The organism is Eubacterium sp. CAG:156 (assembly GCF_000434315.1).
In the GTDB taxonomy this organism is placed as follows: domain Bacteria; phylum Bacillota; class Clostridia; order Lachnospirales; family Lachnospiraceae; genus Eubacterium_U; species Eubacterium_U album.
On record NZ_FR878132.1, the window covers coordinates 1 to 41,167 of the forward strand.

Sequence of the window (41,167 nt, forward strand, 5' to 3'; positions counted from 1 at the left end):
CAATAAAAAATCACCTATTTTTTTCTCTTTTAGAATTTATTTTTATACATTTTCCACAATTTTTTAGTTGTTTATGGATTTTCTTAGTCGAGCGATACATATTTAATACTATAAACAGATCTGTTACTTCATAAAAAAAGATGCCATTCCGATAGTAAATTAAATTTGCTATCGAAACAGCATCTTATATTAAATATTATATATATTACTAAGGCCAAAAGGTATAAGCTCACATGAATTTACTCATAAGTGTGTGAAAGACCTTTGGCGTGCCCATTTATTCACCTGAAATTATCCATGGTGCAGGCTGTGCAACAAATACACTGTCCTTATCTGTCTTTGAAACAGATATCTGCATTACTTCAGACAAATTAACTCCATGTTTCTTGAATAAATATGGAATATCTGAAAGTATATCAAGCTCTAAAGTATATATTATAATTTTCATATCCGGATTTATCTTTTTAAGTGTTACAATATCCTGCTCAATTGTATCCTTTTGTGCAACTAGAAAAGCAAGTCTTGGAACCGGCTTATCCTTTAATGCTTCTTCTGTTAAATCCGATACTATTTCTACATTATGTACTCCAAATTTTGCTGCATTTTCTTCCATTGATGCAAGTGAACCTTTATCTCTTTCAACAGCAATTACCACACCTTCATATGCAACCATTGATGCTTCTATTACAATACTTTCACCACTGGCAATAAGCACTGTATCCCTTACATCCATTTCTAACTTATTCATAATTACGGAGCGGATTTCGTGTCCAACATATTTTACACTACCTGTTGAAAAGTTTTCATTTTTCATTCCAAATATCATAGACTCACGTGTATTTTCATTTACTACAAAAATAACTGTAGGTCCACTTATATTTACATCCATGAGTTCAAATACTTTACAGTGTTTCATTTCACCCGGCTCATATCCTTGTCCGTAATACATTTCATAATCGCCGTATCCTGCTTCCCATAATTTATAAAGCATATTTTCATTTGTTTCATCAGCAAAAATCAAAACTCTCTTATGAGTTGCTATTGTTGCCAATACATTTCTTCTTTTGCTGCATGTATTTAACAACTTAATTTTTTCCGGACTTATCTGCAACATATCTGCAATATATCCCATCCAATCCAACATCTGCTTGCTGGAAAATTCTACTTTTTCTGCCATTATTGTACCTCCATTAGTTGTTTTTTAATCTTATTTTTAGCAAATGAATATCTTACTGCATTTGCATAAATTTCACTTTCTTCATTATCCGTAATGTCAAATTTATTTCTTATTAAGTTCATCTCATGCCCCATGTCCGTTCCACATATTGCCATATCATCTGTATTAATTGTAACAGGAATTCCTAATTTCATAAACTCTCTTATCGGAAAATCTTCAATCTTTTCAATTGCTTTTGTCTGCAAATTACTTGTAGGACACATTTCCAAACATATTTTTTTCTCTGAAAGTGCTTTCATAAGTGCCAAATTCTCTACACTTCTTACTCCATGTCCTATTCTTTTTGCGCCAAATTCAACTGCTTTTTTTACACTTTCTGCGCCATCGGCCTCCCCTGCATGTATAGTAAATGGTACATTTAATTCGTTTGCAAGTTTAAAAACATCAATAAATTGTTCTGTTTTATATAATGCCTCAGCTCCTGCTAAATCCAGTGCAACTACTCCGTAATCTTCACTGCTTTCTTCATTTATCAAATATTCTTTTGCAAGTTTAACTGTTTCTAAATTCTGTTCTTTGTTATCAGCCATTCTCATACAACATAAAATAAGATTACATTTCAAATCAGACTTCTTTAATCCGTCCAAAGCACTTTCAATAACTTCTCTCATAGTCAAACCTTTATCCATATGAAGTTGTGGTGCAAATCTTATTTCCGCATATACTACACCTTGTCTTTTTATGTTTTCCTGAACCAAATAAACAGCTCTCGCTATTCCTTCTTTTGTCTGCAGTAAACTACAAGGTAATTTAAAGCATTCCAAAAACTCATTTAAACTTCTACAATCTTTAGAAACCATAAGAGCTTTTTCTAATTCACGTTCGTCTTTATATGGAAGTTTTATTTTCTGCAATGCTGCCAAATCTTTTGCTATATCAGGCGTAATTGCTCCATCTAAATGAAGATGCAACTCAATATATCTTTTTTTCATATCCGCACCTATCCTTTAATATATAATGCCCCTCCCTTTTGTCAGTGGCTGTTTAGCGTAAACACTTATTAAAATGAACTTCATTCATTTTGTTTCCTCTTTTCTTTAATTATACTCCTAAATAATTATTTGTTAACAAAAATTTGTTAACAAAATATTGTTATTTTATTTATAAACTATAGTTATGATATTATTGGGTTTTGTATAAGAAAATTTATTATTTTTTGGCGGGCATAAATTTTAAAGAATACTCTTATATAGACATAACATATTTATAGGATTTTAGCTTTGTCTTTTTTATAATTGATATATAAATTACCCATACATCTACTTAAAAATCTTAGGAGGATTTATGCTGCAAATTAAAAATATTTCAAAAAAATATACAACCGGTGATTTTGTGCAAACTGCCCTCAATAATGTGAGTTTGAATTTTCGTGACAATGAATTCGTTGCAATCTTAGGGCCTAGCGGTTCCGGTAAAACTACATTACTTAATATCGTTGGAGGTCTTGACCGATATGATACCGGAGATTTGATTATAAATGGAATTTCCACAAAAAAATACAAAGATAAAGACTGGGATTCTTACCGAAATCATACTATAGGATTTGTATTTCAAAGTTACAATCTTATACCTCATCAATCCATTTTATCAAATGTTGAATTGGCGCTTACAATTTCAGGAATTTCAAAAAAAGAACGCAAGGAAAGAGCTAAGCAGGCTCTTACGGATGTGGGGCTTGGTGAACAGATTCACAAACGTCCAAATCAGCTTTCAGGTGGTCAGATGCAACGTGTTGCAATCGCCAGAGCTTTAGTTAATAATCCTGATATTTTACTTGCTGATGAGCCTACGGGAGCATTAGACAGTGACACAAGTGTTCAGGTTATGGAACTTTTAAAGGAAGTTGCTAAAGACAAACTTGTCATTATGGTTACTCATAACCCTGAACTTGCAAATCTCTATGCAAACAGAATTGTCAGAGTAAAAGACGGTCATATATTAGATGATTCTAATCCATTTGAACTTAATGACAAAAAAATAGCTCCGCCCGAGCATAAAAATATGGGTAAATCGTCAATGTCGTTCTTGACTTCTCTTGCCCTTAGTTTTAATAATTTAAAAACCAAGAAAGGGAGAACATTTTTAACTGCATTTGCAGGCTCAATAGGAATTATTGGAATTGCATTAATATTATCGCTTTCAACAGGTGTCAATCAATACATCACTGATATTCAAAAGGATACCATGACTTCATATCCAATAACCATAGAGCAAAAAACCTTTGACCTTTCCAGCATGATGAATGCCGGCGAACAGGCTTCTAAAAAGAAAGTTAATCATAAATTAAATGCTGTTTTTTCAAATGGAACCGATATTATGATGACAAGTAAAATGGCAACAAGTATTAGCGAAAATAATTTGACTGAATTTAAAAAATATCTTGATAATAAGGACAGTGAAATCAACAATTATGTTGGTGAAAACGGAATTGTCTATTCTTATGATGTTCCATTTTCTGTATTTTCTTATGATTCAGACAATACTCTTGTAAATACTAATGGAAGCACATTTTCAAATTCTAATTCTAATACAAGTTCAATTGCCCAAATGAATGGCAGTATGTCAGTCTCAATGAATGCGGATATGAGTACTTCTATGAGCACCGATATGATGACAGGAAATATAAATAGCAGTCCATTTGCTGAAATGTTATCCGGCAAAAATGATGAACTCGTAAGTGATGTCATAAAAGATAATTATAAAGTTGTATATGGTGACTGGCCTAAAGTTTATGATGAAGTTGTTCTTGTTTTAGATAAAAATAATGAAGTATCACTTACTACTCTTTATTATCTTGGGCTTTTACCATCAAAAGATTATAAAGATATTTTAAAGCAAATTAATAAAGGGGAAGAAGTCAATCCTGAAACTTCCAAGATATCATATGAAGACATATGTAATCACAACTTTTATTTAATTGCGGATAGCGACCTTTATCAGAAAAATAAATCTGATTTATTTAAATATGTTGGCAATGACAATAATAAAGTTGAAGAATTACTAAAATCAGGTATTACTTTGAAAGTTTCAGGTATCATCCGACAGACTTCAGATGACTCATCTAATATTCAAATATCAGGAAGTGTTGGCTACACTAAGGCTCTTACTAATTATTTAATTAATTATGGAAATAAAAGTGATATTGTTAAAGCTCAAAAAAATAGTCCTGACGTAAATGTATTAAACGGTTTACATTTTAATCCGGACAATGACAGTATAAAAATTGATGATGCCAAAACTTATTTGTCAAACCTTTCTACATCAGACAAAGCAAATATGTGGAAATCCATGGCAATGACTGCATATGCTGGTTCTCCTGAGCAGATTCAAATGCTTGATTCAATGACTGAAACCCAGTTAGCTGCCATGCTTGATTCATATTTAGAGAATCCTAAAGATGAAGAAATGCTTTCTATATATGATAACTATATAGATGTTGGAAGCTATGATGATAATATGAAAAATTTTGGATACGTAAGCCTTGGCGCTCCTTCATCAATTAGCATTTATGCTGATACATTTGAAGATAAGGATTCAATATCTGATTGTATTGACAAGTATAATAAAGATGTAAAGGACGATAAGGATAAAATAACATATACTGATTACGTTGCTTTACTTATGTCAAGTATCACTACAATTATTAATGTAATAACTTATGTATTAATTGCTTTCGTTGCAGTTTCTCTTATAGTTTCATCTATTATGATTGGTATTATAACTTATATATCTGTACTTGAAAGAACAAAAGAGATTGGTATTCTTCGTGCAATTGGTGCATCAAAGAAAAATATTTCTCAGGTATTTAATGCTGAAACATTTATTATAGGACTATTCTCCGGAATGATAGGTATAGGAATAACCTGTCTTCTACTGCTTCCTATAAATGCAATTATTCATGCAGTTACAGACTCAACTAATGTAAATGCATTTTTACCTGTTCAAAGTGGAATTATATTAATTGTTTTAAGTGTTATTTTAACGTTGATTGGCGGATTTATTCCTGCTAAAAAGGCAGCAAAGAAAGACCCTGTTGCAGCGTTGAGAAGTGAATAAATTAATTCTTAAAATATCTGTGATTTATATATATGATAAACACTTTTATACTAAAGCCCGGGGCGTTGTCCACACTCCGGGCTTTAAGTATATTTCAGACTAAAACATCATCTTTACCAAATTCTTATCTTTCATAAAATTGCTCATTTCATATAAAACAAGCACATCTGTTATATTATTAGATTCTACAATACTTTGAAGATTTCCACTAAAATATCTGTAATCCACAATTGTAATTGTCTTATAATCTTTTAATAAAAATGGTGTAAAACTATTTGCATATGAATCTTTTATTATTAACAAATTTTTATCGTTATTTACCTCATTGTTTTCAATACTAACTACACCATAATTTCCACCAAAGAATACCTGGTATTTATCTTTTTCTTTTAATTTATCTATATGGTAAATTTCTGATTTTTTACCATTAATCATCACATTACATTGGGGAATATTTTCTGCTATTTCTATCGAATCGCCTTTTTTCTTTTTATCAAGAACCTTTGAATATAATGTTCCATAAAATTTATCTGTCACATTTTTCATTTCCAAATTTTCATAAGGTTCACTTTCAATTCCCTCCACTTTACAAAATTCATTATAAGCAATAAATGCACCTTTAGTTGTCCAATGGTGGTCTGTCTTATAATAAATATAATCTTTCGATAATTTCTTCAATGCATCATATGTATTTACGATTTGAGTATTATTGTCTGCATTGTTTGTAAATTCCTTTTCTACTATTTTTTCATAATAATTATAGTCGTAAACATCTGCATGTTTTGGTAATTTATCAGTTAATATATTTCCGGAACCAGGAATTAACATTACATAACTTTTAAGTTCTTTATTTTTATTAAAAAATGTATTTATGTATCTTATATTATTTTTCAGCTGTTCTTCACTCACATCTTCATTTGTTATTTTTTCAAGATAATAACCATCTTTTCCAATGTAAGCTCCTTCTATATCCTTAATTCCCGTTAACTCTTTAGCCACGCTCCTTAAAGTAATCAATTTTTCTCTTTCAGGAATCTGGTCACTAATAAAATTTTCTAATGACTTTTGAAAATCAGTATTTTCTATATTGCTTAAACTAATTTGGGGTCTTTCCTCTAAATATCTGTTTTCATTCTCCGAAAAGCTTCTATCCTTTGTGGCAAAAATCTCTATTCCCGTTCCGGCAAGAATAAGTACCATCACAATGACAAATATACAATTTATTTTTCTCATATTTTCACCTTTTAATGTTCTTCTAACAAGACTTACATATTAATACTAATTTTTTCTTATAGTATAAACACATATCTCTATTAAAAATATACTTACCCTTTCCTTTAAAATCTAAAATATAAAAACGGGTTATATGAATCTCCTACTAAAAATGCAACACATATAAAGAACAGAATTAAACATGCCACATTACTTACAATTAATTTAACATTATTTGAAACATTCATTTTAATTGCAACCTGACCTACAATATATTTTGGTAATTTTGTGCTTGCTATAGCTGCAATTATTAAAATAACTGCGTATGATCCTATATAATATAAAGACATTTCTCCAAGAAACGGAGTTTTAATTCCAAACATTGCCTTAAAGAATGTACCCATTTCTGACATGTCAGTACATGCAAATATAACCCAGCCACATACTATTAAAATCAATGAATAGATATGTTTTAAAATATTTGGGCATTTATTTAACACTTTTTTTAACACAAATTTTTCCAAAACTAAAATTATAAAGAAATATAATCCCCAACAGACAAAATTCCAACCTGCACCATGCCATAATCCTGTTAAGAACCAAACTATAAATAAGTTAAATATCTGTCTTGGAACTCCTTTTTTATTTCCACCAAGTGGTATGTACAAATATTCTCTAAACCATGTTCCAAGAGTCATATGCCACCTGCGCCAAAACTCAGTAATGCTTTTTGACTCATATGGATAGTTGAAATTTTCAGGAAATTTAAATCCAAACATTTGCCCTAAGCCAATTGCCATATCCGAATACCCTGAAAAATCAAAATAAATTTGAAAAGTATATGCGATAGCTCCTACCCATGCCATTGATGTAGTGATTGAAGACATTGCCGATATTTCGTCCCATAAATTTCCGACCTGATTTGCTACGAGTATTTTCTTAGAAAGTCCAACAATAAATCTTCTAAAACCATTTGCTATATCATCTATATTTTCATTTCGTCTGGCTATCTGATTTTCAACATCACTATATCTTACAATCGGTCCTGCTATCAATTGCGGGAACATGCTCACATACATTCCAAAATTTATTATATTGTGCTGAACTTTAACTTTTCCAAGATAAACATCTATTGTATAAGATAATGTTTGAAATGTATAAAATGATATACCTATCGGAAGGGCTATCTGCAATAATGATACAGATGCACCAAATAAATTATTTATATTTGTAATTACAAAATCCGTATATTTGAAAAATGCCAGTATTCCCAAATTTACAAATACCGACATTATCATTACGATTTTGCAGATTTTTTCATTATGTTTTTTTCTAAATGTTTCTATCAGCATTCCATTACAATAGTCAAATGCTGTTGAGAAAATCATTATTCCAACATATATTGGTTCACCCCATGCATAAAAAATAAGGCTGAATACAAATAGTACTGTATTTCTTAGCTTTCCAGGGCATATATAATATACTGCCAATACGATAGGCAAAAATAAAAACAAAAAAACTCCGCTGCTAAATACCATATATTTTTCCTTTTTTATTTAAAGCTATCTTCAAATGCTTTCTTTATTTCACTTGCATTATCACTTACAATTAAAACAGCATAATCATCTTTAACAAATATCTGTGCATCATTTGCTCTGTCTACCTGTGTTGGGTCATAACTTTTGTAAAATGCAATTCTGTCCTTAATATGTTTTTCAAGGCTCTTTTTTGCTTCATCTACGTCTTTGCTGTTTTTAACTCTGATAACAGCAACCTCTTCAGCCGTTCCTTCCTGTGCATAATCTAAAAAATATTTGTCAACCTTACTGTAATCCATATCCGAAAGATACGCAAATAAATCTTTTGTATTATCTGAATCAGAATTTACTGCTAACATTGTTGGCATATCTGTGTCTGCTGCCATCATTGTTTTTTCAAGTTTAGTCATATCTATTTTATTATTGTTATTTCCACATCCAACCAACTGAATTGCAAATACACACACTAATGCAATGTTAAATATTTTTTTAATAAACTTATTTTTCATATTAATATTTCCAAGGTGCCATTACAGCACCTTGGACTCCTCTCATTAAAATCTTTTATGTTACCAGAATCAAAAGACCTAAGTTCACATAAGTTTTCTTATTCAGCTGCTCCTGATTCGCTTTCATCAGCTGCTCCTTCATTTAAGCTTTCATTCTCTATTGCTTCATCTGATGAACCAATTGTTCTTGAATTACTTGTTATGTCTCCTAAATCTTCGTCTTCCATTCCTGACATTTCTGCAAAATCACTAAAAGCTTTATCTACAGCTTTGTTAATCTTCTCAGTAACCTTATCTGATAAATTATCCATAGCTGATGTATCGTTATAAGATGAGATATATACAGCCATTACTTTATCGCCATTGTCTGCATCAATCAAATTAGCTGATAAATTATAACTATCTGTAACATAATTTGAAATCGACTGTACAATTGCATTTATTATGCTGACTTTTTCATCATCTACATCCTGCCCTAAATTATAAGCGAGAAAATATTTCTTATCTTCGATTGCTTTTTTTATTTTCTTTGGAAGTTTATATACATCATCTAATTTTTCATTATTCACTACTGCGTAGTTATATTTTGTTCCTGTTGCTGCCGGGAAGAAATCTGTATTCCATTCATAATTGTCACTACATTCTTTATCATTCATATTAAAATGTGAATAATTTGGACTTCCTGCATCTGAATAAATATCTGTATGATACCATTCACCATCAAGTTTTACTTCATCCCATGAATGGATTCTGTCAGTTGTATGTACTACCTTACATTCAATATCCATCATCTGCATAAATAATCTGAAAGTTGTTGCATATCCTACACAAACCGCTGTTTTAGATTTTAAAACACCATTTGGAGTTGCTGCGTTCTGACCTGATGTTGGAATAACAGACATCATTCCTGAATCATTTTTTATATTTTTTACCATCCAATTGTACACAGCAAGTTCTTTTTCATAATCTGACATTCCATCTGTTATTATTTCATCAAGAACTTTCTTAGCCATATCAAGAGTATCTTTATCTTCCTTGCTTAAAGAATTTTCTCTTCCTTCTTTATATGCATCAGAAATATTTTTTGTTGATTTAATTGTGTATTCGTCAGCAATAACAACATCATCTTCCTGTGCCACATCCTCATCTTTTGCAAGGGTACTGTCAACACTTGTCTTTAATCCACTGACTTTATTAAACATTACAGCACTTAATGTAATACTTGCTCCCATTCCTACTACCAGTACAGCTAAAATACACCATACTGCAATCCATTTTTTCTTTTCCATGATTTACTCCTTTTTTGTAATCTGAATTTTAGATAACGCGGTAAAAACTCTAAAGTCTCAATGCTTCTTTTTATTTCTAATCACATTATATTATTGTAATGGTGCATATATTGTTATGAAATTTTTTAATTTTTTCTTAAGTACCTATAACAACGTTATTACTATTATTTCATAATTTTTATACAATCGTTACATAAACAGATATTTTTTTAATAAAAAAAAGCAATCTGATATGATTTCAAAATAAACGGCTCTAAACTTTATATTATGAAAAGTTTAGAGCTGTTTATTTTATCAATTACTTTTAATCATTACAAATTACTTATCTGTTTTATATTTTTGATTTGTTAAGTAGTTTCTCTGTGTATCTTTCATTTTTCTCCTAAAAGTAGAAATATCAATCTCACGTCTTAAACTAAAAAATAACTACTAAAAGCATTTTAAACTGTTCTTTACCATGAACTGCATGTGGATGTTTTGCTGGCATTACAATTGATTCTCCTTCATGAAGTTCATATTTTTTTCCATCAATTGTAATTTCCCCAACTCCGTCAAGACATGTTACAAATGCATCTCCGCCTGATTCATGAGTACTTATTTCTTCACCTTTATCAAATGAAAATAATGTAACACTTACAGCATCATTCTGTGCAAGAGTCTTACTGACTACCTGTCCTTCCTGATAAGATACCTGTTCTTTTAAAGTCAGAACTTCTGCTTTACTAATATTTTTAATTAACTGTTCCATTTAATTCACCTCTTATATTATGCTACTGCTTATTATTTGCATTTGCATAAAAAATATTAATATTATTCTTTTCCATCCCAGCAATATGTACATAATTTACATTTATCTATTCCTACTGAATCTAACATATCATCTAATCTGTTAAATTTTAATGATGTGAAGTTAAGTTCTTTTCTGATTTCTTCAACCATACATTCATATTTTTCAGAATCCGGATTAGCATATTCTTCTAAAACTTCATCTGTTACATTTCCATTTTCAAGTCTCTCTATAACTCTTCTTGTAATTAATTCCATTTCTGATGATGAACGTGAGAAATTCAAATATTTACAGCCATATAATAATGGTGGGCATGCAGGTCTTATATGTACTTCCTTAGCACCACTCTCATATAAAAATTCTGTTGTTTCTCTAAGCTGTGTTCCTCTTACAATTGAGTCATCAATTAATAAAAGGCTTTTATCTTTAATTAATTCTTCTACTGCTAACAATTTCATTTTTGCAATTAAATTTCTCTTACTCTGAATTGTTGGCATGAATGATCGAGGCCATGTTGGTGTGTATTTGATAAATGGTCTTGAAAATGGGATTCCTGATTCATTTGCATAACCAACAGCATGTGCAATACCTGAATCTGGTACACCTGCTACAATATCAGGCTTAACATTATCTCTCTGTGCCATCTTCATTCCACAGTTATATCTCATCTGTTCTACACTTACACCTTCATATGAACTTGCCGGATAACCATAGTATACCCATAAAAATGTACAGATTTTCATATCATCACCTGGTTTTTGAAGAGTTATGCAATTGTTTTCTGTCATAACTACAATTTCTCCAGGACCTAATTCTTTATAATCTGTATATCCTAAATTTTTATAAGCAAACTTTTCAAATGACGCACAAAATGCACCTTCTTTTCTTCCGATTACAATCGGTGTTCTTCCGTATTTATCTCTTGCAGCATAAATTCCTGCATGATTCATAAGTAAGATTGATAATGAACCGTCTATTTTTTCAAGTGCATAATTCATTCCTTCGATAAGGTTATCTTTTTGATTTATAAGTGCAGCAACAAGCTCTGTAGCATTAATTTCTCCACCACTCATCTCCTGAAAATGTGAATGACCTTTGTCAAATAACATCTTTGTAAGTTCATCCATATTGTTAATCTTACTAACTGTTGTAAGTGCATATGTACCATGATGTGAACGTACAATTAATGGCTGTGGTTCATAATCTGAAATACAACCAATTCCGTATTTTCCCTTCATCGTCTGTATGTCTTTATCAAATTTTGTACGGAAAGGAGAATTTTCAATATTATGAATTGAACGATTGAATCCGTCTTCTCCATAAACTGCCATTCCACCACGTCTTGTTCCTAAATGTGAATGATAATCAATTCCAAAAAACAAGTCAAAAACGCTATCTTCTTTAGATGCCACTCCAAAAAATCCACCCATTAGTTATTACCTCGTATTCTATAATATATTTTACTTTTGTTTATCACCGTCTGCATTTTTAGACGGGATTCTAATCTCAACCAATATATTTTAGCAGAAAAGTTTATAAGGTTCTACTGTTTTGTAGCATAAATAGCAATTTTAATAAACAGTTTTGAAATATTTCCAACCAAGCATTTTTACTATTTATGGTCTGAATGTTTTCATAGCTTCTATTGTCTGTGTTATTAAATCATCTAATGTCCATCCAAGCATATCTGCCCCACGCTCTCTCATTATCTCCTGTTCTTTTATGCAATGCTCCTCCGGGTACATTTCAAAATCAAGATCATGTAAAATGCCATTCCTACAAATAAATAACTGCACATTATTGGAATTGATTTTATAAAAGCTGTTTCTATTTCTTTTTTATTCATACTTATTTTCTCCGTTAGTCTTTGGAAGATCATAAGTATCTAAGAAATGATGTTTAACACCATCTTTTTTGTATGCAACAACAGTATCTAAGTTAACATTTTCTATGCTCTTAAAAATATTTCCTTCAACATAAGGGTTTGTCTGCTTTAATGTTTTTATAAGTTCCTTAATTTCAACTCTCTTAGATTTGTTTTCCTCATTATTACATGTAGTACATGTATCTGTAAATTTGCATGCGCACTGAATAAATCTTAAATTGTTATAATCTCTCCACGCCTTAATGTCATCTTCTCTTACAAGATACAATGGTCTGATTAATTCCATCCCTTCAAAATTTGTACTGTGAAGTTTTGGCATCATTGTCTGTATCTGAGAACCATAAAGCATTCCCATAAGTATTGTTTCTATAACATCGTCATAATGATGTCCTAATGCAATCTTATTGCATCCTAATTCCTGTGCAAAATGATACAAATGTCCTCTTCTCATTCTTGCACACAAATAACATGGAGATTTTTCAACATTGAACACCGACTCAAATATATCTGATTCAAATATATGAATTGGGATATTTAATTTTCTTGCGTTTTCCTCTATAACTTTTCTGTTAGCAGGGCTGTATCCCGGGTCCATAACTAAAAACTTAACATCAAATTCAAATTTATTATGAAGCTTTAATTCCTGAAAAAGCTTAGCCATAAGCATTGAATCTTTTCCACCTGAAATACATACGGCAATTCTGTCTCCCTCTTTTACAAGTTCATACTGATTAATTGCTTTTGTAAATTTGCACCAGATTTTTTTCTTAAATTTCTTACGAAGGCTTTGCTCAACATCTTTGCTTATATCTTCTGCTTCTTTTTCTTTCATCATATCTAAAAGCCATGCAATATATCCGCCTTCTAAACTTTCAGCATCATATCCTTTTTCCACAAGATTTTCTGCTACCTCTATACTATTTTGTCCTCTGCTGCAGCAAATAATTAATTTTTTTGATTTATCAACCAATTCACTATTTTCTATTTCTTCTGCCTGAATAGCTATTGCTCCCGGAATTTCTCCGTGTGCAATCTCTGATTCATTTCGCATATCTATTAACTGATATTCATCCGCGTTCATGGATTTTAACTGTTCTATTGAAACACTCATATATAATCTCCCATATTACCTTTGTATCTGTGCCAAATCTTTTAATACTTCTCCTGCGATAATTAATCCCACAACTGAAGGAACAAATGCTACACTTCCCGGAATGTCTCTTTTTTCCGTGCATTTGTGCTTAGCTCCAGGTGGGCAAATGCAGTGAGTTTTACAACTTATTGCCATATCTTCAATTGGTCTCTTTGGCATTTCTTCTGAATAAACTACCTTTAACTTCTTAACTCCGCGCTTCTTTAATTCACGGCGCATAACTTTAGCCAATGGACAGACTTTTGTCTTGTAAATGTCTGCAACCCTAAACATTGTAGGGTCTAATTTATTTCCTGCTCCCATTGAACTTATAATAGGTATATTTAATTCTTTAGCTTTCATTACCAAAGAAATCTTTGCCGTAACAGTATCTACCGCATCTACAATATAATCATATTTGTCAAACGGAAATTCATCTGCATTTTCAGGAAGGAAGAAACAATTGTGTATCTGTACTTCTGCGTCAGGATTAATCTCTAAAATTCTTTCCTTCATAACTTCAGTTTTATATTTACCTACAGTCTTTCTTGTAGCAATAATCTGTCTGTTTAAATTAGTAAGGCAGACTTTATCATCATCTATAAGGTCAAAATGCATAACTCCACTACGTACAAGTGCTTCACATACATAGCCACCGACACCACCTATACCGAATATTGCTACTCTCTTATTTGCCAATGTTTCCATCGCTTCTTTTCCAAATAAAAGTTCTGTTCTTGAAAACTGATTTAACATATTTTATCTCTCTATCTTTCTATTGTATTTTCTCATTTATTCAATAAGAAATTCATTTCCTTTTTCCTACTGTTCTAATAGGATAATTATAAAATTACATAATATTTTTGTCAACGAATAATAAGCTGCGGTCTTATATGTCTAAATCATAAAACCACAGCTTATTATTGTACTATAAAATTGGTAATTGTTATATAAAAACCTGTATTTGAATTTTCAAATAAATTTCATCAAAGTAAGGGGTTTTTGCTCCTAACATCTTTAAATATAAACAACTTTATTTCTATGCGTCCTTTAAAAATGCTTTGTAGCATCTGTATGCTTCATATACATCTGCCTTGTTTGTTACTTCCCATGGGGCATGCATACTTAATACTGCCACACCACTGTCAATAACTTCCATTCCATATAATGCCATAATATAAGCGATTGTTCCGCCACCGCCTGCATCAACTTTTCCAAGTTCCGCCATCTGGAAATTAACACCATTATCATCCATAATCTTTCGCAAATCAGCTAAATATTCTGCATTTGCATCATTAGAACCTGATTTTCCGCCTCGTCCTGTGAATTTGTTAAATACAACACCTTTGCCCATAAATGATGAGCTGTTTTTCTGGAATACGTCTGCGTATAAAGGATCAAATGCAGCATTTACATCAGATGATAACATTCTGCTGTTTGCAAGGCATCTTTTAAGTTTAATTTCACTATATTCTCCTGTTAAATTAAGAAGTTCAGCTACTGTGTTTTCAAAGAATCTTGACTGCATACCTGTTGCACCAACACTTCCGATTTCTTCTTTATCTACTAAAAGGCAGCATGATGTTTTATCTACGCTTTCCATGTCAAGCATTGCAATTAAAGATGTAAATGCACAAACTCTATCATCCTGACCGTATGACATAATCATACTTCTGTCAAATCCCATTTCTCTTGCTCTGCCTGCAGGCACTACTTCAAGTTCAGCTGACATGAAATCTTCTTCTTCCATTTCATACTGTTCTTCTAAAATCTTTAAAACGCCTTTCTTTGTTGCTTCCTTCTCTTCATCATTTAAAGGAATTGTTCCAATTAATATATCAAGATTTTCACCTTCAACTACCTTAGCAGCTTTCTTTTCCATCTGGGCAGATGCAAGATGAATAAGTAAATCTGTTACACAAAATACAGGGTCTTCCGGTTTTTCTCCTATATTTACATCAATTGTTGTTCCATCTTTTTTTACAATAACACCATGTATTGCTAAAGGAAGTGTAACCCACTGATATTTTTTAATTCCACCATAATAGTGAGTATCTAAATATGCCATTCCTTCTTTTTCATATAAAGGATTCTGCTTTATGTCCATTCTTGGAGAATCCACATGAGCACCTAAAATATTCATTCCTTTTTCAAGTGGCTTATTTCCTATGTTAAATAAAGCAACTGTCTTATTCATGCATACAGCATAAATTTTATCGCCCGGCTGTAAAGTTTTATTTTCTTCCATCGCCTTTTCAATACTTATATATCCTTTTTCTTCTACTCTTCTTACTGTGTCTTTTACACATTCTCTCTCAGTTTTACACTCTGACAAAAAATTAATGTAATCTGCATTTAACTGCTGTAATTCTTTCATCTGTGCTTCATCATATGTCTTCCATGCATTTTTTCTTTCCATATTGCTCATTCCTTTCCAAATCTATGTTCAAGACTTTTAAATCTTTTTCTATTTTTATTCTGCCACCATTTTAGAAGAATTATTTATACAAGTCAATATAAAGCACTATCCCCTTTTTTATAATTAACATTATTTCAGCGATACATTATTAAAAAAAATATATTCAAAAGTCATAACTCTTTTATAAATAATAATAGGAGGGCGTTGTTTTAGCGACGTCCTCCTTTATTTTATAAAAACAAAATATCAAATATGTGTATGAAATAATATTTATATATTAAACAAACACCAATTATTCCTTTATTATATTTTTACTGCAGAAATATGATATTAAGAAATATCCACCATATATTACAAGTAAAATTATTGCTGTCATACCAATTGATGGTCCAATCATTTTCGTTCCAATAAAATCAAGTATTTGTTTTGAAAACATCATTCCAAATATCGAATGAACAATTGCAAGTGCTAATGGGAATATGAAAAACAAAGCTGTCTGTCTGAACAATGCCTTATTAATCTGTTTCTCATCTGCACCAAGTTTTCTAATCATTCTAAATCTTTCCACATTATCTGCACTTTCTGATAATTCTTTCAAAGCCAGAATTGCTGCACCTGATATCAGAAGAATAACTCCAATGTAAAGACCTATAAATGCACCTATTGCTCCAATACCAACTGCACTGTCTATAATATTATTTTTAGTATTAACCATTGGTACCATATAATTCCATCTGGTCTCATCATAAATCTTTTCTACTTTCTGTTCAAATTTTTCTACTTCTTTCTTATCATCCATAGAATAGTTAGCTGCAATAAATTCTCTTATTTTATGATTTTCATCAACTATGCCATCAGGAACAATTATTATTCCTGTATTTGAAGGATTTCCTGACATTTCTATAAAACCTTCTTGGCATTCCTTGTATTTTGGTATTAATTCATTACCAAATACATTGATTTTCACTCCTGCCTTTAACGATTTATTTCTTAATTTTATCATTGGACTATAGTCACATAAAACAATATACTCATCATCATTTAATTCAATAGTATCTTTTCCGTAAAATCTTGCAAGTCTGTTATAATCGCTAACTTTTACAATATTCTCCGGTACCTCAAGCATTGTCGGAGAATCATCCTTTTCATCATTGTTTCCTAATGTGTCATTCAATGTAACATTTTCTGACTGATAAATATATAAATCTACATATTCCTTTAAATATGGTTCAATATTATAACCGTTTTCCTCAAAAAACTGAAAAATACTCTTATTAGAACTTTCAACTTCCTTCTTACCATATCCGTCTTCTTTGCTTAAATTTACAACTTTATTAAAGTTAATATCAGCCGGTACTCCCTGCTTTAAACTATCATTTAATGAATTCCTAATAGATAACCCACTTGAGAGTACACAAATTGTAATAAATAACATTAAACTTATTATTGTCATTGAAAATACATTCGTATTTACCCTGCTGCTCATTTGTCTAAAAGTAAATGTATTTAATCCTTTATAATAAATTCCTTTCATTGATGAAACAACTTTAAGTAATAATCCTGAAACTGACCAGAAAAATAGAAATGTACCAACACATCCCATTACAATATAAATTGCTAACTGTTTTCCGTTTGTTATTTTACTGTATCCTGCAGTAACGTTATAATATGCTATTATAAGCATTACAATAGAAATGGCGAAAATAATTCCACAGATAATAGGATTTTTTAATTTAATTTTCTCATTCTTTCTATTACCCTGAAATAAATCAATTAATTTGCATTTATTAATACTAAAAGTATTAAATATAATTACAATTACATATATCAATACAAAATTTAAAATGGTCTTTATACAAGCCTGACTTGAAAATACAAATTGATATTTTGACATGTCAGCCTGGAACATACTTGCTACCAGAAAACTTGTAAACTGAGAAGCTCCTATTCCAATAATTATTCCGACTACTAATGAAATAATTCCGATAATTAATGTTTCAAAGAATAGAATCAACGAAACTTTTCTCTTTCCCATTCCTAATACCAGATAAAGGCCAAACTCTTTATTACGCCTCTTCATTAAAAATCTGCTTGCGTAAATTACAAGAAATCCTAATACACATGCAATGAACACACTAACCCATGACATAATCTGTGTTAATAATTTGACTATTTCCCTTGTGTCATTTGAAATTTTTAACATTGCCGACTGTGTTTCTATTGCATTAAATATATAAAATATTGCAACACCTAATATCAAAGTAAAAAAATAGATTGCATAGTCTTTCATACTTTTTTTAATGTTTTGAAATGATAATTTAAAGAGCATCGCTTAAGTCACCTCCTAACAAAGTAACTACATCGATAATCTTATCGAAAAATTCCTTTCTTGTATCATCACCTCTATTTAATTCATTGAAGATTTTTCCATCTTTTATAAATATTACTCTTGATGCATAACTTGCTGTAAATGAATCATGAGTTACCATTAAAATTGTAGCTTTATAATATTTATTTAAGTGCGAAAATCTTTCAAGTAACATCTTTGCTGACTTTGAGTCTAATGCTCCTGTTGGTTCATCAGCTAATATTAATTCAGGATTTGTAACAAGTGCTCTTGATGAAGCTACTCTTTGTTTCTGACCTCCTGACATCTGGTATGGGTACTTATTTAAAACTTCTTCTATTCCAAGTTGTGTTGCAACTTTTTTTACTGCTTCGTCAATCTTTGTTGCGGGTACATTCTGGATTGATAATGACAAAGCAATATTTTCATAAGCTGTTAATGTATCAAGTAAATTAAAGTCCTGAAAAATAAATCCTAACTTTTCTCTTCTAAATTTATTTAACTTGTTGCCTTTTAAGTTTGTTATGTCTTCACCGCCTACAAATATATGTCCGCTTGTCACCTTATCAATTGTAGAAATACAGTTAAGTAAAGTTGTTTTTCCACTTCCTGAAGCTCCCATTATGGCAACAAATTCTCCTTCATCCACGTCAAATGAAATATTGTCTATTGCTTTTGTAAGATTTAATTTGTTTCCGTAATATTTTTCTATTTGTTCGATTCTTAATATGCTTTCCATATTTAAATCTCCTTTCACATTTTTTATACTGACATAATTTTATATGAAAAACACATATTAGTCGTTTTTTTAATATTACATAACATTACAATTTTGTAATGTTACCATTTTAAATTATTTTCCTAAACCACCGTGTCAAAATAATCATTCTTTCCAAATGTTATTCTGACTTCAGTGTATTTTCCTTCCTCCGATTCAATATCTATTTTATGTCCAAGCTGCTCGCACAGTCCTTTCGCAATATAGAGACCCATTCCTGTTGATTTTGCATATTTTCTTCCATTTTCTCCTGTAAATGACTTGTTAAATACACGTGATAAATCTCTTTTTGGTATTCCAATTCCATTGTCTAGGATATGCAGTACAACTCCCTCTTCACTTTTTTCACTATATATTTTTAATTCTTTTTCGCCATGGTCTTTCATGTATTTAAATGAATTACTCATTATCTGATTGATTATAAATTCCATCCATTTGTTATCTGTAACTACTTCGGTTTCGACATCGTTGACAGAAAAATTAATTCCATTTTCAAGAATCATATCTTTATTTTTCATTGCCACATTTTTTATCAAAGACTGCAGAGAAACTTTTGTAAATTTATAATCTTCCTTTGCATTTTCTGACCTGACAAAATAAAGAACCTGTTCTGTATAGTCATCAATTCTCTTAATCTGTTCTACATATTTTTTATTCATTTTATCATTATGACACATAAGTCTAAGACTTGCTATCGGGAGCTTGACCTCATGAACCCACATTTCCACGTAGTCCTTAAAATCATTAACACTGTTTTCATAAACTTTAACATTTTCAATCATTGATTTATTTATATCCTGTAAAACCTGATAATGAATTTGCCCCTCATAAAATGATGGTTCCTTCATTGTTTCACTTACAAAATATTTTTTATCAAGCCCATCTGTATTATTTATAAGTTCATCATAGTAATTCTTTTTTCTGAAAAAGTCCCAAAGTATAGAGAATATAAATGCAAATAGCCATAATGCTGCGTACATCACTATGGCTTCAAATTTTATTCTAAATACAGAAAATATGGAAAATGTAATTACAAAAAACATTATCCATATTATCACTACTATTTTATTGTCTTTTATATATTTGCCAAACTTCATGTTAAACAATACCCCTGTTTTTTTCTTGTTTCTATTGCATCTTTGTATCCTATCTCTGTTAGTTTTCCCCTTAATCTGCTTATGTTTACGGTAAGTGCATTATCGTTTACAAATTCATTGTTATCCCACAAGTCAGTCATTAACTCATCTCTAGATACAATACGATTTCTATTATTAAGAAGCATCTGGAAAATAATCATTTCATTCTTTGTAAGAACCAGCTCCTGCCCATTTCTGCTTATTGTTCCTTTACTAAAATTTACCTGAGCATCTTTGTAATTTGCAATATTTTTTCCACTGTCCGCTCTCTTTAATATGGCTGCAATTCTTAACAACAAAATTGTTGGGTTGTATGGCTTTGTTATGTAATCATCTGCTCCATAACTCATAGACAGGACTTCATCTGTTTCACCTGTCCTACTTGTAACCATAATAATTGGAACATCCGATGTTTTTCTTATTTCACGAAGCAGCATTTCTCCATTTATTCCCGGAATATTTATATCTAGCAATAATAAGTCTGAATTTTTCTCTAATATATCATTCTTCGCATTATCAAATTGCTCTAAATACTCTGCTTCATAACCTTCATTTGTCAGAAGCTCTGTTAGCTCCCGGCAAATAGTTTTTTCGTCTTCTATAATTAATATTTTTTTCTTTGACATTTTTACCCCTTATTTATTTTAAATAATTCTTTGCCGATTCAGTAACCGCACCTGCTGTATGAAAACCGGAATGACACACCATTATCGGTCCAGCAATATCAAATATATCCATATTTTACTCCTAACCATATACTAACATTTTTGTTTATTATATACCCTCATATCTAATAAATACAGTATTTTACCTCTTATTTTATATAGGTTATTATAGTTTACACATAAAAATAATACTGAGCTAACATTAAGCAGCTCAGTATTCGTACCTTTAGTTTTATAGCATTTTTTCTTTTTTTCTTTTTTCTATTCTTCTTGTTATTCTTTTTCCAATCTTTTCAATTATCATTGTTCCATATCTCATCATTGGTTCAGTAACAATTGCAAATACAACAAACAGCATAATGCATTTTGTTGACATTCCTCTAATTGCAAATAAATCACCTAAATATATGCTGCACAATAATAGTCCGATTATGCTTCCTCCCCATACGCACCAGCGAAGTGTGTTCATAGGTTTACTTATATTGTATAAAATCATAAATCCAACTATCGATAAAAGCATAGTGCATGCTGTAGATATATCCGTCTCGTTTACTTCAAATACCTGTCCAAATACAACCAGTGCTCCAACCACCAACACATCTGTAATTCCCGCCGGAAGTGCCTTTATTAAGACATTCGTCAGGAAACTACCCTGTATAATGTTTTTATTCGGTTGCAATGCTAAGAAGAATGCCGGAATTCCTATTGTAAACATACTGATAAGCGATACCTGGGATGGCTCTAACGGATAATTTATCATAAAGCACACTGAAAACAGTGATAGCAAAAATGAAAATATATTCTTTACTAAAAATAAACTTGCTGAACGCTCTATATTGTTTACAACTCTTCTTCCTTCTAATACAACTGAAGGCATTGATGCAAAATTTGAATCAAGCAATACTAATTGAGATGCCTGAGCCGCTGCATCACTTCCTGACGCCATAGCCACTGAGCAATCCGCATCTTTTAATGCAAGCACATCATTTACACCATCCCCTGTCATTGCAACAGTTCTTCCTGCTTTCTTTAGTGCCTGCACGAACTGTCTTTTCTGGTTTGGTGTAACTCGTCCAAATACTGTATATCTAAGCACTGCTTCCTGAATGTCTTCTTCACTCTCAAGCGTTGTTGCGTCTATATATTTTTCAGCATTTTCAATTCCTGCCTGTTGTGCTACCTGCGACACTGTAATAGGATTATCACCGGAAATTACTTTTATTTCAACACCCTGATTCGCAAAATAATTAAATGTTTCAGGTGCCTCTTCTCTTATTGGATTTGACAAAAATACAAGAGCAATAGGTACAACCTTTTCTGTCAGTTCTTTTCCATTTATTTCGCCATCATATTTTCCAAATACAAGTACTCTATATCCTTCACTACTGTAATTTTCTATTTCTTCTTTATATTTTTCATAGTCATCTCTAAGGACAAATTCCGGTGCGCCTAAAACATAATTTGCATCATCAAATGCTGCACCTGAATATTTAAATTCTGACGAAAATGAACTTATTGATACTGCCTTTTTTCCTGATGGAGAATTAAAATAATTCTTAATTGCTTCCATAGTTATATTATCACTTGACATTCCTGCCGCAAAATCACTAAGCATTTCTTTAATAGATGGCATATTTTCTTTATCATATCCGTCCATTGGAACTGTACCGTTAACTTCCATTGTATTTTCAGTTATAGTTCCTGTCTTATCTACACACAAAACATTTACCCTTGCTAAAGTTTCAATGCACTTCATATCATGCACAAGAACTTTTTTCGATGCAAGTCGCATTACACTTACAACTAATGCCACGCTTGCAAGCAAATACAAACCTTCCGGAATCATTCCTATAACTGCAGCTACCATAGAAGTAATGCTCTTGCTAAATGATGCTTTCGCAAATATAAACTGCTGTCCAAAAAGCAATACTCCAATCGGTATAATTATAATACCTACAACTCCTACTAATTTGTCTAAAACACGAATCATTTCTGACTGTTCTTCGTGGTTCATTGCCTTTGCTTCTAATGTAAGTTTTGATATATAGGAATCTTCGCCTACTCTATCAAGTCTTGCATAACACTCTCCTGAAACAACAAAGCTTCCTGACATTAATAGATCCCCCGGTTTCTTTGTTATTTCATCAGATTCACCTGTAAGTAATGATTCATTTGCTGAGACCTCACCTTCAACTACGATGGCATCAGCACATATCTGATTGCCTGCCTTAAAAAGTACAATATCATCAAGAACAAGTTCTTCTGCAGGAATCTCCCATTTTTGTCCGTCACGAACAACTACTGCCTTTGGTGCATTTAATACCGAAAGCTTGTCCAAAGTATTTTTTGCTCTTATTTCCTGAAAAATACCAATGCATGTATTAGCAATGATAACCGGTAAAAATGTAAGATTTCTAAAAGAACCTGCCACAATTAATAATACAGCAAGTACCGCAAATACTAAGTTAAAATACGTAAATACATTACTTTGTATTATTTCCTGTACAGATTTTGATGGTGGATCAACCGGTTCATTTGTCCAGCCATTTCTAGTATATTCTTCAACCTGTTGTCTGTTTAATCCATTATTAACGTCAGCCATGTATCTGTTAGTTTGCACACGTTCACGATGTTCTTTATTTTTTCTAAATTCTTTATCCTTCATATACGCTCCTAGATTATAATGCCATGTTCTAAAAATCTAAGCCCACATATATCTATTCATAAGTGGGTGAATGACTTTTGACGGATTGTAAGAGTTCGTAACACAGAACAATCCGTAAGCATCAAAGTCGTGTTTTTAACCTCGATATCATTTTATAACAATATTTTACCAATTTTTTTAGTTAATATCGTAAAGAATTTATTAAAATTATGTTACTTTTTTTAAATAATATGGTTGTAAGACTTAATATAGAATTATTAATGTAATAAAATAAATATAAACTACTACTTTTTTTACAGTGGCAATAGATACTTTCTTAATAAAAACTTTGATAAATTTTCTGCCTTATTCAAATATTCATCAACAAGATTTGGATTAACTTTATGAGCTTTCGCAAGACTTAACATACCTATAATTCCATTCATAGGAGTTCTTATTTCATAAGACATATTTGATAAGAAGTCTGTCTTTGCCTGACTTTCTTTTTCTGCACTTTTAAGTTTCTCATTAATCTTCTGCAATTCTTCATGATAAGATGTAATATCTTTAAATTTTAAATAAGAAATTTTTATATCTAATTCTTTGATTTTTTTGCAGAAGATTTTTATACACTTTCAATTTCTGAAGATTATTTATTTATCTTGATTTGACTTATAATTATACTGAACCTATGGGACGAATACGGCGCCCCGACCGCCTTTGCAGAGAGTATGAAGATAAAAATATTCCATACTCTTTTGTCCCTTATATTCAATACTTTTTTTAATCTCCATTTTCCATACTTTTATAAATGCCCATATACCTATACTACTTTAAATACCCTATATTCCATACTTCTTTAAATCAACTTTTCCATTTACTACTTCAACCCCATCGGCTTCAAGTAGTTTTGCCTGAGCTCCTTTTCCACCAAAAGCAAACTCTCCTGCCAATTCTCCTTTAGAATTAACTACACGAAAGCATGGAATATTGTCCGGATCAGGATTTTTGTGAAGTGCATTTCCTACTGCTCTTGCCATTTTAGGTTCGCCTGCCATTTCTGCAATTCTTCCGTAAGTTGCCACATGACCTTTTGGGATTTTCTTAACCGCCTCATAAATTCTTTTTGTCGGGCTGTCTGTGATAATATCATAACTTTCAGATATCATTCTCTTTATTTCTTTTTCGGGAACAGTTCCATCAAGAATTATTGTATTCCAATGTTCTTTATTTTGATGATATCCGGGAATTACAGATTTATAGGTTTCTCTCCAAAAATCTCTCCATTCAGGGTTAACTTTTATATTTAAGTTGATAAATCCATCTCTTTCATATATCCATAAAAATGCCTTCTTGCTTTTCTTTACTCTTACAAGCTGCCAGTTAGCATCTCTAAATGGTGTTTCTACATATGTATCTTTAAATGTCAAACCAAATTCTACTGCTTCCTGTCTTGTTCTCATTATCTTTTTCCTCTTTATGATTATTCTTAAACTTTTTCTTTTTTCTTCTAACTTCATTTTTATTTGCTATTTAACACTATAAAATTTTATATTATTCCACACTTTCAAAATTATTTCGTAAGAAAATGTTCTCTGTTAGGATACTTTTCTCTGTACGCTGCCAATGCGGCTTTTTGTAAAATAGAAAATTCTTTATCTAAATTAAATGCATGTGGAGTGGAAAATGCAATCGCACTTATTTGTTCAGCGATTTTTTTTGCTATTCCTTCATCTGATAACTGTCCCATTCCAAAAACTGCTGACGTAAATCCTCTTCCATTTTTACTTACTTCTATAAATTTAAAAAATACATTTTTAAGTTCCAAAAACAAAATTTCACGCTTTTCATCCTGTATTTCATCTGAATTCAATAAACATAAGCCATTAATTATTTCATACAACTGCTTTCTTTTGCTTCCACTAATATCTACAGAATTACCCTCAGATAAATATTTCATTTCCATGAGGTATCCAACAAATTTATCTTTTTTAGGTTTCCTTTTTCCATATCTTGCAATCCATAATTTTTCTCTAAATGAATCAAGTTCACTATTATCTTTATTATCATTTAATATTCTAAGTCTGTTGTCTGCATTTGTTTCATTATAAAATTCTTCTATCCATGTATTCTGCATATTTCCGTTTTTCTCCATATTTATTATCTACTTATAAAATCATCTACATTATTAATATCAACTTTTTTATATTGGGATACATAATATTTCCCACTATCCAAGTTGTGTTTTTTCAAATCATTTCCTTTAAAAATATCCACAACTAATTTTGCTATTTCCATAGACTGGTCTTCCTTATCGTTGTACACAGTCCCCTGCATTTGACCTTCTTTTACTGCAATTAATGCATCATTAAGTCCATCTATTCCACATATAATAGGCCATTCATCCTCGCCATAACCTGATTTTTTATAAGCTTCCACTGCACCAATCGCCATCTCATCATTATTTGAAATAATCATTTCTATATTGTTGCCATACTGATCTATTAGCTGTGTCGTTCTATTTTCTGCCTGTCCTCTGTTCCAATCAGCAAATTGGTAACTAAGTTTTTCTAAATTAATTCCATTATTAATAATTGTTTTTACTGAACAGTCTGTTCTGCTTATTGCATCCTGATGCCCGGCCTCACCCTCTAGCAAAACATATTGTATTTTTCCATCATTATTTTTATCTACATTTTTATTCGCTTTTATATAATCTGCTGCAATCTGTCCCTGCATTACTCCTGACTGTTCTGCATCACACCCAACATAATATAATTTGTTCCATTGCATCAAATCCTCTTTTACCGGTTCTCTGTTAAAGAAAATAATTGGAATATTATTCTGTCTTGCCAGTTTAATAATTTTACCCGGAGCTGTTCTGTCAACTAAATTAACACACATTATATCGCAACCTGCATCAATCATTTCCTCAACAACTTCATCCTGATCACGCTGACTATCATCTCCATTTTTTTCAGACACTATTATTCTAAAATTATCATTTTCCATTGACTTTAGATTATCTTTAAGTTCCTGTGTCATTGCATTTATGAATGGATCATCCTGCGTGTATGTTACAACACCTACCCTAAGTGTTTCATTAAAATTTTTTTCTTTTTTCTGACATCCTGTAAAATTGTAAATCAATACAAATGCCATTATTAAACTAACAATTCTTTTATTCATAAGAATACAAAAACCTTTCTATTTCATTAGAAAATAAATCATTTTGATAAAGTTCTTTTGAATCAACATCATAGCCTTTCATGGTGTAAAATGAATTATTAATTTTCTTACTTATTTCTTTTACACTATTGTATCCAATCTCATATCCATCAGGAATAATAAGACATTTTACATTGCCATGCTGAAGCAAATTTAATGATTTCATACTATTTCCAATACCATATATCTGCGCTCCGTTATATATTCCATTATCACTTTTTTCGCCTAAGTCATCTAAAGAATAATTATCCATAATAACTAAATAATCTACTTTATCCTTGCCATTTACAACATCACAAATATCCTGCTCCGTTTTACCATTATATGTCCAACCTATATCTATGTTAGTCCCTTCTATGGCATCACAAAATCCTTTATATTTGTCAATGGTTTCTTCTTTCGCATACTGGGCAAAAACAATGCCTGCTTTCTTATTTTCTTTTTCGCCTGAATCTGCTATCAGTCTTTTTCCTATCTCATATCCGATATTGTAGTGATTAGGTTTTATTACCGGATAGCCTGATTCACCACCATTCCCACTCATAAAAACATCTTCTGTAATTAACATGAATGGTATTTTGCCGCATACATTTTTTAATTGTGTTCTCGTATCGCTTCCTGGTGCAGGGCAAATAATAAACCCATCTATATTATTTTGCTTCTGCTCATTTATTAATTCGATTTCATCTTCTACTTCCTCAATATCATCTGTGTTACATATTATTAAATGTATTTCATTTGCCTTAGCTGAATCTTTTAGTCCTTTAATAAGTGCCTCCCAATTTTTATCTCCTGAATTTGGTATAATTACTGCCACTTTTTTTTCAGGAGTATTCTGGTCAAATATTTTAGTAATAAAAAATATTGCCATAACACAAAGTAATATTTCTGCAATAAGAAAGGCTATTTTATTTTTTTTCATTTTCAACCTTCCTTTCTACATTTTGTTTTTCTAAATTTGTGAGATTACTTTCATTATATGGAATTGCAGGTATATGAATTGTAACCTTTGTTCCTTCGTCAGCTTCACTTTCTACACTTAATCCATATTCATTGCCAAACATTAGCTTAATTCTTGAATGAACGTTTATGACACCAACTCCTGAACCATGTTTAGGTGTTTTATTATTATCCTTAAGAATATTTTCAACCTCTTCTTCTCTCATTCCCATTCCATTATCTTCAACGGTTATAAAGATTTCATTATCTATCTTTTTACCTCTGACAATTATTTCACCGTCATCATCTATATCCATATTTCCTACACCATAATATATAGCATTCTCTAACAATGGCTGAATAACAAGTTTCACAATACAATAGTCATTAATTTCATCATCTATTTCAAATCTGATTTTAAATCGTTCTTTATATCTTGCCATCTGTATATTCATATAGCTTCTGCTGTGTTGTATTTCATCAGATATTTTTATGATTGTTCTTCCTTTAGACAAACTTATACGCAATAACTTAGCAAGTTCTGATATCATAAACACAGCTTCTTTATTTTTATTTGCCTCAACCATCCATGTAATTGATTCGAGCGTATTGTATAAGAAATGCGGATTAATCTGACTTTGCAATGCATCCATTTCGCTTTTTCTTAGTTCAGTCTGCTGCCTGATTATTTCCTGCATTAACTCTTCTATCTGTTCATATGATTTTCGCACTGAATATCCTAAATGTCTTATTTCCGATGAACCACCTATATAAATATCATTTTTTCCACCTGCTTCATACGCCTTAACAGATTCATTCAGGTTAAGTATTGGTCTTGATATTTTTCTTGATATAATTCTGTTTACCTCAAGAAGCATCATCACTAAAATAATTACAGTCGTAATTATATAATACCTGAATTGCTTTATACTCACTGTCTGTACCTTGTCCGGAATTACACCTACTACCTTCCATCCTGTGTATGAAATACTGCTTATTATATAATTATTTTTATGTCCATTAAACTCTAATTCATGTATTCCTTCTTCACATTTTGCCATTTTATTATTATTTTCCTTAAAAATACCCCTGTCTATCTCAGTTATTCTAGGATGATAGATAATTTGTCCATCTGAATCGCATAAATAATAATAAATTCCATTTGAATCTTTATTGATTCTATCTAAAGTTTCTTCAATGATTGAATATTTCATATCCACCAGTAGTACTCCACTTACCGGCTTTTCCCCATCATTTACATCCACCGAACGGCTCAGCGACACAACCCGATAATATTTATAAGCACCATCTTCAAACAGATTCTGTATATGAGGAATAGAAAAATGAATATTTTCAATTTCACTTTTAGCCATACTAAACCAACTCTGACTTTTAACATCAACATTATCTTTTTCAGATGCTATAGGCTCTGATGCTATCAGATTTCCGGAATTGTCATATAGTGCCATACTTTGAATCTTATCTGAATTAATTTCATACAATAAACTAAACTGTCTGTTAAACTCCTGACTCGAAACATCATATTGCTGAACTATATTGTAATTTGCAGCATTTGAAATCTGTCTTATATTTAATAAGTCAGAGTCCATTTTATCTACTATACTGTCTATAATTCCCTGTGTACTTGATATTAAAGTTTCTTTATTTGAAATTTTAAATCTATTATAAATAAGCATTCCCATAACAATAGTTGTCACTATTGTTAACGTTGTAAAGACCGCCATGATAATAGATTGAATGTCTAATCTAATAAATTCGCCACGGTGAAACCAGCTTCGAAATCTTTTTATTTTTACATTTTTGCTTTCTTTTTTTTTAACTTTATTCAATCTTCCCATATTCCCTGTATATATTATGATGTTTGGGGCAAAAGCCCCGATTTTGATGACTACGGATTGTTTCATGCTACACGTTGTTTTATATTATTTATTTAATCTCTCATTTCTGTACTTTGATGGAGATACTCCGAATTTCTTCTTAAACACATAGCTAAAATAATTTGCATCTAAATATCCTACCTGCTCAGCTATTTTATAGCTTTTTTCATTTGTATCAAGTATCAATCCGGCTGCGATATCCATTCTGTAATCTGTAAGATATGTAACAAATGATTTACCTACTTCTTTCTTAAATACAGATGAAAAGTAAGAATTTGATACTCCCATTATAGAGCATACTTTATCCAGTGATAAATCAGGTTCCATATACCTGTCTGTTACTATATTTTGTGCATCATTAACCAAACTTCTGGATTTACTGTTTCGAACACTTTTTAATTTTTCACTTACTCCTAATGAACATTTAATAAGCCAGTTTTTCAAAGTGCTTTCGTCCATCTGAGGCACCCTTTCGTAAGGATTATTTATATCTCCTAAAAAGTCATTAAAATCTATAAAATTATTGGCACAAAATCTATAAAATGCCCCTACCATTTCCATAATCACTAAATTATACTGACTTACAGTATTTGCATTTTTATGTAATTTTTCAATTTCTTTACTAACCGCATCTTCTATTGATTTGTTGTCTCCTAAATATATCGCTTTAAACAAATCATGCATTTTAGAATCTTCTGACTGTAAAGTCATGTTCTGCTCGTTAGGTGCAATTTCTTCAATATTAATTGCCCTGTTTGTTCCATATAAAACTCTGTATGATACTGCTTCTCTTGCTCCTTCATAAGAATTGTTTATGTTTAATATGTTATCACATACTCTTCCTATACCTGCTGTAACAACAGCACCAATAACTCTGTTAACCCATTTGCAGAATTTATCACAAATATCCGTAAACTCTACCATTTTTTCTTTAGAGCTTAATTCAACAATTAGTACTGTATTCCCCAAATAAATAAATTCTTTGCAATTAAATTTTTTCGCAATTCTTTCCTTTATTTCTCTTTCTACAGACATTGATAATAGCAAGGGTTCCATATTTTCAGGAACATGATGTGTAGATGTATGGAAAACCACACAACAATAGAACGGGCCCTTTAAATCTATTTTATAGGAATCGACAAATTTTACATATTCTTCTTCATCAACTCTTCCTTCAATCAACGAAACAAACAAATTTGTCTGAAGAATTGGGAGTACATCATTAAAATAATTTTCAAGTTTTTGAACATTTAATTTTTCTTCTCTTTCCAAATCTAGTGAGTTTTTTACTCTCTTTAAACATTCAGTTAATTCGTCAGAATTTATCGGTTTTAACATATATTCTTCAACTTCAAGATGAACTGCCTCTTTTGCATATTCAAATTCGTCAAATCCGGTAAATATAATTATGTGAATATTTCTATAATCATCATTAAGCCTTTTGGACAACTCAAGTCCATCCATATATGGCATTTTAATATCTGTAATAACAACATCCGGTTGAGTTTTTTCGACAAGTTCTAATGCCTTTACTCCATTTGTTGCACTTCCGACAACTTCAAAGCCTAACTCATTCCACGCTATTTTTTGTTCAATAACATCAATAACTTCTGCCTCATCGTCAACCAGGATAACTTTATATTTATCCATAATACTTTCCTTATCTCACTCTAAATTTAATGCAATATTTTTCTCAGGCAATCTTCATATATTTAATAGAAAATCGACCTCTTTTAATTTTATTTTTTTCTTTTATCTTTTGTCAATTTATTATAACAAATAATCTATTCTAATAAAATATTTTATATAAAAGTCAACATTTTTGTTACGACAAAAGCCGTTCCCATTATCCTATAGATAATCAGAACGACTTTTTGAACGTATGATTAAAATATTTATTAACATGTCAGGATTGTGGGAGTTTGTATTATAAGAAACAATCCGTATGACATATTTTTCATTATTTTATTTCTTCTGTACATACTTGAGACAGTCAAGAGTAACTGCTGCAAGAATGATGATACCTTCGAAAATGAACTGAAGGTTTGTATCAATACCAAGGATTGTAAGTGAGTATGTAAGAGATGTAAATATAAGAACACCTGTTACAACACCTGAAATCTTACCAATACCACCTGTAAATGAAACACCACCTACTACGCAGGCTGCGATAGCATCCATATCCCATCCTTGTCCATAAGCTGCACTACCTGAACCAACCATTCTGTTACATTCAAGCCATGAACCAAATCCATAAAGGATACCTGCAAGAATGAAAGCTCCCATTGTTACTTTGAATACTGAAATACCTGAAACTGCTGCTGCTTCCGGGTTTCCACCTACTGCGAATAAATTCTTTCCAAAAGTTGTCTTATTCCAAATGAACCAAACAACTGCTATTGCAACTATTGCCCATAAAATAATTGTTGGGAATCCTCCAATCTGAGGAATAAATATATTTGGAATTGCTGCATCGATTGCACCAAATGAAACACCCTTTGTTGCGTAAGTTACAAGACCAAATATAATAAGCATGTTGGCCATAGTTGATATGAACGGATGCATTTTGAACTTAGCCATAAAGAATCCGGCTATCATTGCAAAACATGTTGTAAGGATTATACAAACAACTAAAGCTAAAATTGCTCTTGCGCTCGGAGCCATATTTGAAAAATCAAATATATGTCCAAATACGCCACCTGTGTTTATGCCGTTATGCATTATGATTGTTGATGCAACCATACCCATACCAACCATACGACCAACCGAGAGGTCAGTTCCTGTCAAAAGGATTAAGCCTGCAACACCGAGGGCAAGGAACATTCTAGGTGATGCCTGCTGTAAAATGTTAAGTATATTTGTGTATGTAAGGAGTTGAGTATTTTTAACAACCGGAGTAATTGCGCATAACCCAATAAATATCAAAATGATAACAATATACAAACCATTTTTATATAGGAACTGTGACAAGTTGAAAGTATATTTATAATTTTCAATTCGCTGCTCTGTTTTCTGAGCAAATGTATATTTTGATGTACGCAATAAATCAATTAAATGATACTTATGCATAAATGCATCATGTTTTCTATCTTTAATTTCCTGACACTTTGACTCGTGAGTCATTTTTGAATCATACAATTTATTTTTATATACATATTTTTCATCTTTAATTTCATCTGAATCAGACAATTTGCTTAAAGCATTTTCATGTTCTGTCTTCAATTCAGCGCAAGTCTTTTCATACTTGTTTTTTTCATCAATTTTTTCGCTTTCACAACTAGCTACTACTCTATTGTAATATTGGCTGTTGTAATTCTTTGAAAGATAATCTTCAGCCTGGGCAATAAGTTTTGATACCTTATCTTTATTTGAATTTTCAACTGCTTTTGCCTGTTCTAAAGCCTTCTTATCACTTTCAATAATTTTTGCTTTTTCTTCTTTAGTTAAATTTTTATTTTCTTTTACGATAGCAATATGATTCTTTAAACTTCTGACTTTATCAGAACCATCTGCGCGTAATTCGTCAATCTGACTTTGTATTTTACCTACATATTCATCTATCGGCTTAAGAAGTTTTTCTTCTTCCTCAGCTGAAAGAATAACGCCTTTTTCTGCCATATCAAATACTCCTCTCTTCTACAAATATTTAGCACTAAGTCTTAATAATTCTTCCTGATTTGTTTCTTTTGTATTAACTATTCCTGCAAGATGTCCGTTAGACATAACACCAATACGATTTGTAATTCCTAAAATCTCAGGCATTTCAGATGAAACAACTATTATTGTTTTTCCCTGCTTTGCCATGTTAATTATCAGTTCATAAATTTCGTATTTTGCACCAACATCAATACCTCTTGTAGGGTCATCCATCATAAATACATTTGGTGAACGTTCAAGCCATTTACCAAATATGGCTTTCTGCTGATTTCCTCCTGAAAGATTTGAAATCATATCATCAGGTCCCATACATTTAGTATGCATTACCTTTATTTCTTCTGCAGTTGCACGAACCATATCATCCTTTGACAATGCAATGCCTCTCTTGTAATGGTTCATATTTGCAATCGTTGTATTAAATGTAATGTCACCCTTAAGGAAAAGACCATTCGCTTTTCTTTCTTCTGTTATCAAAGCAAATCCATGATCCATGGCATCTTTAGGCGATGAAAAATTCATTATCTTTCCATCATAAATTACATTACCGGCTGCTCTTGTTCTCATACCAAATATAGTTTCAAGGAGTTCTGTTCGACCGGCTCCTACTAATCCATAAAATCCAAATATTTCACCTTTTCTTATGTCAAATGAAATATTTTGAAGTTTCGGTGCATACTTAGTAGACAAGTTTTCAACTGAGAAAATTACTTCTCCCGGTTCATTATCTACAGGTGGGAATCTGTTATCAAGAGAACGACCAACCATTGCTGATATAAGTTCATTCATGTTTGTATCTTTACTGTCCTTTGTCATTACCAGACTTCCATCTCGTAAAACTGAAATTTGATCACATATTTCAAATATTTCATCCATCTTATGTGAAATATATATTAATGAAATTCCCTGACTCTTTAACTGTCTCATCATTTTAAACAGCTTTTCTACTTCAGGTGCTGTTAATGATGATGTTGGTTCGTCAAGTACTATTACTTTCGAGTTATATGATATAGCCTTTGCAATTTCACACATCTGTCTCTGTGATACAGACATTTTCTTCATTGGCTGTGTCATATTAACTGTAATTCCTAATTTTCTAAATAAATCGGAAGCTTCTTTTTTCATTCTACCTTCGTCAACCACGCCTAATGAGTTCTTAGGATATCTGCCTAAAAACAGGTTGTCAACAACGCTTCTTTCGAGACACTGATTAAGTTCCTGATGAACCATAGCAACTCCATTTTCAAGTGCGTCTTTAGGTCCGGAAAAATTAACTTCCCTGCCATCTAATATTATAGTTCCTTCGTCCTTTTGGTAAGTTCCGAAGAGACACTTCATCATTGTCGATTTGCCTGCTCCATTTTCACCCATAAGGCCCATTATTGATCCCGGTTTAACATTTAAATTAATATGTTTCAGAACCTTATTTCGGCCGAATGATTTACTCATGCCATTAATCGACAAGATGTATTCATTCTTATCTTCCACCATATCTACACTTCCTCTTTCTTTTTTAAAGAAGGGAGGCTTTATCTGCCACCCTTCTTATTAAATTATCCAAACTTACAATTCTATTTTGAAAGAATTGATGTATACGAAGCTGCATTATCTGTTTTAACCATGTTAATTGCAAATGCGTCATATTCGCTTGGGTTACCTAAACGGTTAGTAATATTTGATTCTGTCTGTCCGTCACCACCGATGTAATCTACTTTAAGGTTAAGAAGATCATCGTATTTTTCAAGTAATGGCTGATATGTTGAACTAAGGAAGTTATCTGATGCATTGTAAATGTTAAGCCATACTTTCTTTTCTGCGCTCTTGCCTGAATCAAGCTGATTTGAAACTTTGTCATAAATCTTTGTTGAATCTGTAAAGTCTTTATAGTTATCTGCTGTTACAGCAACGTTTAATGCGTAATATGATCTTTCTTCTTCACTGTATCTGTAATCTTCATCCTTTGTGAGGCAGTTACCTGCATCATCAGGTGTTCCTATACCTGTATCAATATCTACACCATCAAGTGCGTTACGAAGAACTCTAAGTGTAAGATATGCCTGAACGTCTGCATGCTGTGAAATTGTTCCGCCGTATCCTTCTGCTATAGCTGCTACTGCATCACTATTTGCATCGTATCCAAATGTTGGAACCTTGTTATCTTTAGCCCATGCATTAAACATTGACATTCCCATACCATCGTTATTTGAAACAACTACATCAATCTGCTTTCCGAATGAAGCTGTCCATGTTCCAATTGCATTTCCTGCTGTTGCTGCATCCCATGTTGCTCCTGCTGAGTTCTTCATTTCCTGTGATGCTAATTCTCTGATTGTGTATGTCTTTCCGTTAACCTCTAAAGTTGCATCCTTTACAGCCTTTGATGTTCCATCAACATTTGTTCCTGCTGGTGATGAATCAACGCTTCCATCTTTTTCAATTGCAGTTCCAAGTGCTGAACGAACACCACATGTACGAGCGATTGAATCGTTATGTCCGATATCTCCGATTGCAAGAACATAACCGATTACTCCATCTCCGTTTCTATCAATTGTATCGATGTTCTTCTTAATGTAATCAAGTACCATCTGTCCCTGAAGTTCTGCACCCTGGTTAGCATCAAATCCTACATAATATGTATCTTTGTTGAAATTAAGTGCTGTTGTGTCAAGTTCACCTGTTGAACTGTTTGATGGCTGACGGTTAAACCAGCATAATGGTTTATCCTTATTTGCCACTGAACTTGCTGAACCTGAGCTGCTTGAGCCTCCGCCAGATGTTCCACAACCTACCATTGATACTCCGAGCACTGCGGCTACTAAAACTGTTAATAATTTTGACTTTCTCATTAAACATTCCTCCTATTTGTTAATATTGTTGTTTTTTTCCCTGTCTCATTGACTAAATTTATTATAAATTTTATAGTCTTTGAAAAAAATAGAATATTTTTAGATAAATTATCAAAATTTTACTGTTTTTTAATGATTTTTATAGATATTTTTACTAAAATCGTTTTTATTATTGATGGGAGTTTTATGTTATATCACTCAAAAAGGTGCAAATCAATAACTGATTTGCACCTCTTGAAACTATAAATATATTATATTTTAGGATTTTTTCTTAATTATAATAATTAGCAAAATCTACTTTTTCTTCCTGTTAAATATTTTTCTTACCCATGGAATATCCCCTGCCCCTAAAGTACTTCCTGGTCCGCAATACGGACACCTCATTCGTCCTATGTCAGGATTCCATGCATATCTCCTTTTGCATCTTGTACATATTTTATACATCGGTACAATAGTCATATACATCATCTCCATTTGTTATATCAGGCAAAACTTCTCTTATGCCTGTTAAACTTGGCAATCAATAGTTACCTGTTCTGTTCTCATTTTAGTGCTCCTATTCCTTATGCTTTATTACATTTATTAAAATTATTTCTCTGCATTATGTCCGTTTCTTCAAGATTTTTATATTTTTTTAAGCAGCCATATCCTTTTATTACACAATTAAAAATACCTCCTATCCGCTTACTGTATTTGCTATTAAATACAAATAAACATATAGAAGGTATTTTCTAAACACTTTATGAACAAATTTAATTCGGCATAATTACTATGCTAGTATGCATTTAATCGAAATTTATTTTTCCTGAATTTCTTTTCCACTCATACGCTCTATTTCTATTTCAAAAAACTACAATAATTTTTGTTACTTAATTATATATTTCGTACCTCTTCCTTTACCTTCGACCGTTACAATTCCCTTTTGACTCAAATCTTTCAATATCTGTATTGTCTTTGATTTGCCAAATGAAACATACGGAGTAATTTCGCTAATCGGTTTAAGAACTGTCTTGCTTAAAATTTTATATACTGTTCTTTCATCTTCCGTCAAATTCATATTTTCTTCAAAAACAGGAAGCATAATCTTAATTGTATTTTCTGACACTTCAAAATCCGGCTTTCTTAGTCCAGCTTCATATAATTGCTTTATTCTTGTAATTCCGGTTCCAAAAATCTCAACAAATCCAAGTCTATAAAATACATTTGCAAGATTTCTATTTCTTAGAACAGAAAGTTTACCTGACAAATATTCTTCTTCCGTTATCCCTGATGGTAATCCTCCCGGAGAAATAATCTCTATTCTATCATCAAACATCAATACTCTGATTTGTGACTCCACATCCCATACTCTATGAATTAGTGCATTTGCAATTGCTTCTCTAAAAGCTGCTTCCGGAATTTTTTCTATGTTTTTTCGTTCTGCCCCTTGTATTACTTCATATCTATAATAATCTCTGAATACATCCAGTGTCTTATCATACACATCTAAAACAGATATATTATCAAACGTTGCTCTTTTTTGAATAATACTTATATTTTGACCGAACTTAACAATATCAATTCCCGGAAAATGGTTGTTATCTGCCAAGAGTCCCGCTGCATTATTATACCCATTATTATCATCATATAGATTCAATGTTTTTAATGTATCCTTGTTAAAATTATTAATTTGAATGTTTTCTTTTAGCTTTTGATTTAGAATTTCAAACGTTAACATTTGCTCTTTGCACGGCAATTCTTCAAATCTTATATTTTTTCCTTCTAAAATAAGTCTTGAAAACTCTAATGTATCTACTTCTATAGTTGCAGTATCATTTCTTTTATATGCTTTCGATTTATATAAATACGGCTTTTGTACTCCACCTTTTACCGTAAGCTTTATTGTATTATCGCTTTGTATTTCAAGTGTATAGTCTGGTTGAGGCGAAATGCTATCATTAATTTTATTTTCTATGTCCAAACAAGATTGCCTTACATTAGGCATCCCCTTAACATTACCGTTATCGTCTATCCCGAAAAAAATCTCGCCTCCATCATAATTTGAAAAGGCACTAACAGTTTTTAAAAATGTATTTGTAATTGTTTCTTTAAATTCTAATTTTTTTGTTTCATGCATACTACTTGTATCCTTTCCATTTTTATTTATTATATGTAAAAACGCACAAAAAATCAAACGTAAAAAAATACGTTTGATTTTTCGTGCGTTTTTGATTGTTATTCAGAGTCACTGCGTACATAAAATGTAGCTCTTCCGTTTCCTTTTTTTATAAGAACCCCTTCTTCTACTAATTGTTTTAAAGCTAACTCTACTGATTTTTTTCCGTATATTTATATAAATCACGATGTAACTGCAAAATATAATTTGCTCTTATTGGAATGTACTCATAATTCTCATGAATCGTGTTCAGGACATCTCTATATCCAAGAATTTCTTCCTCATCACGATTTTTCGGAGTTGTCTTTTCCTCACATAACTGCCTTAATCTTGTACTTGTAGTCCGTATTCCTTCAATTGCATTCGATGCCTCTGTACTCTGTCGCTTTGCTATTTCAATAAGTTTATCTAACTCTTCCGGTTTCTGCTTAAGATATATTTCCTGTCTTCCCTTATATTCATGAATCTGTGCAACAAGTGAAATTATTTCACTATCCCATTTTTTTCTTTCAACGATGAATAATCAAATTTTCTCATAATCCATCTCCTAATTTGTTATTCATCTCCTAAATTACATTGCATTTTAGGAGATAATTCAATTATTAGGACATAAAATCCTTATATATAGCATTCCTTTTTTTAGAAGGTATATTCTATTTTTTAGAATAATACATAATCACATATTCCTATTTAATTGCCTCGTTCCATTCACTTTCCTTAAAACCTGTTAACACTGTATTTTCTCCAACTATAAGCGGACGCTTCACAAGCATGCCATTAGTTGCTAATAATTGTAACTGCTTATCTTCACTCATTGTAGGCAACTTATCTTTAAGTTTCATCTCTTTATATAGTAATCCGCTGGTATTAAAAAATCTTTTAATTGGCAAACCACTTTTATTAAACCATTCTTTTAATTCATCATATGTTGGATTGTTTTCCACTATATGACGCTCTGTGTATTCCACATTATGTTCGTCCAACCACTTTTTAGCCTTTTTGCAAGTTGAACATTTTGGATAACATATAAATAACATTTTTTTCACCATCCTTTATTAATTTCTTTTAAATATTCTATAAATTTCTTAACTGCCGAATTCAATGTTTTTCTATCCTTCATTGCCAATGTAATCTAGCTTATTTTGCCGATTTTATTATTAATGTCTGCATAATTTATAAAAATTGCACTATATAAACCGGCATTCCAACAGATACCTATAACAAGTGACTGTATATTTCTAAATCTTCGTTCTTAAATACATTAAATATTACCTTTTTGATTCTGTCATCTTTTTTCAAAAATTGCATTACTGTTTCCGTAGCAATTTCAGCAGCCCTCTGCTGTGGGAATCTAAAGACTCCTGTGGACAAGCAACAAAATGCTATTGATTCCACACCTGTATCAGCAGCAAGTTTTAAACATTCTTTATAACAACTTGCAAGCAAATTTTCATCTTCTTGGGTAACTTTCCATTGTATAATAGGTCCCACTGTGTGAAGAACATATTTTGCCGGAAGGTTGTATCCTGATGTAATCTTTGCTTTTCCAGTTTCCTCTTCATGCCCCTGCTTTGCCATAATCTCATACATTTTCAAACGAAGCTCTACTCCTGCATAAGTATGAATAAAATTATCAATACAGGCATGCATAGGTGAAAAGCATCCAAGCATCTGTGAGTTGCAAGCATTTACGATTGCGTCACATTTCAAAGTAGTAATATCTCCCTGCCAGATATATAATCTTGAATCGGATTTCACAGGTGTAAGAGTTGCAACATCTGTGATACCACGCTCTATATTTCTTTCAGTAAGATACTCATCCTGTATTTCCAAAAATTCATGACTTATTGGTCTTGGTGGTCTAACATTCATAAGTGAGCGCAACAAATTCTCCTGTCCCTGCTTATCCGCGGGAATACTCTGTCTACCAAACCTTATTTCTTCTTTCAATAGATACTTAATCAAATATTCTCTTCGCTCATTCTGGTTCATAATACCTGTCCCCTTATATCTGTAATTGCCTTTGCCATATCACCGCCGATACCGATTGCGCGCTTTCCGAAACTTTCCGGTACGACTGCTTCATCCATCTTTCTAAACAGTTCTTCCGCATCATATGTCTTTGGATGACATCCTCTCTGGCATTGTATTTTACCATAATCTCCCTGTGTTGCAAATATTCTGTTTTCATCAAACCCTGCTTTATAAAACTGATGGTCCACATTGATAGTCAGTACAAAATACTCCTTGCTTTTCACAATATCATAAAGTTCGGTATAAAGCGGCAATGCCGGAGGAGCAAAGCTTTCCATCCTGCTCGAAACAAAACATAAATGGACGACATTTTGCCTTTCCATCTCTTCCAACTGTTGCTAAATACTGAACCGGGTTTTTCTGTAAAAATTCTACTACTTTCTGCATTTTATAGTACCTCCTTAAATTATATAAATTGTTTTTACAAAGCTTATATAATGTGCAAAATATCATATACAGCCGGACAAATTTGTAATAAAATATATTTATATAAGCCAAACGTGAAACGATGAATTTTATACAGAGGAAAGTCTTTTTTCCTTCAACAATATTTTATTTATGGAAAGGAACGGTGAATATATGAAAAAAACATCTTTAAAATTACTGCTATTTAGCTTTTGTATGAGTTTTATTATGATAATTCCTACAAATGTAAATGCAGAAGAAATCATTCCGGTCAATATATCTGTAAAATATGGCCAGACAGAAGCCCGAAGAATCTTAGATATGATTAATGAACTGAGAACCAGTCCTACTGACGCATGGGCTTGGGATAAAAC

Annotated in this window: 32 protein-coding genes and 3 pseudogenes; 2 read left to right on the top strand and 33 right to left on the bottom strand. The window is 31.6% G+C overall.

Annotated elements, in window-relative coordinates:
- Nucleotides 1-277 precede the first annotated feature (277 nt).
- Nucleotides 278-1,177 carry a hypothetical protein gene (locus ABMA45_RS01325; RefSeq protein WP_022088080.1) on the bottom strand — a complete coding sequence of 300 codons (900 nt, stop codon included), beginning with the start codon at nucleotides 1,175-1,177 and terminating at the stop codon, nucleotides 278-280.
- Nucleotides 1,177-2,169 (bottom strand): adenosine deaminase, encoded by a 993-nt coding sequence (gene add, locus ABMA45_RS01330; RefSeq protein ID WP_022088081.1) that lies wholly within the window; start codon nucleotides 2,167-2,169, stop codon nucleotides 1,177-1,179. Before add ends, ABMA45_RS01325 begins: the two co-directional genes overlap by 1 nt.
- A gap of 352 nt (nucleotides 2,170-2,521) precedes the next feature.
- Between add and ABMA45_RS01335 the strand changes: the two genes are divergently transcribed.
- The gene (locus ABMA45_RS01335) at nucleotides 2,522-5,293 is read left to right on the top strand and encodes an ABC transporter ATP-binding protein/permease (RefSeq protein WP_022088082.1); all 2,772 of its coding nucleotides are present in this window, start codon (nucleotides 2,522-2,524) and stop codon (nucleotides 5,291-5,293) included.
- 99 nt (nucleotides 5,294-5,392) lie between these two features.
- Here ABMA45_RS01335 and ABMA45_RS01340 read toward each other — a convergent pair whose 3' ends face one another.
- From ABMA45_RS01340 to ABMA45_RS01490, 31 genes and pseudogenes are all read right to left on the bottom strand, one after another.
- Entirely contained in the window at nucleotides 5,393-6,526 is a 1,134-nt protein-coding gene (locus ABMA45_RS01340) for a DHHW family protein (protein ID WP_022088083.1), read from the bottom strand.
- Nucleotides 6,527-6,630: 104 nt separating this feature from the next.
- A complete protein-coding gene (locus ABMA45_RS01345) occupies nucleotides 6,631-8,043 on the bottom strand; it encodes an MBOAT family O-acyltransferase (protein ID WP_022088084.1) in 1,413 nt (470 codons plus the stop codon).
- 14 nt (nucleotides 8,044-8,057) lie between these two features.
- Nucleotides 8,058-8,552, bottom strand: a complete 495-nt coding sequence (locus ABMA45_RS01350) for a DUF4358 domain-containing protein (protein WP_022088085.1) — start codon at nucleotides 8,550-8,552, stop codon at nucleotides 8,058-8,060.
- 98 nt (nucleotides 8,553-8,650) lie between these two features.
- Entirely contained in the window at nucleotides 8,651-9,841 is a 1,191-nt protein-coding gene (locus ABMA45_RS01355) for a transglutaminase domain-containing protein (RefSeq protein WP_022088086.1), read from the bottom strand.
- 415 nt (nucleotides 9,842-10,256) lie between these two features.
- Complete coding sequence (locus ABMA45_RS01360) at nucleotides 10,257-10,589, bottom strand: cupin domain-containing protein (RefSeq protein WP_022088087.1); 333 nt, start codon at nucleotides 10,587-10,589, stop codon at nucleotides 10,257-10,259.
- 62 nt (nucleotides 10,590-10,651) lie between these two features.
- Nucleotides 10,652-12,058 carry an amidophosphoribosyltransferase gene (locus tag ABMA45_RS01365; protein ID WP_022088088.1) on the bottom strand — a complete coding sequence of 469 codons (1,407 nt, stop codon included), beginning with the start codon at nucleotides 12,056-12,058 and terminating at the stop codon, nucleotides 10,652-10,654.
- A gap of 255 nt (nucleotides 12,059-12,313) precedes the next feature.
- Nucleotides 12,314-12,400 (bottom strand): annotated as a pseudogene (locus ABMA45_RS01370) (hydrolase); the annotation flags it as partial.
- A gap of 66 nt (nucleotides 12,401-12,466) precedes the next feature.
- Complete coding sequence (locus ABMA45_RS01375; protein ID WP_022088090.1) at nucleotides 12,467-13,624, bottom strand: ATP-binding protein; 1,158 nt, start codon at nucleotides 13,622-13,624, stop codon at nucleotides 12,467-12,469.
- A 15-nt stretch (nucleotides 13,625-13,639) separates the two neighbouring features.
- A complete protein-coding gene (locus tag ABMA45_RS01380; protein ID WP_022088091.1) occupies nucleotides 13,640-14,401 on the bottom strand; it encodes a tRNA threonylcarbamoyladenosine dehydratase in 762 nt (253 codons plus the stop codon).
- A gap of 283 nt (nucleotides 14,402-14,684) precedes the next feature.
- Nucleotides 14,685-16,064 (bottom strand): aminopeptidase, encoded by a 1,380-nt coding sequence (locus tag ABMA45_RS01385; protein WP_022088092.1) that lies wholly within the window; start codon nucleotides 16,062-16,064, stop codon nucleotides 14,685-14,687.
- Nucleotides 16,065-16,356: 292 nt separating this feature from the next.
- Nucleotides 16,357-18,393 (bottom strand): FtsX-like permease family protein, encoded by a 2,037-nt coding sequence (locus tag ABMA45_RS01390; protein WP_022088093.1) that lies wholly within the window; start codon nucleotides 18,391-18,393, stop codon nucleotides 16,357-16,359.
- Nucleotides 18,383-19,150, bottom strand: a complete 768-nt coding sequence (locus tag ABMA45_RS01395; RefSeq protein ID WP_022088094.1) for an ABC transporter ATP-binding protein — start codon at nucleotides 19,148-19,150, stop codon at nucleotides 18,383-18,385. Before ABMA45_RS01395 ends, ABMA45_RS01390 begins: the two co-directional genes overlap by 11 nt.
- Nucleotides 19,151-19,272: 122 nt before the next feature.
- Nucleotides 19,273-20,286, bottom strand: a complete 1,014-nt coding sequence (locus tag ABMA45_RS01400; protein ID WP_022088095.1) for a sensor histidine kinase — start codon at nucleotides 20,284-20,286, stop codon at nucleotides 19,273-19,275.
- A complete protein-coding gene (locus tag ABMA45_RS01405) occupies nucleotides 20,283-20,951 on the bottom strand; it encodes a response regulator transcription factor (RefSeq protein ID WP_022088096.1) in 669 nt (222 codons plus the stop codon). The genes ABMA45_RS01400 and ABMA45_RS01405 overlap by 4 nt, the downstream gene beginning before the upstream one ends.
- Nucleotides 20,952-21,222: 271 nt before the next feature.
- Nucleotides 21,223-23,655 carry a cation-translocating P-type ATPase gene (locus ABMA45_RS01410; protein ID WP_022088098.1) on the bottom strand — a complete coding sequence of 811 codons (2,433 nt, stop codon included), beginning with the start codon at nucleotides 23,653-23,655 and terminating at the stop codon, nucleotides 21,223-21,225.
- A gap of 293 nt (nucleotides 23,656-23,948) precedes the next feature.
- Nucleotides 23,949-24,176: a sensor histidine kinase gene (locus ABMA45_RS01415; RefSeq protein WP_022088099.1), complete on the bottom strand. Its 228-nt coding sequence runs from the start codon at nucleotides 24,174-24,176 to the stop codon at nucleotides 23,949-23,951.
- Nucleotides 24,177-24,476: 300 nt separating this feature from the next.
- Nucleotides 24,477-25,097, bottom strand: coding sequence for a methylated-DNA--[protein]-cysteine S-methyltransferase (locus ABMA45_RS01420; RefSeq protein WP_022088100.1), 621 nt, complete (start codon nucleotides 25,095-25,097; stop codon nucleotides 24,477-24,479).
- Nucleotides 25,098-25,207: 110 nt separating this feature from the next.
- Nucleotides 25,208-25,771 carry a DUF6553 family protein gene (locus tag ABMA45_RS01425; RefSeq protein WP_022088101.1) on the bottom strand — a complete coding sequence of 188 codons (564 nt, stop codon included), beginning with the start codon at nucleotides 25,769-25,771 and terminating at the stop codon, nucleotides 25,208-25,210.
- 23 nt (nucleotides 25,772-25,794) lie between these two features.
- A complete protein-coding gene (locus ABMA45_RS01430; protein WP_022088102.1) occupies nucleotides 25,795-26,823 on the bottom strand; it encodes a galactose ABC transporter substrate-binding protein in 1,029 nt (342 codons plus the stop codon).
- Nucleotides 26,816-27,784, bottom strand: coding sequence for a substrate-binding domain-containing protein (locus ABMA45_RS01435; RefSeq protein ID WP_022088103.1), 969 nt, complete (start codon nucleotides 27,782-27,784; stop codon nucleotides 26,816-26,818). Before ABMA45_RS01435 ends, ABMA45_RS01430 begins: the two co-directional genes overlap by 8 nt.
- Nucleotides 27,771-29,660, bottom strand: coding sequence for a cache domain-containing sensor histidine kinase (locus ABMA45_RS01440; RefSeq protein ID WP_117910730.1), 1,890 nt, complete (start codon nucleotides 29,658-29,660; stop codon nucleotides 27,771-27,773). Before ABMA45_RS01440 ends, ABMA45_RS01435 begins: the two co-directional genes overlap by 14 nt.
- Nucleotides 29,661-29,744: 84 nt before the next feature.
- Entirely contained in the window at nucleotides 29,745-31,349 is a 1,605-nt protein-coding gene (locus tag ABMA45_RS01445; RefSeq protein ID WP_022088105.1) for a response regulator, read from the bottom strand.
- A gap of 315 nt (nucleotides 31,350-31,664) precedes the next feature.
- A complete protein-coding gene (locus tag ABMA45_RS01450; RefSeq protein WP_022088106.1) occupies nucleotides 31,665-33,317 on the bottom strand; it encodes a galactose/methyl galactoside ABC transporter permease MglC in 1,653 nt (550 codons plus the stop codon).
- A gap of 18 nt (nucleotides 33,318-33,335) precedes the next feature.
- On the bottom strand, nucleotides 33,336-34,844 hold the full coding sequence (locus ABMA45_RS01455; RefSeq protein ID WP_022088107.1) for a sugar ABC transporter ATP-binding protein: 1,509 nt from the start codon (nucleotides 34,842-34,844) through the stop codon (nucleotides 33,336-33,338).
- Nucleotides 34,845-34,924: 80 nt separating this feature from the next.
- Nucleotides 34,925-36,199 carry a substrate-binding domain-containing protein gene (locus ABMA45_RS01460; protein WP_022088108.1) on the bottom strand — a complete coding sequence of 425 codons (1,275 nt, stop codon included), beginning with the start codon at nucleotides 36,197-36,199 and terminating at the stop codon, nucleotides 34,925-34,927.
- 294 nt (nucleotides 36,200-36,493) lie between these two features.
- A complete protein-coding gene (locus ABMA45_RS01465) occupies nucleotides 36,494-36,658 on the bottom strand; it encodes a hypothetical protein (RefSeq protein ID WP_022088109.1) in 165 nt (54 codons plus the stop codon).
- 406 nt (nucleotides 36,659-37,064) lie between these two features.
- Entirely contained in the window at nucleotides 37,065-38,315 is a 1,251-nt protein-coding gene (locus ABMA45_RS01470; protein ID WP_022088110.1) for an ATP-binding protein, read from the bottom strand.
- 725 nt (nucleotides 38,316-39,040) lie between these two features.
- Nucleotides 39,041-39,391 carry an arsenate reductase family protein gene (locus ABMA45_RS01475; protein ID WP_022088111.1) on the bottom strand — a complete coding sequence of 117 codons (351 nt, stop codon included), beginning with the start codon at nucleotides 39,389-39,391 and terminating at the stop codon, nucleotides 39,041-39,043.
- A 178-nt stretch (nucleotides 39,392-39,569) separates the two neighbouring features.
- Nucleotides 39,570-40,346: a protein-ADP-ribose hydrolase gene (locus tag ABMA45_RS01480; protein WP_022088112.1), complete on the bottom strand. Its 777-nt coding sequence runs from the start codon at nucleotides 40,344-40,346 to the stop codon at nucleotides 39,570-39,572.
- Nucleotides 40,343-40,651: pseudogene (locus tag ABMA45_RS01485) on the bottom strand (hypothetical protein); the annotation flags it as partial. The pseudogene ABMA45_RS01485 and the gene ABMA45_RS01480, both read right to left, overlap by 4 nt.
- A gap of 4 nt (nucleotides 40,652-40,655) precedes the next feature.
- Nucleotides 40,656-40,775 (bottom strand): annotated as a pseudogene (locus ABMA45_RS01490) (pyridoxamine 5'-phosphate oxidase family protein); the annotation flags it as partial.
- A 192-nt stretch (nucleotides 40,776-40,967) separates the two neighbouring features.
- On the opposite strand from ABMA45_RS01490, the gene ABMA45_RS01495 reads away from it, so the two are divergent.
- A partial coding sequence (locus ABMA45_RS01495; protein ID WP_348029892.1) for a hypothetical protein occupies nucleotides 40,968-41,167 on the top strand: 200 nt, incomplete at its 3' end.

Coding starts and splice junctions, on each gene's coding strand:
- ABMA45_RS01325 (WP_022088080.1), bottom strand. CDS start 1,177: ATGGCAGAAAAAGTAGAATTTTCCAGCAAGCAGATGTTGGATTGGATG.
- add (WP_022088081.1), bottom strand. CDS start 2,169: ATGAAAAAAAGATATATTGAGTTGCATCTTCATTTAGATGGAGCAATT.
- ABMA45_RS01335 (WP_022088082.1), top strand. CDS start 2,522: ATGCTGCAAATTAAAAATATTTCAAAAAAATATACAACCGGTGATTTT.
- ABMA45_RS01340 (WP_022088083.1), bottom strand. CDS start 6,526: ATGAGAAAAATAAATTGTATATTTGTCATTGTGATGGTACTTATTCTT.
- ABMA45_RS01345 (WP_022088084.1), bottom strand. CDS start 8,043: ATGGTATTTAGCAGCGGAGTTTTTTTGTTTTTATTTTTGCCTATCGTA.
- ABMA45_RS01350 (WP_022088085.1), bottom strand. CDS start 8,552: ATGAAAAATAAGTTTATTAAAAAAATATTTAACATTGCATTAGTGTGT.
- ABMA45_RS01355 (WP_022088086.1), bottom strand. CDS start 9,841: ATGGAAAAGAAAAAATGGATTGCAGTATGGTGTATTTTAGCTGTACTG.
- ABMA45_RS01360 (WP_022088087.1), bottom strand. CDS start 10,589: ATGGAACAGTTAATTAAAAATATTAGTAAAGCAGAAGTTCTGACTTTA.
- ABMA45_RS01365 (WP_022088088.1), bottom strand. CDS start 12,058: ATGGGTGGATTTTTTGGAGTGGCATCTAAAGAAGATAGCGTTTTTGAC.
- ABMA45_RS01375 (WP_022088090.1), bottom strand. CDS start 13,624: ATGAGTGTTTCAATAGAACAGTTAAAATCCATGAACGCGGATGAATAT.
- ABMA45_RS01380 (WP_022088091.1), bottom strand. CDS start 14,401: ATGTTAAATCAGTTTTCAAGAACAGAACTTTTATTTGGAAAAGAAGCG.
- ABMA45_RS01385 (WP_022088092.1), bottom strand. CDS start 16,064: ATGGAAAGAAAAAATGCATGGAAGACATATGATGAAGCACAGATGAAA.
- ABMA45_RS01390 (WP_022088093.1), bottom strand. CDS start 18,393: ATGCTCTTTAAATTATCATTTCAAAACATTAAAAAAAGTATGAAAGAC.
- ABMA45_RS01395 (WP_022088094.1), bottom strand. CDS start 19,150: ATGGAAAGCATATTAAGAATCGAACAAATAGAAAAATATTACGGAAAC.
- ABMA45_RS01400 (WP_022088095.1), bottom strand. CDS start 20,286: ATGAAGTTTGGCAAATATATAAAAGACAATAAAATAGTAGTGATAATA.
- ABMA45_RS01405 (WP_022088096.1), bottom strand. CDS start 20,951: ATGTCAAAGAAAAAAATATTAATTATAGAAGACGAAAAAACTATTTGC.
- ABMA45_RS01410 (WP_022088098.1), bottom strand. CDS start 23,655: ATGAAGGATAAAGAATTTAGAAAAAATAAAGAACATCGTGAACGTGTG.
- ABMA45_RS01420 (WP_022088100.1), bottom strand. CDS start 25,097: ATGAGAACAAGACAGGAAGCAGTAGAATTTGGTTTGACATTTAAAGAT.
- ABMA45_RS01425 (WP_022088101.1), bottom strand. CDS start 25,771: ATGCAGAATACATGGATAGAAGAATTTTATAATGAAACAAATGCAGAC.
- ABMA45_RS01430 (WP_022088102.1), bottom strand. CDS start 26,823: ATGAATAAAAGAATTGTTAGTTTAATAATGGCATTTGTATTGATTTAC.
- ABMA45_RS01435 (WP_022088103.1), bottom strand. CDS start 27,784: ATGAAAAAAAATAAAATAGCCTTTCTTATTGCAGAAATATTACTTTGT.
- ABMA45_RS01440 (WP_117910730.1), bottom strand. CDS start 29,660: ATGGGAAGATTGAATAAAGTTAAAAAAAAAGAAAGCAAAAATGTAAAA.
- ABMA45_RS01445 (WP_022088105.1), bottom strand. CDS start 31,349: ATGGATAAATATAAAGTTATCCTGGTTGACGATGAGGCAGAAGTTATT.
- ABMA45_RS01450 (WP_022088106.1), bottom strand. CDS start 33,317: ATGGCAGAAAAAGGCGTTATTCTTTCAGCTGAGGAAGAAGAAAAACTT.
- ABMA45_RS01455 (WP_022088107.1), bottom strand. CDS start 34,844: ATGGTGGAAGATAAGAATGAATACATCTTGTCGATTAATGGCATGAGT.
- ABMA45_RS01460 (WP_022088108.1), bottom strand. CDS start 36,199: ATGAGAAAGTCAAAATTATTAACAGTTTTAGTAGCCGCAGTGCTCGGA.
- ABMA45_RS01465 (WP_022088109.1), bottom strand. CDS start 36,658: ATGACTATTGTACCGATGTATAAAATATGTACAAGATGCAAAAGGAGA.
- ABMA45_RS01470 (WP_022088110.1), bottom strand. CDS start 38,315: ATGCATGAAACAAAAAAATTAGAATTTAAAGAAACAATTACAAATACA.
- ABMA45_RS01475 (WP_022088111.1), bottom strand. CDS start 39,391: ATGTTATTTATATGTTATCCAAAATGTTCAACTTGCAAAAAGGCTAAA.
- ABMA45_RS01480 (WP_022088112.1), bottom strand. CDS start 40,346: ATGAACCAGAATGAGCGAAGAGAATATTTGATTAAGTATCTATTGAAA.